Annotated in this window: 52 protein-coding genes, 2 pseudogenes and 4 riboswitches (2 of these 58 running past the window's edge); of the genes and pseudogenes, 21 read left to right on the top strand and 33 right to left on the bottom strand. The window is 70.4% G+C overall.

From position 1 onward, the window contains the following. The 8 genes from ACIQ7Q_RS27735 to ACIQ7Q_RS27700 all read right to left on the bottom strand — a co-directional run. A protein-coding gene (locus tag ACIQ7Q_RS27735; RefSeq protein WP_403867677.1) for a MarR family winged helix-turn-helix transcriptional regulator crosses the window boundary here: on the bottom strand, window positions 1-303 show its 5' portion. Its footprint begins 156 nt before the window's first position; the window shows 303 of its 459 coding nt (coding positions 1-303); the start codon lies at window positions 301-303; its stop codon lies beyond the left edge, outside the window. Window positions 304-569: 266 nt separating this feature from the next. Beyond that, window positions 570-1,580: an ABC transporter substrate-binding protein gene (locus ACIQ7Q_RS27730; RefSeq protein ID WP_403867674.1), complete on the bottom strand. Its 1,011-nt coding sequence runs from the start codon at window positions 1,578-1,580 to the stop codon at window positions 570-572. 16 nt (window positions 1,581-1,596) lie between these two features. Then, a complete protein-coding gene (locus ACIQ7Q_RS27725; protein WP_403867671.1) occupies window positions 1,597-2,370 on the bottom strand; it encodes an ABC transporter ATP-binding protein in 774 nt (257 codons plus the stop codon). A gap of 1 nt (window position 2,371) precedes the next feature. Next, window positions 2,372-3,391: a FecCD family ABC transporter permease gene (locus tag ACIQ7Q_RS27720; protein WP_403867756.1), complete on the bottom strand. Its 1,020-nt coding sequence runs from the start codon at window positions 3,389-3,391 to the stop codon at window positions 2,372-2,374. A 228-nt stretch (window positions 3,392-3,619) separates the two neighbouring features. Continuing rightward, window positions 3,620-4,906 (bottom strand): MFS transporter, encoded by a 1,287-nt coding sequence (locus tag ACIQ7Q_RS27715; protein WP_403867667.1) that lies wholly within the window; start codon window positions 4,904-4,906, stop codon window positions 3,620-3,622. Then, window positions 4,903-5,748, bottom strand: coding sequence for a Rossmann-like domain-containing protein (locus ACIQ7Q_RS27710; RefSeq protein ID WP_403867664.1), 846 nt, complete (start codon window positions 5,746-5,748; stop codon window positions 4,903-4,905). The genes ACIQ7Q_RS27715 and ACIQ7Q_RS27710 overlap by 4 nt, the downstream gene beginning before the upstream one ends. A 60-nt stretch (window positions 5,749-5,808) precedes the next feature. Continuing rightward, on the bottom strand, window positions 5,809-6,825 hold the full coding sequence (locus ACIQ7Q_RS27705; RefSeq protein ID WP_403867661.1) for a pyridoxal-phosphate dependent enzyme: 1,017 nt from the start codon (window positions 6,823-6,825) through the stop codon (window positions 5,809-5,811). Window positions 6,826-6,838: 13 nt separating this feature from the next. After that, window positions 6,839-6,997 carry a hypothetical protein gene (locus tag ACIQ7Q_RS27700; RefSeq protein ID WP_403867658.1) on the bottom strand — a complete coding sequence of 53 codons (159 nt, stop codon included), beginning with the start codon at window positions 6,995-6,997 and terminating at the stop codon, window positions 6,839-6,841. 260 nt (window positions 6,998-7,257) lie between these two features. Between ACIQ7Q_RS27700 and ACIQ7Q_RS27695 the strand changes: the two genes are divergently transcribed. After that, on the top strand, window positions 7,258-8,151 hold the full coding sequence (locus ACIQ7Q_RS27695; protein ID WP_403867656.1) for a kinase: 894 nt from the start codon (window positions 7,258-7,260) through the stop codon (window positions 8,149-8,151). Window positions 8,152-8,330: 179 nt separating this feature from the next. Here the strand turns inward: ACIQ7Q_RS27695 and ACIQ7Q_RS27690 are convergent, their stop codons facing one another. From ACIQ7Q_RS27690 to rpmB, 11 genes are all read right to left on the bottom strand, one after another. Continuing rightward, entirely contained in the window at window positions 8,331-10,514 is a 2,184-nt protein-coding gene (locus ACIQ7Q_RS27690; RefSeq protein WP_403867653.1) for a heavy metal translocating P-type ATPase, read from the bottom strand. A gap of 2 nt (window positions 10,515-10,516) precedes the next feature. Then, entirely contained in the window at window positions 10,517-10,828 is a 312-nt protein-coding gene (locus ACIQ7Q_RS27685; protein ID WP_403867650.1) for a DUF1490 family protein, read from the bottom strand. Window positions 10,829-10,929: 101 nt separating this feature from the next. Beyond that, window positions 10,930-11,850, bottom strand: a complete 921-nt coding sequence (locus tag ACIQ7Q_RS27680) for a metal ABC transporter permease (RefSeq protein ID WP_403867647.1) — start codon at window positions 11,848-11,850, stop codon at window positions 10,930-10,932. Further along, window positions 11,847-12,731, bottom strand: coding sequence for a metal ABC transporter ATP-binding protein (locus ACIQ7Q_RS27675; RefSeq protein ID WP_403867644.1), 885 nt, complete (start codon window positions 12,729-12,731; stop codon window positions 11,847-11,849). Before ACIQ7Q_RS27675 ends, ACIQ7Q_RS27680 begins: the two co-directional genes overlap by 4 nt. Window positions 12,732-12,754: 23 nt before the next feature. Beyond that, entirely contained in the window at window positions 12,755-13,684 is a 930-nt protein-coding gene (locus ACIQ7Q_RS27670) for a metal ABC transporter solute-binding protein, Zn/Mn family (RefSeq protein ID WP_403867641.1), read from the bottom strand. A 113-nt stretch (window positions 13,685-13,797) separates the two neighbouring features. Next, the gene (locus ACIQ7Q_RS27665; protein WP_403867639.1) at window positions 13,798-14,559 is read right to left on the bottom strand and encodes a TIGR03943 family putative permease subunit; all 762 of its coding nucleotides are present in this window, start codon (window positions 14,557-14,559) and stop codon (window positions 13,798-13,800) included. Then, complete coding sequence (locus tag ACIQ7Q_RS27660; protein WP_403867753.1) at window positions 14,556-15,581, bottom strand: permease; 1,026 nt, start codon at window positions 15,579-15,581, stop codon at window positions 14,556-14,558. Before ACIQ7Q_RS27660 ends, ACIQ7Q_RS27665 begins: the two co-directional genes overlap by 4 nt. A gap of 196 nt (window positions 15,582-15,777) precedes the next feature. Beyond that, the gene (locus ACIQ7Q_RS27655) at window positions 15,778-16,953 is read right to left on the bottom strand and encodes a GTP-binding protein (RefSeq protein ID WP_403867636.1); all 1,176 of its coding nucleotides are present in this window, start codon (window positions 16,951-16,953) and stop codon (window positions 15,778-15,780) included. 5 nt (window positions 16,954-16,958) lie between these two features. After that, on the bottom strand, window positions 16,959-17,129 hold the full coding sequence (gene rpmF, locus ACIQ7Q_RS27650; protein WP_403867633.1) for a 50S ribosomal protein L32: 171 nt from the start codon (window positions 17,127-17,129) through the stop codon (window positions 16,959-16,961). Window positions 17,130-17,368: 239 nt separating this feature from the next. Beyond that, entirely contained in the window at window positions 17,369-17,674 is a 306-nt protein-coding gene (gene rpsN / locus ACIQ7Q_RS27645; protein ID WP_403867630.1) for a 30S ribosomal protein S14, read from the bottom strand. After that, on the bottom strand, window positions 17,674-17,910 hold the full coding sequence (gene rpmB / locus ACIQ7Q_RS27640) for a 50S ribosomal protein L28 (protein ID WP_403867627.1): 237 nt from the start codon (window positions 17,908-17,910) through the stop codon (window positions 17,674-17,676). The genes rpsN and rpmB overlap by 1 nt, the downstream gene beginning before the upstream one ends. Window positions 17,911-17,977: 67 nt before the next feature. On the opposite strand from rpmB, the gene rpmG reads away from it, so the two are divergent. From rpmG to rpsR, 4 genes are read left to right on the top strand one after another with little or no spacing between them, the layout of a single operon-like run. Beyond that, window positions 17,978-18,142: a 50S ribosomal protein L33 gene (rpmG, locus tag ACIQ7Q_RS27635; protein WP_398362206.1), complete on the top strand. Its 165-nt coding sequence runs from the start codon at window positions 17,978-17,980 to the stop codon at window positions 18,140-18,142. A gap of 42 nt (window positions 18,143-18,184) precedes the next feature. Continuing rightward, on the top strand, window positions 18,185-18,439 hold the full coding sequence (locus ACIQ7Q_RS27630; protein ID WP_403867624.1) for a type B 50S ribosomal protein L31: 255 nt from the start codon (window positions 18,185-18,187) through the stop codon (window positions 18,437-18,439). Beyond that, window positions 18,439-19,593: a CobW family GTP-binding protein gene (locus tag ACIQ7Q_RS27625; protein WP_403867621.1), complete on the top strand. Its 1,155-nt coding sequence runs from the start codon at window positions 18,439-18,441 to the stop codon at window positions 19,591-19,593. The genes ACIQ7Q_RS27630 and ACIQ7Q_RS27625 overlap by 1 nt, the downstream gene beginning before the upstream one ends. A 45-nt stretch (window positions 19,594-19,638) precedes the next feature. Beyond that, a complete protein-coding gene (rpsR, locus tag ACIQ7Q_RS27620; protein WP_403867618.1) occupies window positions 19,639-19,875 on the top strand; it encodes a 30S ribosomal protein S18 in 237 nt (78 codons plus the stop codon). 379 nt (window positions 19,876-20,254) lie between these two features. Here the strand turns inward: rpsR and ACIQ7Q_RS27615 are convergent, their stop codons facing one another. Together ACIQ7Q_RS27615 and ACIQ7Q_RS27610 are read right to left on the bottom strand one after the other, a co-directional pair. Beyond that, window positions 20,255-20,806 (bottom strand): GNAT family N-acetyltransferase, encoded by a 552-nt coding sequence (locus ACIQ7Q_RS27615; protein WP_403867616.1) that lies wholly within the window; start codon window positions 20,804-20,806, stop codon window positions 20,255-20,257. A gap of 277 nt (window positions 20,807-21,083) precedes the next feature. After that, window positions 21,084-21,290 carry a hypothetical protein gene (locus tag ACIQ7Q_RS27610; RefSeq protein WP_403867613.1) on the bottom strand — a complete coding sequence of 69 codons (207 nt, stop codon included), beginning with the start codon at window positions 21,288-21,290 and terminating at the stop codon, window positions 21,084-21,086. A 308-nt stretch (window positions 21,291-21,598) separates the two neighbouring features. On the opposite strand from ACIQ7Q_RS27610, the pseudogene ACIQ7Q_RS27605 reads away from it, so the two are divergent. The 10 genes and pseudogenes from ACIQ7Q_RS27605 to metE all read left to right on the top strand — a co-directional run. Further along, window positions 21,599-22,192: pseudogene (locus ACIQ7Q_RS27605) on the top strand (carboxylate--amine ligase); the annotation flags it as partial. Further along, window positions 22,189-22,761 (top strand): annotated as a pseudogene (locus ACIQ7Q_RS27600) (methyltransferase domain-containing protein); the annotation flags it as partial. The pseudogenes ACIQ7Q_RS27605 and ACIQ7Q_RS27600, both read left to right, overlap by 4 nt. 50 nt (window positions 22,762-22,811) lie before the next feature. After that, the gene (locus ACIQ7Q_RS27595; protein ID WP_403867611.1) at window positions 22,812-24,404 is read left to right on the top strand and encodes an ABC transporter substrate-binding protein; all 1,593 of its coding nucleotides are present in this window, start codon (window positions 22,812-22,814) and stop codon (window positions 24,402-24,404) included. Continuing rightward, window positions 24,401-25,354: an ABC transporter permease gene (locus ACIQ7Q_RS27590; RefSeq protein ID WP_403867608.1), complete on the top strand. Its 954-nt coding sequence runs from the start codon at window positions 24,401-24,403 to the stop codon at window positions 25,352-25,354. Before ACIQ7Q_RS27595 ends, ACIQ7Q_RS27590 begins: the two co-directional genes overlap by 4 nt. After that, complete coding sequence (locus tag ACIQ7Q_RS27585) at window positions 25,351-26,136, top strand: ABC transporter permease (RefSeq protein WP_403867605.1); 786 nt, start codon at window positions 25,351-25,353, stop codon at window positions 26,134-26,136. Before ACIQ7Q_RS27590 ends, ACIQ7Q_RS27585 begins: the two co-directional genes overlap by 4 nt. Further along, window positions 26,133-27,632 (top strand): ABC transporter ATP-binding protein, encoded by a 1,500-nt coding sequence (locus tag ACIQ7Q_RS27580; protein ID WP_403867602.1) that lies wholly within the window; start codon window positions 26,133-26,135, stop codon window positions 27,630-27,632. The genes ACIQ7Q_RS27585 and ACIQ7Q_RS27580 overlap by 4 nt, the downstream gene beginning before the upstream one ends. A gap of 488 nt (window positions 27,633-28,120) precedes the next feature. After that, a riboswitch (cobalamin riboswitch) is annotated at window positions 28,121-28,326 on the top strand. Window positions 28,327-28,338: 12 nt separating this feature from the next. Then, window positions 28,339-29,403: an ABC transporter substrate-binding protein gene (locus ACIQ7Q_RS27575; protein WP_403867599.1), complete on the top strand. Its 1,065-nt coding sequence runs from the start codon at window positions 28,339-28,341 to the stop codon at window positions 29,401-29,403. Then, the gene (locus ACIQ7Q_RS27570) at window positions 29,400-30,464 is read left to right on the top strand and encodes a FecCD family ABC transporter permease (protein ID WP_403867596.1); all 1,065 of its coding nucleotides are present in this window, start codon (window positions 29,400-29,402) and stop codon (window positions 30,462-30,464) included. The genes ACIQ7Q_RS27575 and ACIQ7Q_RS27570 overlap by 4 nt, the downstream gene beginning before the upstream one ends. Then, a complete protein-coding gene (locus tag ACIQ7Q_RS27565) occupies window positions 30,461-31,339 on the top strand; it encodes an ABC transporter ATP-binding protein (RefSeq protein ID WP_403867593.1) in 879 nt (292 codons plus the stop codon). The genes ACIQ7Q_RS27570 and ACIQ7Q_RS27565 overlap by 4 nt, the downstream gene beginning before the upstream one ends. Before the next feature lie 94 nt (window positions 31,340-31,433). Then, window positions 31,434-31,587, top strand: a riboswitch (cobalamin riboswitch). A gap of 187 nt (window positions 31,588-31,774) precedes the next feature. Further along, entirely contained in the window at window positions 31,775-34,093 is a 2,319-nt protein-coding gene (metE, locus tag ACIQ7Q_RS27560; protein ID WP_403867590.1) for a 5-methyltetrahydropteroyltriglutamate--homocysteine S-methyltransferase, read from the top strand. A 135-nt stretch (window positions 34,094-34,228) separates the two neighbouring features. Here the strand turns inward: metE and ACIQ7Q_RS27555 are convergent, their stop codons facing one another. Both ACIQ7Q_RS27555 and ACIQ7Q_RS27550 read right to left on the bottom strand, forming a co-directional pair. Next, the gene (locus ACIQ7Q_RS27555) at window positions 34,229-34,621 is read right to left on the bottom strand and encodes a (2Fe-2S) ferredoxin domain-containing protein (RefSeq protein ID WP_403867749.1); all 393 of its coding nucleotides are present in this window, start codon (window positions 34,619-34,621) and stop codon (window positions 34,229-34,231) included. A 74-nt stretch (window positions 34,622-34,695) separates the two neighbouring features. Further along, window positions 34,696-34,820, bottom strand: a riboswitch (cobalamin riboswitch). A gap of 52 nt (window positions 34,821-34,872) precedes the next feature. Next, window positions 34,873-35,193, bottom strand: a complete 321-nt coding sequence (locus ACIQ7Q_RS27550; protein WP_403867587.1) for a hypothetical protein — start codon at window positions 35,191-35,193, stop codon at window positions 34,873-34,875. A gap of 316 nt (window positions 35,194-35,509) precedes the next feature. Continuing rightward, a riboswitch (cobalamin riboswitch) is annotated at window positions 35,510-35,694 on the top strand. Window positions 35,695-35,922: 228 nt separating this feature from the next. On the opposite strand from ACIQ7Q_RS27550, the gene ACIQ7Q_RS27545 reads away from it, so the two are divergent. The 5 genes from ACIQ7Q_RS27545 to ACIQ7Q_RS27525 are packed head-to-tail and all read left to right on the top strand — an operon-like array spanning window position 35,923 to window position 40,574. After that, window positions 35,923-37,158, top strand: coding sequence for an ABC transporter substrate-binding protein (locus tag ACIQ7Q_RS27545; protein WP_403867584.1), 1,236 nt, complete (start codon window positions 35,923-35,925; stop codon window positions 37,156-37,158). Beyond that, window positions 37,155-38,237: a FecCD family ABC transporter permease gene (locus ACIQ7Q_RS27540; RefSeq protein WP_403867580.1), complete on the top strand. Its 1,083-nt coding sequence runs from the start codon at window positions 37,155-37,157 to the stop codon at window positions 38,235-38,237. Before ACIQ7Q_RS27545 ends, ACIQ7Q_RS27540 begins: the two co-directional genes overlap by 4 nt. Then, on the top strand, window positions 38,234-39,304 hold the full coding sequence (locus tag ACIQ7Q_RS27535) for an ABC transporter ATP-binding protein (RefSeq protein WP_403867577.1): 1,071 nt from the start codon (window positions 38,234-38,236) through the stop codon (window positions 39,302-39,304). Before ACIQ7Q_RS27540 ends, ACIQ7Q_RS27535 begins: the two co-directional genes overlap by 4 nt. After that, on the top strand, window positions 39,298-40,017 hold the full coding sequence (locus ACIQ7Q_RS27530) for a (2Fe-2S)-binding protein (RefSeq protein ID WP_403867574.1): 720 nt from the start codon (window positions 39,298-39,300) through the stop codon (window positions 40,015-40,017). Before ACIQ7Q_RS27535 ends, ACIQ7Q_RS27530 begins: the two co-directional genes overlap by 7 nt. Then, window positions 40,014-40,574 (top strand): hypothetical protein, encoded by a 561-nt coding sequence (locus ACIQ7Q_RS27525; protein ID WP_403867571.1) that lies wholly within the window; start codon window positions 40,014-40,016, stop codon window positions 40,572-40,574. Before ACIQ7Q_RS27530 ends, ACIQ7Q_RS27525 begins: the two co-directional genes overlap by 4 nt. A gap of 286 nt (window positions 40,575-40,860) precedes the next feature. Here the strand turns inward: ACIQ7Q_RS27525 and ACIQ7Q_RS27520 are convergent, their stop codons facing one another. After that, window positions 40,861-42,018: a low temperature requirement protein A gene (locus tag ACIQ7Q_RS27520; RefSeq protein WP_403867568.1), complete on the bottom strand. Its 1,158-nt coding sequence runs from the start codon at window positions 42,016-42,018 to the stop codon at window positions 40,861-40,863. Between the two features lie 288 nt (window positions 42,019-42,306). Between ACIQ7Q_RS27520 and ACIQ7Q_RS27515 the strand changes: the two genes are divergently transcribed. Further along, window positions 42,307-45,573: a DNRLRE domain-containing protein gene (locus ACIQ7Q_RS27515; RefSeq protein ID WP_403867565.1), complete on the top strand. Its 3,267-nt coding sequence runs from the start codon at window positions 42,307-42,309 to the stop codon at window positions 45,571-45,573. Between the two features lie 67 nt (window positions 45,574-45,640). Here ACIQ7Q_RS27515 and ACIQ7Q_RS27510 read toward each other — a convergent pair whose 3' ends face one another. The 9 genes from ACIQ7Q_RS27510 to ACIQ7Q_RS27470 all read right to left on the bottom strand — a co-directional run. Continuing rightward, the gene (locus ACIQ7Q_RS27510) at window positions 45,641-46,150 is read right to left on the bottom strand and encodes a hypothetical protein (RefSeq protein ID WP_403867562.1); all 510 of its coding nucleotides are present in this window, start codon (window positions 46,148-46,150) and stop codon (window positions 45,641-45,643) included. A 456-nt stretch (window positions 46,151-46,606) separates the two neighbouring features. Further along, window positions 46,607-48,367, bottom strand: a complete 1,761-nt coding sequence (locus tag ACIQ7Q_RS27505; RefSeq protein WP_403867559.1) for an ABC transporter ATP-binding protein — start codon at window positions 48,365-48,367, stop codon at window positions 46,607-46,609. Further along, the gene (locus ACIQ7Q_RS27500; RefSeq protein WP_403867556.1) at window positions 48,364-50,103 is read right to left on the bottom strand and encodes an ABC transporter ATP-binding protein/permease; all 1,740 of its coding nucleotides are present in this window, start codon (window positions 50,101-50,103) and stop codon (window positions 48,364-48,366) included. The genes ACIQ7Q_RS27505 and ACIQ7Q_RS27500 overlap by 4 nt, the downstream gene beginning before the upstream one ends. Then, window positions 50,100-51,215, bottom strand: a complete 1,116-nt coding sequence (locus ACIQ7Q_RS27495) for a SagB/ThcOx family dehydrogenase (RefSeq protein WP_403867553.1) — start codon at window positions 51,213-51,215, stop codon at window positions 50,100-50,102. The genes ACIQ7Q_RS27500 and ACIQ7Q_RS27495 overlap by 4 nt, the downstream gene beginning before the upstream one ends. Window positions 51,216-51,421: 206 nt before the next feature. Next, a complete protein-coding gene (locus ACIQ7Q_RS27490) occupies window positions 51,422-52,801 on the bottom strand; it encodes a YcaO-like family protein (protein ID WP_403867550.1) in 1,380 nt (459 codons plus the stop codon). Then, on the bottom strand, window positions 52,798-54,276 hold the full coding sequence (locus ACIQ7Q_RS27485; protein ID WP_403867547.1) for a CocE/NonD family hydrolase: 1,479 nt from the start codon (window positions 54,274-54,276) through the stop codon (window positions 52,798-52,800). Before ACIQ7Q_RS27485 ends, ACIQ7Q_RS27490 begins: the two co-directional genes overlap by 4 nt. Then, window positions 54,273-55,127 carry a hypothetical protein gene (locus ACIQ7Q_RS27480; RefSeq protein WP_403867544.1) on the bottom strand — a complete coding sequence of 285 codons (855 nt, stop codon included), beginning with the start codon at window positions 55,125-55,127 and terminating at the stop codon, window positions 54,273-54,275. Before ACIQ7Q_RS27480 ends, ACIQ7Q_RS27485 begins: the two co-directional genes overlap by 4 nt. Window positions 55,128-55,219: 92 nt before the next feature. Then, window positions 55,220-55,333 carry a streptamidine family RiPP gene (amiA, locus tag ACIQ7Q_RS27475; protein ID WP_366331002.1) on the bottom strand — a complete coding sequence of 38 codons (114 nt, stop codon included), beginning with the start codon at window positions 55,331-55,333 and terminating at the stop codon, window positions 55,220-55,222. A 57-nt stretch (window positions 55,334-55,390) separates the two neighbouring features. Continuing rightward, window positions 55,391-55,838 carry the 3' portion of an ABC transporter ATP-binding protein gene (locus ACIQ7Q_RS27470; RefSeq protein WP_403867540.1) on the bottom strand. The gene runs 374 nt beyond the window's last position, so 448 of the gene's 822 nt are visible here — the last part of the coding sequence; the start codon falls outside the window, past its right edge; it ends in the stop codon at window positions 55,391-55,393.

The raw sequence follows: 55,838 nt of genomic DNA, 5'->3' as shown, positions 1-55,838 counted from the left end.
CGTGATGTACAGGCGTCCCTCGGCATCCTCGGTGAGCCAGCCCTGGGCGATGATCGTATCGATCTCCGACTCCATGGTTTCCGGGCCGACGTCGAGGTAGTTCCGAAGAAGGCGGGACACTTCGTCACGGGTCTTGACGGTGTCGGCGCTTGCCACCTGCGCGAGAGCCCACCACTGCGGTTGGGTGGTGCCGATCCCGGCGAGGGCGGCCCGGGTGCGGGCGATGACGGCCTTATAGGCCGCCCAACTCCAGTAGCCGATGGGCTGCTTGATCAGGTCGGTGTCGCTGTGCGAGTACTCCATGGCCGGGATCCCTGCCGTCGTCTGAGTCGGTTCGACGAGATCGACCGTAAAAACTCAACTGGACTTGAGGTCAAGGACGTACCGGTCGACTCGTCCGAGAGATCGCCTACTCTCTACTCACTCACCGTGAAACCACCGGCTGTAGTACTAGGCTTTCTCGACTCCTGCTCCGCCAGCCGGCCGGCTCGGCCGCTGAGGCGCCGGTAGCTGATGAGAGTTTCGCAGGGCTGTTTGGTCGGGTCCGACCCGGAGCGGATACAGCAGGCTCAGCCTTCGAGTTTGCGCAGATACGTGGCGAACTTCTCCAGGCCGTCGATGTTGCGCGGCCCGCTGATGCCCTCGTTGTAGTCGAGGATGAAGAAGTTGTTCTTCTTCACGGCAGGCAGTTCCTTGGTGTGGGGGGACTTCTTCAGGAAGTCGATCTTCTTCGCGGCAGGCAGGTCACCGTAGTCGAGGATGACGACGACTTCGGGCTCGGCTTTGGCGACGGATTCCCAGTTGACCTGGGTCCAGCGCTGGTCGAGGCCGTCGAAGATGTTCCTGCCGCCGGCCGTCTTGATGATGTCGTTGGGCGGCACCTGGTTGCCGGCGGTGAACGGCTGGTCGGTGCCCGAGTCGTAGAGGAAGACCGGCACCGGGTCGCCCTTCGGCGCCTTGGCCTTGACCGCGTCCACCCGCTTCTTCAGCCCGTCCACGACTTCATCGGCCTTCTGCTCCACCCGGAAGATCTTGCCGAGGCGTTCGAGGTCGGTGTAGAGAGCTTCGAAGGGGGTGACCTTCTCGGGGTACTTGGGGTAGTTGAAGCAGCTCTCGGTGTGCATGAAGCTCTGGATACCGAGCTTGTCCAGGATCGCCGGCGTGATGCCCCGCTCGTCCTTGAAGCCGGAATTCCAGCCCGCGACGACAAAGTCCGACTTGGCCTCGACGACGAGTTCCTTGTTGAGGAGGTCGTCGCTGAGCATCTTCACCTTGGCGTACTCGGATGCCCACGGTGACTCGCTCACCGGCGGGTTCGCGGGCGGCATCACATAACCGTGCACGTGCTCGGTCAGACCCAGGCTGAAGAGCTTGTCCGCGCTGCCGCCCTCGTAGGCGACAGCCCGCTTCGGGACCGTGTACTGGACCGGTTCACCGCAGCGCTTGACGGTGACCTTGTCGGTTGCCCTGGCGTCCGGTTCGACCTCGGCGCCGCAGCCGCTGAGCAGCAGCGTCGCTGCGAGCGCGGATCCGAGGGCGGCCCGTTGCCGCACCGAGCCGAGGGGTCGGGTTGTACGCATGACGTGGAGTTGCCTTTCACAGGGAGGGGTTGAGCGAGTACAGCAGTTGGGGGCCACCTGTCAGCGGGTGGGAAACGATGCTCGCCTTGACGCCGAAGACGTCGTCGACCAGTTCCATGGTGAGGACTTCCTCGGGCGTGCCGGCGGTCACCAGGCGGCCTTGGGAGAGCACGCCGAGGCGGTCGCAGGCGGCCGCGGCGAGGTTGAGGTCGTGCAGGACGACGAGGACGGTGAGGCCCGAGCCGCGCAGGAGGGAGAGCAGTTCCACCTGGTGCCGGACATCAAGGTGATTGGTCGGCTCGTCCAGCACGAGGATCTTCGGCTCCTGGACGAGCGCGCGGGCCAGCAGGACGCGCTGACGTTCCCCGCCGGACAGCGTCAGGACGCCCCGGCGGGCGAGGTGCCTGACGTCGAGCTGGTCCATCGTCCGCTCACACAGTGCCCGCTCGCGGCTGCTGAGCGCCTGGTTGCCGTGGAGGTGAGGTGCACGTCCCAGCGCGATGACCTCCTCGACCGTGAAGTCGAGGTCGACTGAGCCGTCCTGGGTCATGGCCGCAATGGTCTGGGCGCTGCGGCGCATGGTCAGACGGGTCAGGTCGTCCTCGCCCACCCAGATGGTGCCGGAGCTGGGGCGCAGTGCTCGGTACACGCATCGAAGGGCAGTGGACTTGCCGCTTCCGTTCGGACCGACCAGGCCAACCACCTGGCCGTTCCCCACTTCCAGGGACAGGCCGCGTACGAGACTCTTGCCGTCGGTCATCACGGAGAGTTCGTCAAGCTTCAGGTCCATCTCAACGGCCTCCGAACGTATAGCCCTTGCGGCGCATCAGGGCGATGAAGACGGGCACGCCGACAAGTGCGGTGATGACGCCGAGAGGCAGCTCGCGCGGGGCCACCAGCGTTCGGGATACCAGGTCGACCCAGACCATGAAGATCGCGCCGACCAGTGGTGCCACGACGAGCACACGGGCGTGGGTGGCGCCGACGACCATGCGGACCACGTGGGGCATGACCAGTCCGACGAACGCAATGGCGCCGCTGACGGCGACCATGACGCCGGTGACGAGCGAGACGAGCACGAGCAGGCCCTTGCGGTGCCGGTCAGGGCTGATGCCGAGGCTGGCGGCGGTCTCGTCCCCGAGGGCCAGCACGTCGAGAGCCCGCCCGTATCCGTACAGGGCGGCCAGTCCCAGCACCACGACCACGGACACGACGGGCAGCGCGCCCCAGGTCGCAGCGCCGAAGCTGCCCATCGTCCAGTACAGGACCATGCTGGTCGCCTCGCTGTCCGGCGCGAAGTAGATGATGAGGCTCATCACCGCCTGGAAGCCGAGCGACATGGCCACGCCCGTCAGCACGAGACGCAGCGGTGAGAGCGCGCCCCGGCTGGATGAGGCGACGTACACCAGGAACGAGGCGACCAGCGCGCCGATGAACGCGCCGGCGGAGACCGCGTAGATGCCGAGCGCCGCCAGTCCCCCGGTGACCGTGACACCGACAGCGCCGACAGACGCACCCGACGAGACACCGAGGACGAAGGGGTCGGCGAGTGCGTTGCGCACCATGGCCTGAATGGCAACGCCGACCGCGCTCAGGCCGGCCCCCACGAGCGCCGCCAGCAGCACCCGCGGCGTGCGGATCTGCCAGATGATCTGGTACGTCGTGATCTCACCTGATTCGATGCGTCCGCCGCTGAGAGCCGCCCACAGATACCGCGCGGTCTCCCCCGGTGGGATCACGGCGGAGCCCAGACCGATGGCGACGACGACGGAGACGAGGAGGAGGGTGATCAGTGCGGCGCAGGTGACCACCAGGCCCTTTCGGGAGGCGAGCCGGTCCTTCACTCCCCCAGCAGGTTCGGACGGTGTCATCTCGGCCGGCCCGGCCGCACCGGTACCAACCGGCGGTGTGGAGATCGCGGGCGGAGGCATTGAGCCGACCCCTTTGCTTTCGATAATCGGAACCATATTCACCAGCGCATGGCACGCCTCCTCGTGCCGTCCGCCCCGGGCCGGGGCGGACGGCACGAGGCCATGCCCTTACGCGGAGGCCTGCGCGTCGTTCGCCTCGTCCTCGGGTTCCTCATGGCCCGCACGCAGCACCAGGACGGCGGCTCCCAGTGCGGCGACGACGAGGGCACCGAAGACGGCAGCGATGCCCGGGTAGCCGGCGAGACCGAGGCCGGCGCCGCCAAGGGCCGCGCCGACGAAGACTCCGAAGCTCTGGCCCGCGGCATTGAGGCTCAGTGCCGAGCCGCGCAGCGAGTCGCAACGCCGGACGAGGAGGCTGACGGCGCAAGCGGCCACGACGGCGTGACTGGCGGCGTGCAGCGATGTCAGCGCGAGTGCGAGCGGGAGCCAGTGCGTGAAGTAGAAGCCCACGACCGAGGCGAGCGCAGCGAACAGGCCGATTGCCAGCAGGCGTTCGGTGCTGATCCGGGGCCGGTCGGCGTTGGTGAGCCGCCCGGTGAGGAGGTTGCTCACGAAGAACGACGCGCCACTCAGTGTCCAGACGAGGGCGAAGAGGCCGGGGGCGAGTTGGAAGCGGTCGTCGTAGTAGGCGGCCAGGTAGGCGAGGTAGCCCATGAACACCGCTGTGCGCAGCAGGGAGATGAGGAGCAGGGGCACCGCACCGCGAATCGCGCCCAGGGCCTTGAACGACGCGAGGTAGCTCAGGCGTTGCGTGTTCCCGGCCTCGTCGGAGTCCTTGCGTCTGGCCCTTGCACAGAAGACCACCGCCAGGAGAAGCGAGCCCACCGACACCGCGACGAGGTCTCCCTGCCAGCCCCACAACAGCGCCGGGAGGGCCACGACCGGCGCGGCAAGCATCGCGGTCATCGACTGCACCGCGGTGACCAGGGTCGCCGCCCGGCCGGCCGCCTTGCCCGTGCCGAAGCGGTCGGCGGCCGCCGCGGTGAGGGCCGGATTGAGCACGGAGGTACTGGCACCCACCAGCAGGCAGAAGACGGCGAGGAGGATGAAGTCCCCGCTCGCGCCCAGGGCCGCGGAGGCCCCGAGGGCCACCAGTCCGCCCACGGCCGCCCAGTCCTTGCGTACTCGGTCGATGAACGGTGCGAGAGCGGTGCCGACCAACAGGGCGGCGAGACCGCCCAGTCCGCGGAGTCCGCCCATCGCGGCGACGCTGCTCCCGGCTTCCTCCGCGATCGGCACCAGGTAGGTGCTGAAGATGGTGAACGGCAGCAGACCGACCGCCGAGGCCAGCAGGACCGGCCAGAGGGCACGGGCCATCCGCAGGTCGCCCGGCAGCGGCTCCTCGGCCTCCGGAGCCTCGCGATCCACCGCCGGCTCCTTGGCGTCGATGCTCACGCCCCCTCCCCGTTCGCGCTCAGGAACTGGTCGGCGCGGTAGCGGTACATGAGTGTGGGGTCGGCGCTGAACTGCGAGAAGGGGAACGGCTCGGCATTCAGGGCGGTCACTCCGGCGGGCAGGAACGCTCGAGCAACGGCGCTGCCGGTCTGTGCGTAGACGATGAGCGGTACGCCCTGCTCCCGGCAGTGCTGGAGGATGAGGTCGAAGGTGCCGTTGCTCAGGGTCATGCCCGTGGCCACGACGGCGTCGGCCTCCTTCAGCACTTCGGTCATGTCGTCGCTCACCTGCTCGCCCCACTGGGTGGTGCGCAGGTTCAGGTCGCAGGGCAGACAGACGCCGCCCCGCTCGCGTATCGCCGCGACGAGAGGGTTGACCACACCGATGAGCGCCACCTTGGCCCCCGGCTCGATGTCGAGCAGACCGGCGATGGAGGCATCCCGGGCACGGGCACGGATTTCCGGGGTCCCCAAGGGCAGCGTGACGCTCTCGGCCTCGACTGCGTCCCGGTGCGGCTGCACCTGTGACAGGTAGGCGTCGAGGGCGGCGACACGAACGGGGGTCGATGCGTGGCGCAGCAGCGTGTCCAGGGTGTGGCCGGAAGCGTTCTCGCAGAAGTCCGGGGCGAGTTCACCCGCCTCGAAAGAGGAGGCGCCGAAGGACTGACCGACCCGGAGCACGAGGTAGTGGTTGTGGTAGGTGACCGGGCCTCCGGCCAGCCGGGTGGTGTGATACAGCCAGAACGCGCTGGTGACAGCCAAGTCCTTCGGGTCGCGGCCGTACGCGCCGGACAGTACGGCCTCGGTCAGTTCCGCGACTGTCTGCGGCTTGGGGTGTGACATTTCGGTGTCTCTCATCGGGGGTGTCGGTCCGTTTGGGAATGGGGTCCGCCGGAAGCGGAATCAGCGAGGTGCTCGGCTCTCACTCGAAGCCCGGAGGTCGGGCCACGACGTGGTCGACCACGGGTGTCTCAGCTCTTCGAGAGTTGTGATCTCGTGCGGTTTCAGGGTGTCGAAGTCATGGGCTTCCGCGTGCTTGGCATAGGCGCTCTCGACGTAGCGGTGGCCCGTGTCTGCGGCGATGAAGACGTACGTGGGGGAATCGTTCCTGCGGCGCTCCCACTGGGAGGCGAGGTAGGCCGCGCCGGTCGACAGGCCGGCGAAGACTCCGCTGCTCCGCAGGAGTTCGACTGCGCCGGAGAGTGCACAGTCGAAGTTGACCCAGTGGATCCTGTCGTACAGCTCGTGCCGTACGTTCTTGAACTCGATGGCGCTGCCGATCCCGGCGATGATCATGTCCGGGTCGGCGACATGCTCCGAGCCGAAGGTGACGCTGCCGAAGGGCTGGACGCCGACCAGGGACACATCTCTGCCCGCCTCGCGCAGATACGTGGCGATGGCGCCCGTCGAAGCCCCCGAGCCCACACCGCCCACCAGGGCGAGCGGCCCGGCGGGCACCTGCTGATCGATCACTTCGGCGACGTCGCGGTAGCCGTAGTAGTGGATGCTGTCGTGGTACTGCCGCATCCAGTGGTACGACGGGTTCGCCTCCAGGATCTCGGCGATGCGCCGCACCCGGAGTTCCTGGTCCAGGCGCAGGTTCTTCGAGGGCCTGACCTGCTCCAGCGTGACGCCGAGTATCTCCAGCTGCACGCGAAGGGGCCGGTCCACGGTCGTGGACCCCACGATGTGGCACTTCATTCCGTAGCGATGGCAGGCAAGCGCCAATGCCTGTGCGTAGATGCCGCTCGAACTGTCGATGAGTGTGTCACCAGGCTTGACGGCGCCGGTCTCCAAGAGGTGGCGGACCGCCCCCAGGGCCGAATAGATCTTCATGGTCTCGAACCGGAGACAGACCAAGCCCGGTTGCAGGGATATGAGATCGGGCTTCTTGAGTGCTTCTGCTATGTGTTCGTACATTCCTGTCTCCCCGTCAAGCGGCCGCAAGGCGGAGCAGCGTGAACAGGTAGGTCTGGACATTGTCCGTGTCCCGGGTCTGCCGGTGGATGACCTGGGGCGTGAATCCGGACTCGATGGTGCGCTTGATCACGTCCCGCATCTCGGCAGTACGGCTTCGATCCTGCTCGCTCACGCCTCCTCCTCCCCGGACTCGGGCCGACGACCCGGGCCGCAGCATCACACTAAATGAAAATGATTGTCAAGTTCGACTAGCGGGCGAACCGCGACTTGCCCGGAACGCTCCGCTCAGATAGAAACGATTGTCACTTTCAATTGGGTGCGGTGATGCATCCAGGCGCCGACCGGCCCACAGAGCAGAGGAATTACGTGAAGCTGTCCCTGGAGGTCGGGCCGCGACCTCGCCTGCCGCGACATGGACCGACGCGCACGGGAGTGGGGACCGCCTTCGGGACCTTCGGCGAACTGCTGCAGGGCGTACTGCCCGAGAAGGACGGGGACTTCCTGGTGACGCTGCCCGTCGCCCGGTGGACGATGGCCACCTTCCGGCAGGACCCCGACTCCAGCGAACTGCTGGTCCAGCCGCCCGAGAAGACGAAGGCCCACCGACTGGCAAGCATGATCCTCGAGGAGACACCGCAGCCGACAGGGGGGACGTTGACCGTCAGCAGTGTCATCCCGGAGGGGAAGGGACTGGCCAGTTCCTCCGCCGACCTGGTCGCCACCGCGCGAGCTATGGGCCAGGCGCTGGATGTCGAGATGCCCGCCTCTCGGATCGAGCGGCTGCTGGCACGCATCGAACCCACCGATGGCGTGCTCTATCCGGCGATCGTCGCCTTCCACCACCGCACCGTGAGACTGCGAACGGTCCTGGGATCGCTGCCGGCCATGGGGGTGGTGGGAATCGACGAGGGCGGCTCGGTGGACACCGTGGACTTCAACCGCGTCCCCAAGCCGTTCACGGCAGCCGACCGCCGCGAATACGTACGCCTGCTGGACCGCCTCACCGACGCCATCGGCCGGAGGGACCTCGCGGAAGTGGGAAGGATCGCCACCCGAAGCGCCTTGATGAACCAAGCACTTCGTTACAAACGATCCCTGGAGCCCATGTGCGAGATCTGCCGTGACGTCGGTGGGCTGGGAGTGGCCGTCGGGCACAGCGGTACGACCCTCGGAGTCCTGGTGGACGCCGAGGACCCCGCATACACCCACCGCGTCACCGCGGCGGCGCAGGCGTGCTCCGAGCTCGCGGGCCACGTGTCCGTCTACCGGACCCTCAGCTTTCCGAACACCCTCTACGCGGGGCCCGGCCTTCCCGCCCCCGCGTGATCCGGACTCACGGCAGGTCGAAAGGCAGGGTCATTCCGCCGAGCGCGTGAGCAGCCCGGGAATCACACCTCGGGCTCCTGCACAGGATGCTGCTGTGGCCCGTCGAGGACACAGACGAATTCCATTGCGCGGTGGGACCGGCTGGTGGGAACCCCGACCGGGAGGACGCGCTGACAACGTCACTGGACCCTGCGGTCTTCGAGAGGTGCCGCCTTGAGCTGCTCGTCGGTCGTGCGGGGCAGATGGGGAGTGTGATTGACCAGGCGGGCCGAGTTGCCGACGACCGCGATGCTGCTGGTGTTGTGGAGCAGAGCCGCGAAGACGGGGTTCATGGATCCGCCGGCGCCGACGAGCAGACCGACGAGGTTGACCCCGATGGCGAGACCGTAGTTCTGCCGTACGACGCGCAGGGTGTGGCGGCTGAGTTCGACGACGGCGGCGACCTGACGCAGATCATTGCCCGCGAGAGCTATGTCGGCGGTCTCCAGGGCCACGTGCGAGGAGTGCTCCCCCATGCTGATGCCGACGTCGGCCAGGGCGAGGGCGGGGGCGTCGTTGGTGCCGTCGCCGACCATGGCGACGGTGTGCCCTTCGCCCTGCAGGTCGCGGATCAGCTGGAGTTTGCCCTCGGGGAGGGCGTGGGAGTGCACTTCGGTGATGCCGAGGGTGTCGGCGACGACCTGTGCGGTCTCGGGTGCGTCACCGGTGAGCAGGATGAGTCGGGAGACGCCGAGATCTCCGAGTTGCTGGATGACGGTCGCGGCGCCGGAGCGTACGGCGTCGGAGACTCCGAGCAGTCCGATCAGGTCGTCGTCATGGGCGATGCAGATGACGGTTTCGCCGCCTCTTCGGAGCTGTTCGACCCAGCCCTGGGCCTCGTCGGTCAGTTCGACACCGTGCTGGCGGAGAAGGGCGGGGCTGCCCACGAGTAGGCGGGTGCCGTCGAGTTCGGCGCGCATGCCCATGCCGAGGACGACCTCGCAGGCTTGGTGAATGGGCACGTGCAGGTGCTGTTCCTCGCTGCGGGCGACGATGGCCTGGGCGAGCGGGTGCCTCGCGTGGAGCTCTCCGGAGGCGGCCAGGCTGAGCACCTCGTCGGCGGTGAATCGGTTGCTGAGGGTCACGACACTGGTGACCAGGGGGCGCCCGAAGGTGAGCGTGCCGGTCTTGTCGAAGACGACGGCCGTCACGCGGCCGATGCCCTCCAGGTGGGTGCCTCCCTTGATGAGGGTGCCGCGGCGCGCGCCGTTGCCGATGGCGGCGCTGATGGCGGTCGGTGTGGCCAGGCCGGCGGCGCAGGGGCAGGCGATGAGGAGCATGGTCATGGCGCGGCGTGCGTCGCGGGTGAGCACGTACGTCAGCGTGGCCAGGGCGAACGAGACGGGGACGAAGCGCCGGGTGAAGCGGGCGGCCACGGTCTGAATCGGCGCCCGGTCGGCCTGGGCCTCCTCGACCCGGCTGATGATCCGGCCCACGGTGGTGTCCCGGCCCACCGAGGTGGCGCGGACGTTGATCGAGCCGGAGGTGACGATGGTCCCGGCGTAGACGTGGGTGCCTTCCCGGGCATAGACGGGCAGGGCCTCACCGGTGATCGCGGCCTGGTTCACCAGGGCCTCACCGGAGATGACGTGTCCGTCGACGGGGATCCGGTGGTGTTCGTAGACGGCGACGATGTCACCAGGCTCGACGTCTTCGAGTGCGGCCTCCACCTCGACGCCTTCGCGTACGAGCCAAACGCGCTCCTCGCCGATGGTGAGCAGTTCCTCGATGGCGCGCCGGGTGCGCCGCAGGGTCAGGGTCTGAAGGAACTCACCGATGTTCAGCAGCCACAGCACGGTGAGGGCCACGACGTTCTCTCGGAGAAGCAGCGAGATGAGCGTCGCTGCTGTGACCAGAGTGTCCGTTCCCGGATGACTGCGGCCCCTCAACGTGCGCAGGGTGCCACGGAAGAAGGGAAGGCCGGTGAAAACCGTGACCGCGCCGAGGAGTCCGGAGGAGCCGAAGGCGAAACGTGGGCGACCCAGCAGGCGGCGCAGTGCGACGAGTGCGAGGACCGCGCCGCCGACGACCAGCCGTGCGAGCTCACCGGTGGAGGAGTCGGGTGTGGAACGGGTTGGTTTGGCAGGCGCCGACACCGGCGGGGCTTCTTCAAGCGCGGCAACCAGACGGTCGACGTCCAGACGGTCCGGCGCCACCCAGATCACGACGCTTCCGGTGCGGGGGAAGATCCGCAGTGCACGGAACCCACTGATGCCCATCATCCGCTCGTCGACAAGACCGGCGCTGCCCGGGCGGGCGCGCACCCATGGAACGGTCAGCCGTGCACGGCCCGCGGCGACGGAACGTACGACCACGCCGGGCATGATCAGTGCTCGTGTCCGTGATCGTGGTCCTCGACGCTGACCGCGGAGGGGGGCGGTGCCTCTTCGCCGAGCGTGGTCCGCGCCTCGGCGACCACGTCACCGGCCTTGAGTCGTGCCTCCTCGGCGGCCGAGGCCAGCCACCGCCCCGCGACGAGGCCACTCGCTATACCCCCGACGACCGCCTTACGGGCCGCCGATGTGCCGTCGGGGAGACGCTTCGAGGCCCCTCGGATGATCAGGCCGCCCACCACTCCGGAAATCGCGTAGTGAGCCAGACGGCCGGCTGCTGCGCCGGCGAGAGCGACGGGATGCATGGCGAGATCCTTCCGTACCTGCCGGACGATGGACTGCCCTTCCAGTCTGCTCCCGTGTGCCGAGCCGAGGCGAACCGAGTCCGACGGAGAACAAGGCCATGTCAAACACGCATGGCGCCCACTTCGGATGCGGAGTTCAGAACCCGGGGCGTTCGCTTGGCGCGTTTCGTGGTCGCCAGGCGGCAGGCGAGATAGATCACGAAGGAGATCGTCGTTACATAGGGGCTGATGGGGACCGTGCTGCCGAGGGCGAGCAGAATCCCTCCCTCGATCGAGATGAGTGCGAAGACGACGCTCAGTACGGGAAGCAGGACCGTGGAGGCCGTGATCCGCGCGGCGGCCGCCGCGGGAGTGACGAGCAGCGAGAGCACCAGCAACGCTCCGACGATCTGCACACACAGAGCGACCGCCAACCCGAGGACCAGCATGAACGCCAGCGAAAGCGCGCGTACGGGGACGCCGCGCGCTTCGGCCACCTCCGGGTCGGCGCCGGCGAACGTCAGCGGCTTCCAGACGATCAGCAGAACGATGAGCACCACGATGGAGGTGCTGATCAGCCACGACATCTGCGGTGTGTCGACGGCGATGATCTGGCCTGTCAGGAGCCCGAACTTGTTCGCCGCCCGCCCCTTGTAGAGGGACAGGAAGAGCACCCCCAGTCCCAGTCCGAAAGGCATGATCACGCCGATGATCGAATTACGGTCGCGGGCGCGGACACCAAGTACGCCGATCGCTGCCGCCGCCAGCAAGGATCCCACGATGGACCCGGCGACGATGTTCACCCCCAGCAGCAGCGCCGCCGCCCCGCCGGCGAAGGACAGTTCACTGATGCCGTGCACCGCGAACGGCAGATCGCGCATGATCACGAACACCCCGACCAGGCCGCCGACCAGGCCGAGAAGAGCCCCGGCCAGAAGAGAGTTCTGGACCAGACCGAGCAGCTCGCCGTAGTTGTCGAAATTGAAGATCTGCTGCCAGACGCCGGTGCCGTCCCCCTCGGCGAGCAGCCAACGTCCGATCACGACGGTCCGCCCCCGTTCGGCCTCTCCGCATGGTGGTGAACGGTGGCGGTGTCGGGCGCTCCGATGACGACGATGCGCCCCCTGATACGGACGACATCGACCTGCGTCCCGTACAGCTGCGACAGCGTGGACGACGTCAGCACCTCGTCCGGCGTCCCGATCCGGAAGCCACCCTGGGCCAGATACAGGACCCGGTCCACCAGCCCCAGGACAGGGTTGATCTCGTGTGTCACGAAGACGACGGCGGTGTCGGCGGAGCGTCGCCGTCCTTCCACCAGGTCGGTGACGGTGCGCTGGTACTGCAGATCGAGGGAGAGCAGGGGCTCGTCGCAGAGCATGATCCGCGGATCGGTGGCGAGCGCCTGCGCAATGCGGAGGCGTTGCTGCTCACCGCCGGAAAGTCTGCTGACGGGAACGTTCGCGAAGGGGGTCGCCCCGACAGAGGCAAGAATGTCGTCGACCCGGCGGCGGGTCGTCCCGGGAGCGAGCGACAGCCCCCAGCGATGTCCGTCGAGTCCGAGCTGAACCAGGTCGCGGGCCCGCAGCATCGTGTGTGCGGGCAACGTTTTCTGCTGAGGGACGTAGCCGACGTGCCTGCTGCCGCGCCGGGGGGCACGGCCCAGGACCGTGAGGGAGCCGGCGGTGAGCTGCAGTCGGCCCAGGATCACCCGCAGCAGGCTGGTCTTGCCGGATCCGTTCGGACCCAGCACCGCGAGGAACTCCCCGGGTCGCACATCGAGGTCCAGATCGCGCCAGAGCACGCGGTCTCCGTAGGCCAGAGCAGTGCCCCGCAGACTGATCACCGGCTCGGCCGGGGCGGCGCTCCCGTGTGTGGCCGGCCGTCGGTGGAAGAGTGGAGAGACAGCTTCTGTGCGGTCCATGGTTGGTCCAACTCCGCATCCGGCTACTCGTCCAATGCGCGCTTGAGCGCCTCGACGTTGGCGGTCATCCACCCGATGTAGTCCTCACCCTGGGGCAGGGTCTCGGTGACGGGGACGACCGGGATGCCGTTGTCCTCGGCGGCCTGCTTGACCTTCTCCGTCTGCGGGCTGGAGGTCTGCTCGTTGTAGACGAGTGCTTCGACCTGCCGGTCGGTGAGCAGGCCGAGCGTCTGCCGGAGGATCCTCGGCGACACCTCGTCGCCCTCCTCCACGGCTTCGCTGAAGTCCGCGGGCGTGAGGTTCCGCAGCCCGCTCGCCTCGATCAGATACAGCGGGACGGGCTCCGTGACGACCACCGCCCCGCCTTCGTGGTCCGCCCTGATCTGCGCTTCCTTGTCCTGGATCAGCGTCAGTTTCTCCTTGAACGCCTTGGCGTTCTGCTGGAAGGTGCCGGCGCCCCCCGGAGCGGTCTTGGCCAGTGTGTCCGCGATCCGGTCGGCCAGCCTTGCCATCGTGGGCACGTCGTACCAGACGTGCTCGTTGAGCTCTGCGCCCGGTTTCTTTCCTGAGACCTCCACGGCGTTGATGACAGCGGCCGAGGAGTTCTTGGCGCTGTGGAGCATCCTGCCGACGAAGTCGTCGTAGCCGCCTCCGTTCTCGACGACAACCTTCGCCCGGGACAGCTCGAGCTGGTTCCGCGTGCTGGCCTCGTACGAGTGGGGATCCTGCGCAGGGTCGCTGATGATGGAGAGCACGCTGACCTTGTCACCGCCGATTTGCTCGACGATGTCCCCGTACACGTTCGTCGAGGCGACGACCGGGATGGCGGAGGTCGCGTCCACGCTTGGCGGGCTGCTGCCCGAGCCGGCGCTCGAAGAGCTGCCGCAGGCGCAGAGCAGGACCAGCGCGATGCCGCTGAGGAAGGCCGTGCCGCGGGCTGAGGACATGCGCATGTGCGTCCTCCGAGCCAAGTGAAACCGGAACCGTTATCACTTCGATTATCGCCCTGATGGATCGCGCCTTCCACCTGGAGCCGCTCCACGGACGTGGGCTGCGGCGCCTGCGTTCAGTCGAGGGCAGGGGCCCTGTCGATGTACGGAGTGGGCGGCTCGGGGATTGTCTGGATGGTGTCGACATCGAGCGCCAGGGCGGCGGAGGTGGTCCCCAGAGTGCCGCGCGGGTGCCAGGTGCCCGTCACTTTCACCCAGGTGTCGCGTGGCGGTGCTTTCACACCGTGCATGGTGACGGTCAGCGACTGGGAGTCGGCCGCGCAGCAGGAGACCAGGAGCCGGCTCAGCTCCCAACTGCCGTCTCTGTGCGGTGTGACGAATCCCTGCAGCGCTACGGTGCGGTTCTTGAGGCTCTGCTGTTCCTCTTGTTGCAGCCGCGCGATGAATTCGGTGAGGGAGAGTGCGGCGGGGCCGTGAGCGGGGAGCGGGTCGAAGCGCTCGTAGTCCTCGACGATCTTCGGGTTGTCGCGTGTCGCCGTGTAGGAGCCGAGGGCCGGTGGGGCGAAGAGCAGCAGCGCGAGGGCAGGCGGCAGCAGAAGCCAGGCGATACGAGGGCCGTGGAGGTGGTCGTGCCCGTGCGCCGACTCCACGGAGGCGTCGGCCGGCGGTCCGTCATTGCCCTGGCAGCGTCCGGGCAGGGGCAGCCCGTCGCGCCGAGCGCCGATCAGCCCCAGGGCGCACAGAACGATCCCGGATGCGACAAGGAAGGGCTGCAGCCCTTCCTTCACGTAGCGCAGGCTGATGTCGCTGAACAGGGACACGCGCAGGACCCCGGCTCCGGTCAGCAGAAGCAACAGGGGCTGGAAGGTTCGTCTCACAGCAGCCACCACCCGACGAATGCACTGCACACGATGGCGACCACTGCGGTGGTCGCGGAGAACCGGACGGCGAAGGACCGGCCGAACGTGCCGGCCTGCAGGGCGATCAGTTTCACGTCGACCATCGGGCCGACCACCATGAACGTCAGGCGGGCGGTGGGCGAGAACCCGGTCAGCGATGCGGCGACGAAGGCGTCGGCCTCCGAGCAGACGGCCAGGACGATCGCGAGTACGGCCAGGAACAGCACCGACATCCACGGCGATCCGGCAAAGGTGTCCAGCCACGACCGTGGCACGGTGACATTGAATGCGCCCGCGGCCATGGCGCCGAGTACGAGGAATCCTCCGGCGTGCAGGAAGTCGTGTTGGAAGCCGAGCCGGAACTCCTCCCAACGGCTGTGCCCGTGCTGGTGGCCGGTGTGCCGGGCCGGCATCCGCAGCCACTCCGAGCGCCCGAGCCTCAGCCACAGCCAGCCCATCGCCGCGGAGGCGGCAAGTGAGGCGATGAGCCGCGCGGCAACCATCTCGGGGCGGCCCGGGAAGGCAACGGCGGTGGAGGCCAGCACAATCGGGTTGACGGCGGGCGCGGACAGGAGGAACGCAAAAGCGGCGGCCGGTGTCACACCCCGCCGGATCAGACTCCCGGCCACGGGCACCGAGGCGCACTCGCAGCCCGGAAGCACGATCCCGGCCGCGCTCGCCACCGGCACTGCGAGAACGGGGTTGCGCGGCAGCGCCCTACTGAATACATGCGCGGGTACGAAGGCGTTGACCGCCCCGGAGATCAGCGTGCCCAGGATGAGGAAGGGAAGGGCCTGAACGGTGATGGCCACGCAGATCGTCTGCCATGCACGGAATCCGGGGTGAGTCAGCCAATCCGCCGCTCCTGCGGCCCAGGCGAGCCCGCACAGAGCCAGCAACGAGGCCGCGCCTGCGGCGAGGACAGACGCCGGGACAGCAGGGCGATCCACGGCGGCGTGTGTCCCGGACCGCCCGGGAATGTCGACCCGCTCGACCTGCAGATCGTTCAGCGATCCATCCGGTTCGTTCACATCAGCTCCGGTCGTCCGAAGGACGCATCACGATAGCCGGAGTGTCCACGTGCCCGGAGGATCGACTGCCGTTCGTCGCCGCCGTACACATGGCCGAGCCGACATCACGGTCCACCAACCGGGTTGGGCAGTGCCGTGGCTGCGACCACTGCCCAACCCGGAGTCCTCACCCCTGCGCCACGAGCTCGGGTTGCTCGTGCTCGTGTTCGCAGGCGTCGTCGATTCCGTAGGTGTCCCACGCGGGGAACGGATCGATGGCCGGGGTGCTTTCGTCTTCCGCCAACAGGCAGGCGGCCAATGCGGAGTGAAGAGCCTGGACGTGCAGGCCGGTGCCGATGAAGACCAGTTCCTGGCCCTGGGTGGTGTCCGTGTCCCGGGCGCCGGAGGGCTCGAAGCGGGCGACGGAGCCGGCCTGGGACCACAGGCCGGTCACCTGGGGGCGGTTGGCCAGCCAGAAGAAGCCCTTGGAGCGCAGGATCTGCCCGTACATGCCGCTGTCGAGTTCCTCGGTGACGAACTGCCAGAGCCGGCCGGGATGGAAGGGCCGCTCGGAGCGGAAGACCGTGCTGGAGATGCCGTACTCCTCGGTCTCCGGGACGTGATCACCGTTGAGTTCCATGACCCAGCCCGGGGCCTGCTGGGCACGCTCCAGATCGAACAGCCCGGTACCCAGCACATCTGTGAGGTTGACGCGCCCCTGTGTGGCGGGCACGATCCGCGCCACCGGGTTGAGACGCGTGAGCGTGGCACGGAGCCGGTCGGCGCTCTCCGCATCGACGAGGTCGAGCTTGTTGAGCACGATCACGTCGGCGAACTCGATCTGGTCCATCAGCAGGTCGCTGACGGTCCGTTCGTCGTCCTCGTACTGGTCGAGCCCCCGCTCCACGAGCCCGTCCCCGCCTGCCAGTTCCGGCAGGAAGTTTGCGGCGTCGACGACCGTGACCATGGTGTCGAGGCGGGCCAGATCACCGAGGGTGGCGCCGTCGTCGCGGGGGAAGGCGAAGGTGGCGGCCACCGGCATGGGTTCGGAGATGCCGCTGGACTCGATGAGCAGGTAGTCGAACCGGTCCTCGCGAGCGAGCCGGTCGACCTCCTCGAGCAGGTCGTCGCGCAGGGTGCAGCAGATGCACCCGTTGGTCATCTCGACGAGACGTTCCTCGGTCCGCGAGAGGGCGGCCTCGCTGCCGCGCACCAGTGCCGCGTCGATGTTGATCTCGCTCATGTCGTTGACGATGACCGCGACGCGCAGTCCCTCGCGGTTGCTCAGCACATGGTTGAGCAGGGTGGTCTTGCCCGCCCCGAGGAATCCGGACAGGACAGTGACAGGCAGTCGCTCGGGCATGCGCGTCAGCCTTCGGGGCGCAGCAGACCGCGCTGGTACGCCTTGGCCAGCCGCTGCGGCACCAGATAGGCGACGCCGTCGACCGTGATGGGCACGAGCTGCGGCGTGACGGCCTTCCACTGGGCACGGCGGTGGCGGGTGTTGCTGCGGGACATCTTCCGCTTGGGAACGGCCATTGTTCGGGTCCTCTCTGGTGGGGCTGTGTGAGGTTACATGGGAATGGGTTTCGTTTTCAATTTTCCCCGGATCGCCACGGGCATCAGGAGCCGCGGGATCCGGTCGCACCCTTGGAGGGCGCAGCGCGCCCTGCGCGGCCGCGGGCAGGCTTCTGGCCGTGACCCCGCCGGAGGTCACGGCCAGTTGCGACGGCCCGCCGTCAGGCGGTGCGGTCAGGCGGTGCGGTCAGGCGGTGCTGTCACCAGGACGACTTGGTGACTCCGGGAAGGAATCCGGCGTGCGCCTGCTCACGCATGCGGACCCGGGAGAGCCCGAATTTGCGCAGATGCCCGCGGGGGCGACCGTCCACACTGTCGCGGTTGCGGATCCGGGTCGCGCTGGCGTTGCGCGGCTGGCGGCGCAACTCCTCCATGGCGGCCCGACGTTCGGCATCAGTCGACGACGGAAGCCGGATGATCTCCTTCAGCTCGGCGCGCCGGGCCGCGTACCGCTCGACGATCGCTTTGCGCTTCTCGTTCTGCGCGATCTTGCTCTGCTTGGCCATCAGACCTTCCCTCCCCGCGCCCGGATGCGGGCGACCGCGGCCTCGATGCCGATGACGTCGATCGCCTTGATCGCCTTGGTGCTGAGCGTCAGGCGTACATGCCTGCCCTCGCTCGGCAGCCAGTACCGCTTGCGCTGGATGTTGGGGTCGAAGCGCCGGGATGTGCGCCGGTGCGAGTGGGAGATGTTGTTGCCGAAGCCCGGCTGGGCGCCGGTCAGTTGGCAGTGGGCGGACAAGGTGTTACCTGCCTCTCTTCAGACGGGGACTTGTTGGTAATGGAAACCATTGTCATATACTAGCCCCATGGCTCGCAACGAAGTACGCCCGGTCATCAAGCTCCGCTCCACCGCGGGAACCGGCTACACCTACGTCACCCGCAAGAACCGGCGGAACGATCCCGACCGCATGGTCCTGCGCAAGTTCGACCCGATCGCCCGCAGGCACGTCGACTTCCGCGAAGAACGCTGACCGCACCGCCCCTGACCCCGACCAGCCCAGAAGGACATCACCATGAAGCCCGGAATCCACCCCCCGTACGGCCCGGTCGTCTTCCGCGACAAGGCCGCCGGCTCCGCCTTCCTCACCCGCTCCACCATGTCCAGTGACAAGTCCATCGAGTGGGAGGACGGCAACACCTACCCCGTTGTGGACGTCGAGATCTCGAACGTGAGCCATCCCTTCTACACCGGCACCGCCCGCGTCCTGGACACGGCAGGCCGCGTCGAGCGATTCGAGCGCCGTTACGGCCGCGGCGGAGCGAACTGATGCAGGACAAGCCCCTACTGCCCGTCGTCATCGTCGGCGGGCTCCATTCCGACGCCCGCAAGGAGGTCGTCGACCGCCTGCTGCGCTCCGTCCCCGGCAGCGTCGCCCTCCATCACGACCTGGCCACCGCGGCGGCCGGCACCGTGCGGCGCAGCGTCCGGGACGCCTCCGGCGAGCTGTCCTGCGGCGAGACACCGCTGGTCAACGACTGCGCCTGCTGCGCGCTGCGCGAGGACCTCGTCCCCGAGCTGGAGCGCCTGGCCGACAGTGGGCTGACCCGGCTCGCGATCGTGGAGCTGTGGGATTCGGTCGAGCCCAAGGCGATGGCCGAGGTCGTCGCCGCGCACGGCGGCGACGATCTGATCCTCGCCAACGTGATCACAGCGGTCGACCCCGCACTTGTGCTGCCCTACCTCGCCAACGGCGACGACCTCGCCGAGGTCGGACTTGCCGCGGCCTCGACCGACCAGCGCACTGTCGGCGACACCTGGGCCCGCCAGCTCGAGTACGCCCCCGTCCTCGCTCTCGTCGACAGCGATGACGCCGACGACGAGGACCGTGCACTCCTGGCCCAACTGCACCCCACCGCACGCCGGGTGCCCGCCGGATCCGGTGAACTCGCCGAACTGGCCTTCGCCGGCTTCGACGTGGAAGCGGCGGCGGCCGCCCAGCACCCGGCATGCGCCCTGCTGCCCCAGGAGGCGGACGAAGCGGGAGTCACCACGCTTGTCTGGCACCGCCGCCGCCCCTTCCACCCCGAACGCCTCTATCAGGCGCTGGAAGACCTCTGCTGCAGCGCCGCGCGCAGCCGTGGCCGGTTCTGGCTCGCCGACCGCCCGGACACCTTGCTTGCCTGGGACGCGGCAGGCGGGGCGCTGTGCGTGGAGAACGCCGGCCCGTGGCTGGCTTCCCTCCCGGACGCCGCCTGGGACTTGGTGCCCGCCGTACGCCGAGCCGCTGCCTCACTGGACTGGCACCCGGAGCACGGCGACTGCTGCCAGCACCTCGTCTTCACCTCACCCGGCCTCGACCGCGACGGCCTGGCACAGCTTCTCGAGTCCTGCCTGCTCACCGACGACGAGTACGCCGCCGGGCCCGAGGCGTGGAAGCACCTGCCCGCCGCGTTCGACTCGCTCCTCGACCCCGTCTCGTAATCCCCCCGGCACCGGACACCAACCCGAACCGAAGAAGGAACACTCATGGCCCGCCGTCACGATCCCCGCAAGCCGGTGAAGTCCCGCCCCAACCCCCTGGACGCGGCCCGGATCACGTACATCGACTACAAGGACACCGACCTGCTGCGGAAGTTCATCTCCGACCGCGGCAAGATCCGCAGCCGTCGCGTCACCCGCATCACCGCCCAGCAGCAACGCCAACTCGCCACCGCCATCAAGAACGCACGCGAGATGGCACTGCTGCCCTACTCCGACCGCTAGCTCGTGCACGACGGAGGCCTACGACAACGGCCGCGTCAACCAGAGGTATGACGTCATCAGGCCCTGCTCGGAGCAGGGCGAGCCAAAGGCGCCTGACGGGCGACGACCCGGGTCAGGCGCCTTTCTCGTGCGTCCGGACGAACGGCCCACGCCCCGGGTCGTCGCCCGGGGCGGGACGGCCCGCCGGTCTCATGGCAGCCGCCGGGCCGCCCTCCTGCCCTCCCGGCGCAGCAGCTGGGCGCTCGCCCGGTACGGCGCCTGAGCGGTCCGCACCCGCGCCACGGCAGCCGCGGCCGGAGGAAGAGCGACCGCTTCCCCAAGTCCTTGCGAGCGCCGTGGCTCCACAAGGACGCTCCGCTGTCCGTGAGCTCGTTCGCGTTCAGGAGGACATCGGGATCTCGAAGTGCACCGTTGCGACACCCGGTCCGTGCTCGCCCGTGGTCCGGGCGTCGAAGACCTCCTTCGCCATGCTGCGCCAGAAGGCTTCGGCGCCCCGCACATGGGTGTTGGTGTGCAGGTAGATGCTGTCGTAGCCGGGAGTCGTGGCGGCGAAGTCACAGGCCATGCGTACCAGGGTCCGTGCCAGACCGTGCCGCCGGTGCTCGGTCCTGACGTACACACGGACGATCTGCGCGGTCGTCCCGGACGGATAGCGTTCGGCGAGCCATCGCGGGTGGGGCGGGTGTGCCGGGCCCGTCGACCGCACTGCGGTTGTGGCCACCACCTCACCGTCGTGCACGGCCACCAGGAGCAGATGCCGTGGGTCGTCCAAGTAGCTGCCCTCGATGTCGATGACGTCCCGGTGCCACGCGGGAACGTAGCCGTAGCCGAAGTCCTGGTAGAAGGTGTCGAGCATGACGCGGCGCGCGCCCTCCGCATCGGCTGTCGTGGCGGGGCGGACGGTGTACGAGGGGTGTGGGGCGTCGGTCATGATCAATCTCCTTGTGGTCAGGGGCTCAGGGTCGGCAGGCCAGGTCGGTGCAGTGCACGTCGGTCGCCGGGAGGTTCCGTAGTGCGTGGCGCGGCGCTGTCGAAGGGGGCGGTGGGACGCAGCGGTTCCGCGTTGCCGTGGTGCACGTAGGCGTGGCTGCCTGCCGCACGTCCCACCCAGCGTTCGGCGCAACCGAGGCCCAGTACCCGGCACGGTCGAATGCGGCCGGACCGAAGCCGTTCACGGGGTGGGCGGCGAGTCGTTGGCGCGCCTTCCGTCAGGCATCGCGGACCTGGCCGGCGCCGCCTCCCAGGCCGAAGCGCGCTACGTGCCGCGCGGCCCAGGTGAGGGCCGGCGCCGGCCCGCCGGGGTTCACCATCCGGATGCCGCGTCGCTCCTCGGGCGGTCCCGAGGCGCGTATGGGTGAGACGGCGATGCGGATGTGCTTGCCGTCCGGGTGTCGCCCTTCGAGCAGGACGCTCATCCGCCCTCCACCCGCAGGGCGCCGGCGGAGCCGGCACGGACTCCGGGCAGGCGCCGAAACGAAGGGGTGGAGCCGGGGCGGTGGCCTGCACGGATGCGGCCGGGGCCAGGGCGTCGGTGGTGGCCACGAGGGCGCACAGCGCACCCGGGGCGGGCAGCGGGAGTCACGGGTCTCGCATTCAGAGAATCGACGGGCATTCAGCTGACAATGAAAACGATTGTCGATAACGTGGCCGTCGTCAAGCCGGGCCGTCCTGGACGGTGCCGCCGACGCGTCATGCCTCCAACTGCGTTCCGAGAAGGGAAGCTGTGGCCCATCTGCTGATGGTCGAGAGCTGGGTCGGATCGATGAGCAGGCTGCTGCCACGAGCGATCCGCGAGGGCGGGCACGAGTTCACCTTCCTCACTCGTGATCTGCACCACTATCTGCGTTCCGCCCCTGAGGGCACCGCGCACCCGCTGCTCGCGGCGCAGCATGTGCTGACCGCCGACAGCAACGACACCGACGCCCTGCTGCCCTTCGTCGAGCGCGCCCACGGCGCACTGGGTTTCGACGGGGTGATCACCTCCTGCGACTACTACCTCCCCACGGCAGCCCGTATCGCCCGCCGGATGGGACTGCCGGGCCCGGCGCCGCAGGCGGTGGAGAACGCCTGCCGCAAGGACGCGACACCGCCGTGCCCTTGCCGACGCCGAAGCGCCCGGTCCGCGATTCGCGGTCTGTGCGGACTGGGCCGGAACTGTCAGCGGGGCGCGGGGGCTCGGTTACCCGCTTGTGCTCAAGCCCGTGGACCTGTGCGCCGGGATGTTCGTACGACGCGTCGACGAGAGATCGAGCTGGCCCGCGCCTACCGGTCACTCGCTGACTTCCCCGTCAACGCGCGAGGCCGGCGCCGCGAGCCCGGGCCCGCGCGCATCACCGCGGCCCTGGCTACCTCCGATCCGATCTGCGCGGATTCGACCTGGGGGAACGGGCTTTCGACGCTGTGGTGTGCCTGGACAGCGCGCTGCTGTACTGCCACACCAACAACGAGCTCGACAGCTTCCTGGCCTCCTGCCGCCGCAGTCTGACTCCGGGCGGGCTGCTCGCCGCAGAGATGCGCAACGGGGCCTTCTTCCTCGGCCGTACCGAACTGCTCGACACCGCGACCGTCAACGGCTTCACCCGGCAGAACACCACCTACCGGTCCACCACCACCCTGCGGGTGGACCGGACCGCGCAACTGTTTCGCCGCACCCGGGTGTGGACGTCCGACGACGGACTGCCGCCCGTCGAACAGCACTCCGCATGGCGGCTGCTCTTCCCGCAGGAAATGCGCCGCCTCCTCGACGCTCACGGATTCGAGGCCCTCGCCCTCTACGACCGGCCCGGACCGCGCACGGAGCCGCCCTGGCGGGAGGGGGAGCCACCGGCCGCAACAGCCGTTTCGGACCGGCTGCATCTCATCGGCCGCCTCACCGACGGCCGCTGAACCCCACATGCCCCCACGACTTCATCCGCTCGCACAGCAAGGACACCGCAATGCACGACGTCGCCGTCAATGAACCCCGCTTCCCCGGCCTTCGCCGCCGGGGCTTCCTCGCCGCCGCCGGAGCCGCAGCGGGAATCAGCGCACTCGCACTCACCGGCTGCGCCGGATCCGGCACCGCCGCCGACCCCGCCACGTCAGACGGCAAGCCCAAGCGAGGCGGGCGCCTTCGTGCCGCCTTCGCCGGCGGCGGTGCGAGCGAGACCCTCGACCCGCACCTGGCCAATCTCTTCGCCGACGTCGCCCGCGCCAAGGCGCTCTTCGACAAGCTTGCCGACTACGGACCTGACCTGTCCGCTCAGCACCGACTTGCCTCGGCCTGGGAGCCCAACGCAGGCCTCGACCGCTGGAAGGTCACTCTGCGGAAGGCAACCTTCCACAACGGCAAGCCGGTGACCGCCCAGGACGTCCTCCACAGCTACCGCCGCATCGCCGACCCCGCGAAGGCGTTCCGCGCCAAGGCGTCACTGGAACCCATCGACCTCAAGGCGAGCAGAGCTCTCGACGAGCGGACGGTCGAGTTCGCCCTCAAGCGCCCGACCGCCGAATTCCCCAACCTCCTGGCCGCGTTCGGCGCGTACATCGTCCCCGAGGAGACCCAGGACTTCGACAAGAAGCCGGTCGGCAGCGGACCCTTCCGCTTCGTCTCCTTCGCCCCCGGCAAGTCCGCCGTCTTCACACGCAACGACGCCTACTGGGACGGCGCCCCGTACCTCGACGAGCTGGAGTTCGTCGTCGCCGACGAAGAATCGGCACGCACCAACGCCCTGCTGGGCGGCCAGGTCGAGTACGCCCACGAGCTCAACCCCGCCACCGCCCGCGCGCACGAGAACAAGGGGCAGATCCAGATCGTGCGGCTCCGCAACAGCGCCATGCAGGGCTTCGTCATGAAGACCGACCGGCCGCCCTTCGACGACAAGCGGGTCCGCGAGGCGTTCTTCCTGATCGCCGACCGCAAGGAACTGGTCGCCGGCGCCCTGTCCGGCGCCGGTGAGGTCGGCAACGACCTGTTCGGCAAGGGCTACGAGTACTACGCCGGCAGCCTGCCGCAGCGCGAACAGGACCTCGACCGCGCTCGCAAGCTGCTGAAGCAGGCCGGCGCCGAGAAGCTCAAGGTCACCCTCGACACCTCCCCCGTCGCCGCCGGGTTCACCGAGGCGGCGGCGATCTTCCGTGATCAGGCGGCCAAGGCCGGAGTGACCATCGAGATCAGGACCGGCAGCAAGGACAGCTACTGGAAGGACATCCTCGATTCCGGAACCTTCGCCTCCTACCGATCCGGCGCCATGCCCATCGAGTCCCACATCTCGCAGCGCCTGCTGACGGGTTCGACCACCAACGCCACCAAGTGGCAGCACAAGGACTTCGACGCCCTGTACCAGCAGGCGCAGTCCACCAAGGACAAGAAGGACCGAGCCGCCGTCTACGAGCGCATGCAGCGCCGCCTGTACACCGAAGGCGGCTTCCTGATCTGGGGCTTCGCCGACTGGATCCTCGGCACCGCCCGCAACGTCCGGGGCGTCGAGCGGAAGGCCCCCGCCAACTCCCTCGACTGGGCACGCTTCGACAAGGTCTGGCTCGCGTGAGCGGACTGCGCTCCTGGGTCGCCCGGCGGCTGCTGCTCGGCGTGGCACAGACGGCAGCCGTCGTGCTGCTCGTCTTCGCTCTCACCGAGGCGCTGCCGGGCGACGCCGCCGTCGCCCTCGCCGGCGACCAGCCCGACCCGGAGCGGATCGCGGCCATCCGCGAGGCGATGCACCTGGACCGGCCCGCATACGAACGCCTGACGGACTGGGCCACCGGATTGGCGCACGGAGACTTCGGCACGTCCCTGGCCTCGGGGCGGCCCGTCAGCTCGTACATCGCGGACGGCTTCGGGCCGACCGTGCTGCTCGCCGTGCTCACGCTGATCCTGCTGGTGCCGGCCGGGTTCGGTCTCGGTGTACTGGCCGCCCGCCACGAGGGGAAGCTCGTGGACCGGCTCGTCAGCTCGGTGATGCTCGGCGTGTACGCGGTCCCGGAGTTCGCCTTCGGCGTGCTGCTGGTCACCGTGTTCGCCCTGCGCCTGGGCTGGCTGCCCCCGACCGCCGTCGGCTACGGCACCGACCTGCTCGCCCACCCCGCGGCGCTCGTGCTCCCCGTGCTCGTGCTCCTGTCGCGGCCGGTGTGCTCACTGGCCCGCCTGGTACGCGCCGGAATGATCGACGCGCTCGCGTCACCGTATGTCGCACAGGCCCGCCGCTACGGCCTCTCCGGCGCCCGCATCCGGTACGCGCACGCGCTCCCCAACGCCGTCACGCCCGCTTCCCAGCAGCTCGCCCGCACGATCGACTGGCTTTTGTGCGGGGTCATCGTCGTGGAGGCGCTCTATGTCATCCCCGGTCTGGGAACGGTACTGATGAACGCTGTCGCGGAACGCGATGTCCCCGTGATCCAGGGCCTCGCGGTCGTCTTCGGACTGACCGCCGTCGTCCTCAACATCGGCGCCGACCTCGTCGCCCACCGCCTCGCTCCCCGGGCGGAGGTGGCGGCATGAAGCGACGCGTCACGCTCGGTGCGTTGATCGTCGGCGTACCCCTCGCCCTCGCCCTGCTCGGACCACTGTTCGCGGGCACCCCCGGGCCACGAGCACCCTCCTTCACCCTGGGCGGCGGACACTGGCTCGGCACCGATTTCGTCGGCAGGGACGTCTGGCAGCAAGTGCTGCTCGGCGGACGCTCGGTCGTCCTTGCCGCGCTCGCCGCCACGGCTCTGGCCTACCTGGTAGCCCTGCCCCTCGGGCTCATCAGTGCGCTCACCCACCGGACATGGCTCGAGGAGCTGCTGATGCGCCCCCTGGACGTGCTGCTCGCCGTGCCGTCGCTGCTGATGATCCTGCTGGTGGCCGCCGTCTTCACGCCGGGCGTTGTGGGGCTGTCACTGCTGGTGGCCCTGGTCAACATCCCGGATGCCGCGCGGATCGTGCGCGCCGCCGCAGCCGAGGCGGCTTCACGCCCTGCCGTCGAGGCCCTGCGCATGCAGGGAGAGACATGGTGGCGCGTGGCCGTCGGCTACGTCGGCCGCACCACAGCCCGCACACTCGCCGCCGATACGGGCGTGCGGCTGACGGGCGTGCTCTACCTCGTGGCCACAGCGGCCTTCCTCGGCGTCGGCATGGAGCCGGATGCCGCCGACTGGGCGGTGATGGTCGACCGCAACCGCACGGGGCTGTTCATCCAGCCCTGGGCGGTAGTGGTCCCGGCCCTGCTGATCGTCACCCTGACCATGGGGAGCAACCTGCTCTTCGACGCCGTACTGGAAAAGAGGAAGCGGGCGTGAACGCGGTCGCAGAGATCAAGGACCTGCGAGTGGAGATCGGCGGCCGTCCGATCGTCGACGGGGTCAGCTTCCAGGTCCTGCCCGGTAAGGTCACCGCGCTCGTCGGCGCCTCCGGCAGTGGCAAGACGACCACGGGCCTCGCGCTGCTCCGCGAGTACCCGCCTGGTGCCAGGGTGTCCGGCGACGTGCACACGTCCGACGGACTCGTCGGGTACGTACCCCAGCACCCGGGCGCCGTCCTCAACCCCGCGCGCCGGGTCGGCGCCCTGCTCCGGGACATCGCCCGTGCCCAGGTGCGGCACCTGCCGCGGACCGAGCGCCGGACCGCAGCCACGGACCGTATCGAGCAGGCGCTCTCCCTGGCTCAACTCCCCGCCGGAGAATCCCTCCTTCGCCGCTATCCGCACCAGCTCTCCGGCGGGCAGCAGCAGCGCTTCGTCCTGGCGCAGGCACTGCTCCTCGGCGCCAGGGTGATCGTCGCGGACGAGCCGACCACAGGGCAGGACGTGGTGACGAAGCAAGCAATCGTCGCCCAGCTGGCAACGATCGCCCGGCAGGGCATCGCCGTGCTCCTGCTCAGCCACGACCTTGACGTCGTCCGGGCGCTTGCCGACGAGGTGCTCGTCATGCGTGACGGTCGCGTGGTGGAGTCGGGACCTGCGGAGCAGGTGTGGCTGGCCCCCCAGCATCCATGGACCGTCCAACTCCTCGCAGCGGAGGGGGAGGTGGGCGCCAGTCCCTCGGCACATGAAGGACACGTCGTGCTCCAGGTACGTGACCTCACCGCGCACCACTCCCGCACGGCAGTGCTGCGCACCCCTGAGCTCACCGTCCGCACGGGCGAGTGCCTGGCCGTCATCGGCCGCTCCGGCAGCGGCAAGACCACACTCGCCCGTTGCCTGGCCGGACTGCACCGCGACTACAAGGGCGATGTCCTGCTCGACGGCACCCCGCTCCCGCGCAGCCTGCGTGCCCGGACCCGCGAGCAACTGTCCGCGGTCCAGTACGTCTTCCAGGACGCAAGGGCGGCCTTCGACGAACACCGCCCGGTACTGGACCAAGTGGCGCGCACAGCGGTACGGCTGCGCGGCACGGACCCGCAGGAGGCTCGGGCCGAGGCCCTGAAGACCCTGCACACCCTCGGCCTCAGCGGGGAGCTGGTCCAGCGCAGACCCGGCCGGCTGTCCGGCGGCGAACTCCAACGGTCGGCACTCGCCCGGGCCCTGCTCGCCCACCCCCGGGTGTTGATCTGCGACGAAATCACCTCCGGGCTCGACATGGTCACCCGACGCGACCTCCTCGACACACTCGCCGGACTGCTGTGCGAGCGTGGCGAACTGGCCCTGATCCTCATCACCCATGACCTCGACACCGCAGCAGCTGCCTCCCGGATCGCCGTACTCGACACCGGCGAGCTCATCGAGCAGGGACCGGCACAGCAGGTACTCACCTCACCGCGGCACGAATTCACGACCACGGCGGCCTACACGGCGTAGCGCTCCAAGCGCCGGGCCCGCCCCATCCTCCGTGGCTGGAGCCCCTGCTCTCACTGAGCGCCGGTGGCCGAAGTCACCGGACTCGGTCGGGTAGGCCAATGCCCGCACACGTACCCCGCCCCCCCCGCTCGGCGAGCACGCGCTGGGCTTCCAGCCGGGGGCGAGGTTCGCCCGGTGGTCGGCCAAGGGACCAGGACTCCTCACCGTCGATGAGGTAAGAGGTGCGCGCCGACCCCATGACTCTTCGTCAACCTCCGGGCTTTCACCGGCCGTCCCCAACGCCCGCCGGCACGGGCAGGCGGGCGCGGAAAAGGGATGATGCTGTCGGGCATCGGGCCGCTCAGTGCGAGGCGTGCTGCCTGAGGCGGACGCCGGCGGTGTTGGTCGAGGGCAGCGCGGACAGCACCCGCGCGAGGGTGTGGTGTCCGCTCGAGTCATCGAGGATTGCCACGGTGAGGCCCATCAGGGCCGCCGAAGTAAGGCTGTGGTAACTTCCGAACGCCAGTCGAACTCGTGAACGCGGCCATATGTGTGCACGAGTCAGGGAATCCGGTGGGAGTCCGGAACTGACGCGCAGCGGTGAGGGTGACGGGCGGGGCAGCAGCCACTGGACGACGGTCACGGCCGGGTCCGGGAAGGCGTCCCGCCGGGGTGAACCCGAGTCCGAAGACCTGCTGGCAACCGATCGTCCACACGGGCCCCGCGTATGGGTCCTGACGTTGAGGAAGCCGCCACCGTGCATCTGCCACGTCCCACCCGCTGTTCCGTCCTGCTCCTTGCCGGGGCGCTGCTGCTCACCGCATGCGGCTCCGGCTCCGGCCCGTCCGGGAAGTCCGCCGGTAGCGGCGCGCAGGCCGTCACGTTCGACAACTGCGGACAGAAGGTGACGGTCGAGGCTCCACCGAAGCGGGCGGTGTCCCTGAACCAGGACACCACCGAGATCATGCTTTCCCTCGGCCTCGCCGACCGCATGGTGGGGACCGCGACCTGGACCGACCCCGTCATGAAGGGACTGGAGCGGGCCAACGCGAAGGTGCCCCGGCTCGCCGACAACCAGCCGTCGTTCGAGAGGGTCCTGGCCGCCGAACCGGACTTCGTGGCCTCCTCCTTCGCGTCCACCTTGAGCAAGGGCGGAGTGGCCACCCGCGAGAAGTTCGATGAGCTCGGCGTGCCGACGTATCTGTCGCCCGCCGACTGCGAGGGCAAGGACAACAGCGGCGACGGTGACGGCTCACGGACGAAGCCCCTGGCCATGGAGACGGTCTACCGCGAGGTGCGGGAACTGGCCCGGGTCTTCGGGGTGGAGGAGCGTGGCGAGAAGCTGGTCGCCGGGCTGAAGAGCCGGGTCACGAAGGCCACGTCCGGGATCCGCGCCGAGAACGCCACCGTTCTGTACTGGTTCGCGAACCAGGAGTCCCCCTACATGGCGGGCTGCTGCGGCGCGCCCGGCATCATCACGAACGCGCTCGGCGCGAAGAACGTCTTCGACGACAGCACGCAGGAATGGCCCCAAATCAACTGGGAGACCGTCGCCGACCGCGATCCCGACGTGCTCGTCATCGGGGACCTCACCCGCAAGTCGCAGACCGCCGAGTCGGCCGCCAAGAAAATCGCGTTCCTGGAGTCGAACCCGGCGACGAAGAACATGGAGGCGGTGAGAAAGAAGCGGTACGTGCTGCTCAGCGGGCAGGCCATGAATCCGACGATCCGTACCGTCGAGGGCGTGGAGAAGGTAGCCGCGGCGCTGCGCGCGTACGGACTCGCCGGATGACCACCGCCCTGCGGTCTTCCCCGGTCCGCCCGACGCGGGGTGCCGCCCGGGTGCTGCGCGTCGTGGCCGGCCTGGGCGGCGGGCTGGCGGTGCTCGCCGCGTCCGTCGCCGTGGCCATCACCATCGGCCCGGCCGACATCGGTGTGGGCGACGCCTGGTCCGTGGTCGCCTCCCATCTGGGCTGGGGCACGACAGATCTCACTGCGATCCGCGAGGGCATCGTCTGGAACCTGCGGCTGCCGCGTACCCTGCTCGCCGCGGTGTGCGGAGCCGGACTCGCGGTGTGCGGCACGGTGATGCAGTCACTGCTGCGCAACCCCCTCGCCGACCCCTTCGTCCTGGGCGTCTCCTCCGGTGCGTCGACCGGCGCCGTCGTCGTCATCGTCCTCGGGGCGGGCGGCGGTGTCCTGTCCGTGTCCGGCGGCGCGTTCGTGGGTGCGGTCGGCTCGTTCGCACTGGTGCTGCTGCTCAGCCACACGCTCGGCGGGACGACGGACCGGGTCGTGCTGTCCGGCGTGGCAGCGATGCAACTGTTCTCCGCCCTGACCTCGTTCGTGGTGACGACGGCGGCCGACGCGGAGACCACCCGGGGCGTGCTGTTCTGGCTGCTCGGGTCGCTCAGCGGGGCCGGCTGGAGCGAGGTGGGGCTCTGCATGGCCGTCCTGGCGCTCGCACTGCTGATGTGCCTGGGGTACGCGCGCACCCTGGACGCCTTCGCCTTCGGTCAGGACGCGGCGGCCACCCTCGGGGTCTCGGTCGCCCGGACCCGGCTGATGCTGCTGTGCGTGACCGCGCTGCTGACCGCCGCGCTGGTCAGCTCGGCGGGTGCGATCGGCTTCGTCGGCCTGGTCCTGCCGCACGCCGCCCGTGCCCTCGTCGGCCCGGGGCACGCCCGGCTGCTGCCGGTCACCGCGCTCGCCGGGGCGGTGTTCCTGGTCTGGGCCGACACCCTGGCCCGTACCGTCCTCGATCCCCAGGAGGTGCCGGTGGGCGTGGTGACCTCGCTGGTCGGCGTTCCGGCGTTCGTCCTGGTTCTGTATCGCACGAGGAGTGTGCGATGACGACCCGCACGCAGCGGCGGGACGATGGTGCCCGGCCGCCCGGCCTTGGACAGACGACAGCCGGGCAGGCACTCGACGGAGCGTGGTCCGCCGGGCCGCCCACCCTCGTCGCCGACCGTGTGAGCCGCACCTTCGACGGGCGGCTGATCCTCGACGGCGTCAGCCTCACCCCCCGGCCCGGCTCCGTGACCGGACTGCTGGGCCCCAACGGCTCGGGGAAGTCGACGCTGCTGCGGCTGCTGTCCGGCGTCCTCGCCCCCGCCTCCGGCGTCGTCACCCTCGACGGGCGTCCACTTGGCGACTGGGGCCGCCGCGCCGTGGCCCGGCGCATGGCCGTCGTCGAGCAGCAGGCCGACACGCTCGTCGAGCTCACGGTTGTCGATGTCGTACGCCTCGGCCGCATTCCGCACCGCCGCGCCTGGACCCCCGCGACCGCGGCAGACGAGGAGGCTGTACGCACCGCTCTGGAGCGCACCGGCCTCACCGACCGCGCGGACCAGCCCTGGCACACGCTCTCCGGCGGCGAGCGCCAACGCGTGCAGATCGCCCGTGCCCTGGCCCAGGAGCCGCGCGAGCTACTGCTGGACGAACCGACCAACCACCTCGACATCCAGCACCAGCTCGACCTGCTGAACCTGATCGCCGAACTCCCCGTCACCAGCCTCGTCGCCCTGCACGACTTGAATCTGGCGGCCATGTACTGCGACCAGGTCGTCGTCCTCCGGGAGGGCAGGGTGGTCGCCGCCGGCTCCCCGGGCGACACGCTGACCGAGTCCCTGATCGCCGACGTGTACGGCGTGCGCGCCGCGGTCACCCGCCCCGGTCCCGGCAACCGGCCGCACATCCGCTTCCTGGGCACCGTGGCCGGGAACTGACGGCGGCCGGGGGCCGGGGGCCGGCACCAAGGGCCCGGCCCGTAGGCTGGTCCGTGCAGCTGGTTCGCCCCCGTCCGCCAGACGGGACGCGTCGTAAGAGGGAACCCGGTGGGAATCCGGGACTGCCCCGCAGCGGTGAGCGGGAACGACCGCCGTCATACGCACTGGGTCCGACGTACGGGACCTGGGAAGCGACGGCCAGTAGGTGTCCTCCGACACGGAGGGCGTGCCCGCGAGTCCGAAGACCTGCCACCTGCCCGCGCGCGGACCAATCCGCGCGCGGAGATCCCGGTGACCTCGAGGGCGGGTCGGCGTACGTATCAGGCGGACAACCGCGCTTCGCCGCGCGAGGTCGGATCCGTCCGGTTCGTCACCCCTTCGCGCTCTCGTCCCGTCCCCGGGATTTCAGGGATTCATCTCGCGAAGGAGATCTCCGTGACAGCGAAGTCCACAGCCGCGGCAGCACGGGCCACCGTGTACGGCTACCCCCGCCAGGGACAGAACCGGGAACTGAAGAAGGCGATCGAGGGCTACTGGAAGGGCCGCGTCACCGCCGACGCCCTGCGCGCCACCGCCGCCGAGCTCCGTCGCACGAACTGGCAGCAGCTGGCCGCAGCCGGTATCGACGACATCCCGACCGGTGACTTCTCGTACTACGACCATCTCCTGGACACCACCGTCATGGTGGGCGCGATCCCCGAGCGACACCGTGCCGCCGTCGAGGCGGACGCGCTGGACGGCTACTTCGCGATGGCGCGCGGTACGCAGGACGTGGCGCCGCTGGAGATGACCAAGTGGTTCGACACGAACTACCACTACCTGGTGCCGGAGCTGGCCCCGGACACCGTCTTCACGGCCGACTCCGGCAAGCAGGTCGCCGAGCTGAAGGAGGCCCTCGCCCAGGGTCACACCGCCCGGCCCGTGCTGGTCGGGCCCGTCACGTACCTCCTGCTCGCCAAGCCCGCCCCGGGCGTGCCCGCGGACTTCGAGCCGCTCACTCTCCTGGACCGCCTGCTGCCGGTGTACGCCGAGGTGGTCGCCGATCTGCGCGCGGCCGGCGCCGAGTGGGTGCAGCTGGACGAGCCGGCGTTCGTGCAGGACCGCACGCCGGCGGAACTGAACGCCCTCGCACGCGCCTATCGCGAGCTCGGCGCCCTCACCGACCGGCCCAAGCTCCTCGTCGCCTCGTACTTCGACCGGCTCGGCGACGCGCTTCCCGTCCTGGCCAAGGCCCCGGTCGACGGGATTGCCCTGGACTTCACCGAGGCCGCCGCCGCGAACCTCGACGCGCTCGCCGCAGTGGGCGGGCTGCCCGGCAAGCGCCTGGTCGCAGGCGTGGTCAACGGCCGCAACGTCTGGGTCAACGACCTGGAGAAGTCGCTCGCCACGCTCGGCATCCTGCTGGGCCTCGCCGACCGCGTCGACGTGTCCGCCTCCTGCTCCCTCCTCCACGTGCCGATCGACACGGCCCTGGAGCGAGACATCGAGCCGCAGATCCTGCGCTGGCTGGCCTTCGCCCGGCAGAAGACCGCCGAGGTCGTCACGCTCGCCAAGGGCCTCGCCCGGGGCACGGACACGATCGCCGCCGAACTCGCCGCCAACCGCGCCGAACTCGCCTCCCGCGCCGCCTCGCCGATCACCCGCGACCCTGCCGTCCGGTCTCGTGCCGAGGCCGTGACGGACGCCGACGCGCGCCGCTCCCAGCCGTACGCCGAGCGGGCCGCCGCCCAGCGCGACCACCTCGGGCTGCCCCTGCTGCCGACCACGACCATCGGCTCCTTCCCGCAGACCGGCGAACTGCGCACCGCCCGCGCCGACCTGCGCGCGGGCCGCATCGACACGGCCGCCTACGAGGAGCGCATCAAGGCCGAGATCCAGGAGGTGATCGTCTTCCAGGAGAAGACCGGCCTGGACGTCCTGGTGCACGGTGAGCCCGAACGCAACGACATGGTCCAGTACTTCGCCGAGCAGCTCACCGGTTACCTGGCCACCCAGCACGGCTGGGTCCAGTCCTACGGCACCCGCTACGTCCGACCGCCGATCCTGGCCGGCGACATCTCCCGGCCCGAGGCGATGACGGTGCGCTGGACGACGTACGCCCAGTCCCTCACGGAGAAGCCGGTCAAGGGCATGCTCACCGGCCCGGTCACCATGCTCGCCTGGTCCTTCGTCCGCGACGACCAGCCGCTCGGCGAAACGGCGCGTCAGGTCGCGCTCGCCCTGCGCGACGAGGTGAACGACCTCGAGGCCATCGGCACATCCGTCATCCAGGTGGACGAACCCGCCCTGCGCGAGACCCTGCCGCTGCGCTCCGCCGACCACCCTGCCTACCTGGCCTGGGCGACCGAAGCGTTCCGGCTCAGCACGAGCGGAGTGCGCCCGGACACGCAGATCCACACCCACATGTGCTACGCCGAGTTCGGCGACATCGTCCGGGCCATCGACGACCTGGACGCCGACGTCATCAGCCTGGAGGCCGCCCGCTCGCACATGCAGGTCGCCCGAGAACTCGCCGCCCACGGCTATCCCCGCGAGGCGGGCCCGGGGGTGTACGACATCCACTCCCCGCGCGTCCCGAGCACCGAGGAAGCCGCCGCGCTGCTGCGCACCGGCTTGAAGGCCATCCCGGCGGAGCGGCTGTGGGTCAACCCCGACTGCGGTCTCAAGACCCGTGGCTGGCCCGAGACCCGCGCCTCCCTGGAGAACCTGGTCGCCGCCGCCCGCACGGTCCGCGGCGAGCTGTCCGCTTCCTGACCGCAGGTTCCGGTGGGCCGGGACGTCTTGGACGTCCCGGCCCACCGGCCGCCGCATCGTCGTCTTCCTCGGCCCGCGCCATCCCGACCGCGGCATCGCCCCGCTGCCTCTGTGAGCCGTGGCGCTCGCCGGTGCTCAGGAAGCCGTGCGGCGGCGCGGCGGGGTGAAGGTGTACAGGTCGAGGATCTCCGGACGGGGCGCGACGCCGGGGCCGCCCGCCCGCACCCAGGCGGCGATGTCCTCTGTCGCGTCCGGGTCGTTGACCAGGCCCAGCCACACCGGCCGGGCTCCGGCCGCCCGCCCGGCGGACGAGGGCCGCACAACGATCACGCCTGCCTGCTCGCACACGTCCAGGCAGGCGGACACACGTACGGGAGCCTCGGCACGCAGGCGCGCGGTCTGTGCGGCGTGGTCGACGCCGGTCACCTTCGAGGTGCCGCAGCAGCAGTCCCGGCACACGACGACCCGGCAGGGCACACCGCCGACCGGTCGCGCCGGCACCTCGACGGCGTACGCCTCACCGCCCATTGTCTCGGACACGCCGAAACACCCCTCTCTTCCGGGGAAATCCGCTCCGGTGTCCTTCGAGGAGGCGACGACGTGAGTCTCCTGGCTCTCGGCTCGCAGCTCGTCCCGGCCTTCCCGCCCTCCGCGGGGCAGTGGCCCGTTCGGGATCCGCTCACCGATCACAGTGGCGGGACCGCGCCGGATTCGCACCGGCTTCCTCGGACCGTCGTCGCCCTGTCGCCGGTCATCATCCCATCAGCCAACTGCCCGGATCATTCGGGCTCATGAGCGTGCGGGCTCGTCGCGGGCGGCTCGGCCGGGCGTTCCCGGCCGCCGTCATGGCCGGATGTCATCACGATGAGGAGCCCCACCACGACGGCCCCGGCGACCACCCGGCCGGCGGCCCGCACCACCCAGCCCGGCAACGACGCGCCCTCGCGCCGCCTGGGTGCGCCCAGCCGCTCGGCCCGCCGTGCGGGACGCAGCAGGCGCAGCAAGAGCAACGCGGCGACCGGGAGTTGCAGCAGCCACAGCACGGTGCGCGGCCACTCGCCGTACAAGACGTTGGTGCCGTACAGCAGGGTGTGCCACACACAGCACATAGACGACGATGACGAAGCGGTGCAACCGGCGCCACGTGTTCGCTCCGATGCGGTGCCGGACGTAGAACAGCAGGCCGAGCGGAACGGCCAGATAGAGGGCGCCCTGGCCGAGGAGGATGGCGATCCGGCCGGTGCCGGAGTCGTACCAGCCGGGCACGAACGTGTCCGCGAAGCCCACCCACAGCCGTTCCGCCCACGCCAACTCGACCTCGTAGCAGACGAATTCGGCGGCGAACATGCGGCGTGCGCGGACCTCAGGCCGCGTCCTGTGGCTGAACGCACAGAGGTGGGTCTGGCGGAGCGACGGCCCCCTCTGCCATGCTTCCGTCCGACAAGCGACGGCGGAACGAGGAAGCCGGTGAGATTCCGGCACGGTACCGCCACTGTGTAGGGGGAGCGACTCCACCCGAGGCCACCGCCCCGTCCGGGGTGGGAAGGCCGGAGAAGCCGTGATCCCGAGTCAGGAGACTCACGCCGTCGCACCTCGATGTACGGGGCGGATTTCCCCAGGAGAGGCGGTGGCACGCGTGTGCCTGCTCAGGTGTGGTGGCAGCCTCGTGCTGCCCATGGCCCGTCGGAGTCTGTCCGTACCGCTTGACGCGTCAGCCCCCTACCCCTGGTTCTGACGGCCTCCGCCCTCAGCGGGTTCCCTCCCTTACGCCGCATCGCGCGCCGCGCGCTGCCGGTGCGCCCTGCCACGCACGCCACCTGGAGTCATCTGTGTCCGTACGGTCCCCCATGCCCGGCCGTCGTCAGGCCGCCGCCGCGGCTGTCCTCGCCGCCGCCCTCACCTCCACCGCGTGCGGCGGCGACTCCGGCCGGCCCGCCGATGCCAAGGCGACGGCCGCGGGACAGGGCTGCGTCAAGAACTTCGACCCGGCCGAGGACTACTTCCCGGTCAAGTCGGAGGTGAAGCACGCCAAGAACTTCACGCTCCGCTACGAGAAGAGCTACCAGGTCCTCACCGTCAAGGAGCCCTACCCGAAGGGGAAGCCCGAGTCGTACGTCCTGGTCAAGTGCGGCGCGCCGAAGCCGAAGCTGACGGGTGAACTGGCGTCGGCCCAGCAGGTCACCGTCCCCGTCAAGAGCCTGTACTCGGCCTCCACCACCCACGTGCCGCTGCTCACCGAGACCGGCACCCTGGACGTGCTGACGGGAGTCGCGAGCACCGCGAACATCTCCTCCGCAGAGGTGATCGCGCGGGTGAAGGCGGGGAAAGTCACCGAGTACGCCAAGGACCAGACCCTCAACGCCGAGACGGTCATCGGTGCCAAGCCGGACGTGCTGATGACCCAGGGCACCGACGACCCGCAGTACCCGAAGCTGCGCCAGGCGGGCGTCGCGGTGGTCGCCAACGCCGAGTGGCTGGAGCCTAGTCCGCTCGGCCGCGCCGAGTGGGTGAAGGCGATGGCCGCGCTCACCGGGGCGGAGAAGCGCGCCGGCGAGTTGTTCGGCACCATCGAGGCCGACTACCGGAAGGTCGCCGAGAAGGGCGCGCGAGTGGTCGAGGCGGCCAAGCCCGTCGAGATCCTGCCCGGCACGATGTACCAGGGCACCTGGTACATGCCCGCCGGGGGCAGCTACGCGGCCCGGCTGATCAAGGACGCGGGCGGCACCTACCCGTGGGCCGGCGATGCGGGTACCGGCAACCTCCAGCTGAACTTCGAAGCCGTGTACGCCAAGGGCGGCGAGGCCCCGGTCTGGATCGCCGACCAGCAGTGGAAGTCCACCGCCGACGCGGTGAAGGCCGACAGCCGGTACGGGGAGCTGAAGGCCGTCACCTCCGGCGCGGTCTGGACGAACCAGAAGGCGCTCGGCCCCGGCGGCGGCAACGACTACTTCGAACGGGGTGTGCTGCGCCCGGACCTGGTCCTCGCCGACCTGTTCGCGCTGATGCACCCGGAGCAGGCGAAGGGCCACAACTTCACCTTCTACCAGCCGGTGCCCAAGGCGTGACGGACCAGCAGGTGACCGCCGAGCCGACCGCGCCGAGAACGGTGCGGCGCCTCGCCGTCGTCCTCACTCTCACGGCCGGTACCGCCGCGCTGTTCGTCCTCACCATCGCGACCGGCTCCCACCGGGTGCCGGTCGCGGAGGTGGTGCGGGTCCTTCTCGGCGGCGGAGCCGAGGACCCGCGCTGGTCCGTGATCGTCGAGCAGGTACGGCTGCCGCGCGCGCTGACCGCCACCGTCGTCGGCGCCGCCCTCGCGGTGGCGGGCGTGCAGATGCAGACGCTGTTCCGCAACGCGCTGGCCGACCCGTTCTCCCTGGGCGTGAGTTCGGGCGCCAGCATGGGTGTCGCCGCCGTGGTCGTCGGCAGTGGCGGGGTCGCCGGGAGCTTCACCGGAGACCTGGCCGGGCTGGGACGGGTGGGCGTCGTGCTGGCCGCCTCGATGGGCGCCGCCGCCGTGCTGGCCCTCGTCCTGCTCCTGTCGCGATGGGTCCGGTCGGCCGTCACCCTGCTCGTCATCGGCGTCATGATCGGCTCGGCGGCCACCGCGGTGGTCGGCGCGATGCTCGTCTACGCCCGGCCCGAACGGGCCCAGCAGTTCGTGATGTGGGGCCTGGGCAGCTTCAGCGCCACGACCTGGCCCGACCTCCAGGTGATGCTGCCCGTCATCGGCCTCGGCCTGCTCACCGCGCTGCTGACCGCCAAGCGCCTCAACGCCCTGCTGCTCGGCGAGGACTACGCCCGCACCATGGGCCTGAACGTGCGGCGCTGCCGCGATCTTGCCCTGTTCGGCACCTCGCTCCTGGCCGGCGCGGCCACCGCGTTCTGCGGCCCGGTCGCCTTCCTGGGCCTGGCGGTGCCGCATCTGACACGGGTGGCCCTCGGGACCTCGGACCACCGGGCGCTGATCCCCGCGTCCATGCTCGCCGGGGCGTTCCTGGCGCTGGCGTGCGCGCTGCTGAGCCAGCCGCCCGGCACCGACTCCGTGCTGCCGCTGAACGCCATCACCTCGCTGTTCGGCGCCCCCGTCGTCATCGCGTTCCTGATCCGCAGCCGTCGCGGCGTACAAGGAGTGGCCTCGTGACCGACACGATGACCGAACCCGCCACGGACACCACCGACGGACCGGACCGCCCCGGCGGCCTGGAAACCCAGGGGCTCGCCGTCGGCTACCGCACCCGGTCGTCGCACCGGCGCGGAGCGGCACATGCCGTGCTGTCGGGGCTCGACCTCCAGGCGCGGGCCGGCGAGCTGACCGTCCTGCTCGGACCCAACGGCGCGGGCAAGTCCACGCTCCTGCGCACCCTGTGCGGGCTCCTGCCACCCCTCGGGGGCCGAATCCGCATCGGGGGTGCCGACCTCGCGCAGACCTCGCCGGCCGCGCTCGCCCGCCGGCTGGCGGTCGTGCTCACCGACCGGGTGGACGCCGGGCTGCTGTCCGTACGGGAACTGGCCGGGCTGGGCCGTCACCCGCACACCGGGTTCACCGGCCGCCTGACGGCCGCGGACCACGCGGCCGTCGAGTGGTCGCTGAAGGCGGTGGGCGCGAGGCATCTGGCGGACCGGCCGGCCGCCGAGCTCTCGGACGGCGAGCGCCAGCGCGTCCTGACCGCCCGCGCCCTCGCCCAGGAGCCCGAGGTCGTTCTCCTGGACGAGCCGACCGCGTTCCTCGACGTCCCCTCACGGGTGGCGCTCACCGTGCTGCTGCGCGACCTGGCCCGGGACAAGGGCCTGACCGTCGTGGTCAGCACCCACGACCTGGAACTGGCCCTGCGGGTGGCCGACGCGGTCTGGCTCGTCGACCGCGCCTCCCACGTCCACGCCGGGGCGCCCGAGGACCTGATCCGCAGCGGCACGGTCGCCGCAGCCTTCGACGCCGACCATCTCGCCTTCGACCCGATCACCGGCACCTTCGGACTGCGCCGCACCGCGCGCGCCGCGGTGGCGGTGGACGCGCCGGCCGATGTGCTCCCCCTCGTCGAACGCGCCCTCGCCCGCGAGGGGCTGGCCGTCGCGGCCTCGGACGACCCGACCGCCGACGGGAGTGTGCGCTGGGATGGGGTGGGCAGCCTCACCCTCACCGGACCGGACGGGCCAATTGTCCAGGCACACGGCTTCCACGAGCTGACACGGACGGTACGCACATGGTGACCGCCGCCCTCACCCCCGACACCCTGGCACGGATCTCCACGATCGGCCCCTACTTCACGGTGGCCACCGGTCCCCGCCCCGAAGCGGAGGGCTTCCGGCCGATGACCGACCTGTACGAAGACCCGGACACGCTGGAGGAGTGCGTAGGAGCCGTCTCCGGGCGGCTGGGCACCGATCAGCCCAGAGTGGCGGCCTCCACCCTGCACCTGGGCACCGCCTCCCGGCTCTGGTCGGTCTCCCTGGCCTGCGCCGCGTTCACCGGCCGCATCCCCGACCTGGGGCCCGGCCGGCTGTGGTGGCGCCTGCCGGCCTCCGGCCCCCTCGATCTGTGGCTCCCCGACCCGCGGGAGCTGGAGCAGAACCCATACCCGGCCCTGCACCACACTGTCATCGTCGAGAATCTGACCCCTTGGGCCGACGCCGTACGTCGCGTGTCCGGCGTGTCCCCGCACACCCTGTACGGCAACGCCGCCTCGGCGCTGATCGGAGCCCACCGCGTCCTGCTCGCCCGGCGGCCGGACACCCCACTCCCCGTCGTCCCGCTCGTCCGCGCGCTGCTGGACCGGCCACCGCTGGCAGGAACCGGCACGTACCGCGCCGACCCCGCCGGGCCGCTCACCTTCCGACGCCGCAACTGCTGCCTGTACTACCGCGTGCCCGGCGCGGGCACCTGCGGCGACTGCGTCCTCAACACCAAGGAGAAGACCACATGACCACCACCGAACCGGCCGTCGTCGAAACTCCCGGCGGCGGCACCCAGCACGTCTGGCCCCTCCCGGTCGACGAGGCCACGCTCCTCGACCTGATCACCACCGTCTTCACCGACCACTGGCAGCACATCCACTTCGGGCCGATCATCGAAGGCGCCGCCTGGGAGGTCGGCGCCCCCAGCGCCCCGACCGCCATCACCATGAATGACGGCTACGCCACCATCGACTTCGGTGCCTGGCACTTCCACCTGTGCATCGGCGAACACACCGCCTCCGGCCCCGAACTCGGCCGCATCCGCCGCTGTTCCCGCGCCGAGCTGTACCGCAGCCTCGGCTCCGACGGCGCGCCCGTCAGCTGGGGGATCCGCCTGTTCAACGGACACGACGAGCAGATGATGACCGTCCTGCTGCCCAACCCGTTCCTCACCGACCGCCAGGAGATCCTCGACACCCCCGACTTCACCCGCCTCGCCGCGTGGGACGCCCTCCGCGACCGCTTCCTCGGACTCGCCCCCGATCCCCTGGACCGCACGGGCAGCGGCTTCCGGCACGGCGGCTGACAGCCCTTCCGCCCCTGGCGGCCGGGCAACCGTCACGCGCCCACATGGCGCACGCCGGAAACAGCGTCATACGAGCGTCACGACGGTCCGCCGCCCGTCCTCGCCCAGTGCCGCGTTGTGTCCGTCAGGGAAGCCACCGCGAACAGACGGCGCCTGCGCATCACGCGGGCCATCGGTCTGCGGGCAACCGTTCATCACCGGCGTGGCCCATGCCACCGAAGCAACCTTCACGCGGACCTGTGCACCTGGCTCGCGACGGGCGCCCGAGCCGTGTCATGCCGCGGTATCAGGCTTCGGTGGCGGCTTGTAGGGAGCGGGTGAGGCTCTGGTGGGCACGTGCGAGGACGACGGCGGTGATGACGAGGATGACGTCGAGGAGGGCGAGGGAGGCGAGTGGGGGCAGCCAGACTGCCGCGGTGCCGGCCATGATGCAGACGGCGCAGGCGATGATGCGTTCGGTCCAGGCGCCGTGGGCGGTGGTGCGGAAGAACCAGCCGGTGGCGGCGAGGTAGAGCGCGGGGCCGCCGAAGAGGAGGAGGGCGAGTGTGACGGAGCCGTGGCCGAGGGGGTGGGCGATGACGAGTTCGCTGCCGACCGCGAGGGCGACCAGGGCGGCCAGGACGGCGTAGGCGCTGTTCACGCCCAGGCGGACTGAGCGTACGGGGTCGGTGGTGGTTTCGACGGCCGTGCGGAAGACGTCCTCGCCGCCGCCGAAGTAGACCGCCCACAGGCACACCAGGGCCGCGAAGACACCGGCGGTCGCGAACACGGTGGGGGCGTCGAGGGGGGCGTCGCTCATCACGCGTCCGGCGGTCAGGACGGTCTCGCCGAGGAGGACGATGAAGAACAGCCGGAGGCGTTCGATCATGTGCTCGGCATCGAAGGCCAGTTCCTGGCCGCTGAGCGCGCGGCCGGGCAGGGGATGGGCGAGCCAGGTTCCGGTGAGGTCGACCAGGGCGGCGGCGGCCCACCACCACAGGCGGGCCTCGGAGCCCACCGCGGCGCCCACGATCCACAACGGGGCGGATGCCGCGATCCAGACCAAAGTGCGGCGGAAGTGTTCGCGCAGTGCGTCGGTACGGCCGGCGAGAGCGGTCACCGCGCTCGCGAGGAACAGGATGAGCAGCAGCGGGATGACGAAGAGCCAGGCGCGGTCGTCGAACGCGCGGGGGATCGCCGAGTTCATGAACAGGCCGAGGCCCATGACGATGACGACCATCCACCGCGTGACAGTGCGGTGGACGTCGAGCAGCGTTGCCTGGTAGCTGGTGTAGGCCCAGGTGCCGAACACGGCGACGAGCAGCACCGCGGTCTCTCCAGCTCCGCGCCAGTCCTGGTGCTCGAGCAGGTGGTGGGAGAGCTGCGAGACGGCGAAGACGAAGACGAGGTCGTAGAACAGCTCCAGGGGGGACACCGGCCGGCGCAGCCTGAGTGACTCGGGCACGCTGCGCCTCAACGTGCCGCCCGAGGCCGATCTGACGTGATCACCACAAGATCATCGCAACTGTGGAGAAGTCCTCACCGAGGCCTCATCTTCATGTGGGCAACCGTGTTCATGATCACGCCCAGTCCCTGATTTCGCCCGTAGTCGGTGTACAGCCCGGCCCTAGATTCCCTCTTGATCTTGCCGATCGGCAGGATCGGAAGGGATGACACATCCGTGTCCAGATACACAGCCGGGCGTTCCCGCCCGCGACGACGCAGAGGGCGCATCGCTCTGGCGTCAGCCTTGGTGCTGGCGGCAGAAGTCGTCTTCATATCCGGCCAGACGGCCGTCGCAGCACCGGACGGGCCGGCCACCGCAGCCGCGACGTCCGCCAAGTCCCCTACGAAGAAGGGGAACGGGGGGCCGGACCCGGCCCTGGCGGCCGAGCATCCGAAGGGCTCGAAGGCCTGGGCTGTCATCCAGGCGAAGAAGACCGGCAGGAAGGTCGTCGCCTCCGACGAGACGACGGCCACCTCCTACACCGTGGCCAATCCCGACGGCACCCTCACCACCGAGCTGACCTCCGGCCCCGAGCGGGTCTGGCGGGCCGGCGAGTGGCGCAAGGTCGACGTCACCCTGACCAGGGCAGCCGACGGAACCGTGAAGGCGAAAGAGCACCCCCACGGGCTGCGGATGGCGGGCAAGGGCGGCACCGCGTCGCGCTCCCTGGCCGCCGCCAAGGACGCGGCCCCGCGCGATCTCGTCACCCTCGGCACCGGAGACCAGGCGGTGACGCTGCAGTGGAAGGGCGGTCTTCCCGCTCCGGAGCTGAACGGCAGCACCGCCCGCTACCGGGAGGCCGTGCCCGGCGCCGACGTCATCGTCGAGGCCACGCGGACCGGTTTCGAACAGTTCGTGGAGATCGACGAGAAGCCCTCCGGTGCGTATTCCTACACGCTGCCGGTCAAGGCCAAGGGGCTGAAGGCCAAGGCGAACAAGGACGGGTCGGTGACGTTCACCGACGCCGAGACCGGTGAGCAGCGCGCGACGATGCCCGCCCCGGTCATGTGGGACGCCTCTGTGGACAAGCGGTCCGGCGAGCACACCCGCCGTGCCCGCGTCGACATGAAGGTCGTGAACAAGGGCACCGGCCGTATCGACCTGGTCGTCACGCCGAGTGCGGACTTCCTCGCCGACCCCGAAACGCAGTACCCGGTCACGGTCGACCCCTCGACCTCCGCCCTGTCATCCACGTTCGACACCTACGTGCAGCGCGGCGAGACGGTCGACTGGTCCGCCGACACCGAGCTCGACTTCGGCAATCCGGGCACCACCAACGCGGACGGTACGACCCGTGTGGCCCGGTCCTTCATCCACTGGAACACCACGCCCATCCAGGACGCGTTGATCATCGACACGAACCTGGCGCTGTGGAACTTCCACTCCGGCAACACCGACTGCACCACCCAGTCGTGGTCCGTCTGGGACACCACCCAGGCATCCACCGCGTCACGGTGGACCAGCCAGCCCACGTGGAACAAGCAGTACCACTCCTCCGACGAGACCCGCGGCAACCCCAGTTGCACCGCCACCCAGCCCGACGGGTGGATCAACGCCGATGTCGACACCCTCGTCCAGACGTGGGCCTCGGCGAAGGCGACCCGCGGCTACATGGGCCTGCGCGCGGCCACCGACGACACCAGCGCCTGGAAACGCGTCAACTCCGGCAACGCCACGGCGAACCAGCCGAAGCTGACCGTGAACTACAACTACCGTCCCTCCGACGGCACGGCGCAGCAGGCCGGTCCGCCGTTCGAGATGTACAACGGTGTGTGGGCCGTCAACACCCTCACGCCGACGCTCAGGGACAAGTTCGCGGACGCGGACGGCGACACGGTCAGCGGCAGCTTCCAGGTCTACGACGCGGATACCAACACGCCGATCACCACGCCCGCCGGAGACGGTGTGCTGGTCTCCGGCTTCGTCACGCCCGGCGAGTGGGCGTCCGTACAGGTCCCGGACGGGCAGCTCGTCGACGGCAAGATGTACAAGTTCCGCACCAATGCCTACGACGGCACCCACTACAACCTGGGCTGGTCCCCGTGGCGTTCGTTCGTCGTGGAGACCGCCGCCGCCGGTGTCCCCAGCAGTCTTCAGCCCGGCGACACCTACACGATCAGCGATCCCGCGCTGATCGCCGACCCCGCCCAGGTCGAACAAGTCCTCAACAGGGACGGCAATCTGGAAGCGCTCGGCATCAAACCCCGCACCGGCCCGTCCGCCGAGCAGCCTGCCGGGTCGACGGCGGCGTCCGGCACGACAACGGCGCCGACCGTCGGGACCATGGCTGCCTGGGAGCGCACGTACACCGTTCCCAGCCAGCGATTCAACCGCGGCCGCAAGCCCGAGAACAACGGCCAGGATCCATACGAATACATCGCCGACGTCGACGAGTGCCACAACGCCGACGACTCCGACAACGCGGCCGGGTGGATCAAGAACCGGTTCTCCTACTGTCAGGAGACCTTGACGGTCATGCCGGCGATCAGGTGTGGCCTGTGGCCCCCTGGCTGTTATCTGCACGGCACCTTCATCTCGACCAACACCCTTATCGGTCGAGGCCAGATCGGCGGCTTGGACGGCAGCCCGCTGACCCGGTTCGCCGAATTCGACTTCAACGTGGATGTCTTCATATCCAGCGGCGACTTCAACAAGGTCGGCGCGAAGTTGGAGGCGAAGCTGGAGTGCGAGGGAAGCTGGGACATCGGTGTTCCGGGCGCCCCCTCGGCCGAGGACGCATGCCAGCCCGGTCTCTACACGGGCCGCAGTGATTCACCCAGCCAGTGGAAGTACAACGGCGACACCAAGTTCGACCTGTGGTCGCTGGCACCGAGGCTGCCCGATGTCGCCCATGGCGATCAGATCGCCACGGGCCTGTTCACGCCGGTCCTCGAGTTCACGGTCCCCGGCTACTCCCAGCTCATCCCCTCCGAGGGCGAGCAGGGGGAGATCCGCTTCGACAGCGCCGCCTACAACGTACGGGCCAAGGCGGGTTCCGTTTTCCCCGATGCCACACCAGCGCTGCGCTACGACCGGAGCGACACGTCCGACGCCGGCGCTCCCGTGGAGCCGTACATCGGAGTTGCCGCGGTCGCGGACCACATCGGCGACGCTCTCGACGACCCGGGCAGCACCTACCCGACGAAGAGCGACAAGAAGCTGCCCGGCGGGAGTGCCGTGAACCCGTTGCACCGCCTCGTGCCGGGCTTCGGACCGTCCGAGCAGGCACGCTACGACGCCAACCGCTCCGTCGTCTCCTCCACCTGCAACAACGCCGCCGTGCCGGGTAAACCCACGGCCGGAGAGCAGCGCGACTGCGACGAATTCCCCTTCGCCTCCAGTTATCAGGGGGCAGCGCGCTACCAGTACGAGGGCGAGCCGTACCGCAACGACTTCTCCGTCCGCTACATCGACTCGAACGAGAATCAGGAAGCCGGGCGGCGTCTCGGCGCCTGGTACGACAATGACCGAATCCTGAGTCATGACCCGTTCATCATCGTCATCGGCGACTGACCGGGGACATTCCGTCTGAGTCGGCCATACCGCGGGACCGGTCCACAGGACCGGTCCCGCACCCGTTTCACTCTGTCCCGCCACCGGCGGCCGTGCGCCAGATCTGAACCAGACAGTATTGATCTGCGCCGTTCATTTTCTCTTCGTGGCCCGGTGGCATGGGCAGTGGTTCCCGGGGGCCCGCCAACGGAGAAGTGAAAGGTCCGCCTTCACGATTGAATGTCCAATGCCATCGCATCCGGTACAGGCCGGAAGAGGGCAGGGTCAAGGGAACTTCCTGCTGCCCCCCGTCGATGGTCTCCAGCGCGAGGTCACCTCCGGGCAGCTGAACCTCCACTTCCTCCGCACCGGACCACGGAGCGTCGTCTGCCGGAGGGACCGCCGACCAGCTCTCCAACCGCACCGACGCCCGAATCACCTGGGGCGGCACTTGCAGATAAACCATGCCGGGGGCGGAAAGAAGCCATTTCGTTCGATCCGCTTGCGGTGAATAGGTGTCGACGCTCGTGTCAACCAGCCCAAAGATGCGATAGCTAGGAGAAACCAGAGTCTCGAAAACATCCAGCAGCCTGCTCAAGGGTCACCTCGTACATCATCGATCGAGTCGCGATCAGCATTATGCCCGTGAATTCAATACTCCCGACCGGCAGCCAACCATGAAAAGGCCCAGCCGCGCTGCTACTGGTCACAGGGGAGCTCACGACCGCCGCCCGTGCTCGCGTGGTCAGACCTTCTCGGCCACCACGCGAGGGTGTGGTGCGGTGAGCATCCGGATGTCCTCCATGTCGGAGGTCAGGATCGTCACCCGGCCCCGGTGAGCGAGGGCCGTGGTCGGCGGCCCGAGCAAGTCTCACGAAACACCAGGTCAAAGCCCATCTCATGGATCGCTGCCCTGCCTGCGGACGCCGAGAGCGTCAAACGAGCGTAAACGCCCAACAGTCCATCCGTCCCCTTCAGGACGGAACAGGCTGCCCCGGCCGGCTCTCCTTCAGCCTCGCCGCCGCCGTCATTACCATCGAGGAAGCCCGGGGCCTCAGGGAGAGATGCCGGCGAGGCTGCGGTTGAGCGCGCTGTCGGGGCGGCCGGTGAGATCCTCCCAGGTGCCCTCCTCCACGATGCGTCCGGCCTCGAGGACGGCGATGCTGTCGGCCCTCCGGATGGTGGCGCGGCGGTGGGCGATGACGATGGTCGTGCGGCCCTTCTGGTGCAGCGCGGTGGCGAGTTGGGCGTCGCTCGCGTTGTCCAGGTGGGCGGTGGACTCATCCAGTATCAGGACCCTCGGCCGCACCAGCAGGGCGCGGGCGAGGGCGATGCGTGCCCGCTGGCCTCCGGAGACGGTGGACCCGCGCTCGCCGACCAGGGTGCTCAGCGCGGCGATCCGGTCGACGCCGCACAGGCGGGCCGTCTCGGCGAGGAGGTCGTCGTCGGCCTCGGGGGCGGCAAGCCGCAGGTTCTCGGCGAGGGTGCCGTGGAACAGCGGCGTCTCCTGTCCCACCAGCGCGACAGCGCCACGGAGTTCGGCATCGTCCACGTCCCGTACATCGATGGCTTCCCCGTCGGCGGCCACGAGCTGAACCGTGCCCTCGGACGGGTCCCAGAAACGTGCGATGAGGTGGGCGCAGGTCGACTTGCCGGCACCCGAGGAGCCGACCAGGGCGAGCGTCTTTCCCGCGCGGACGGTCAGTTCGACGCCGTCGAGGACGGGACCGCCACCGTAGTCGAACCCCACCCGGCGCAACCGGACACCCAGGGGGCCGGGGGGAAGCGTGCGGGGCGCGGCGGCCGGCGGGGCGAGTGCGGGAGCCCGGACGGCCGCACCGACGCGTGAGGCTGCCGCGCGCAAGGAGACGGCCTGGCTCAGGGACCGGGCCGACTCCGCGACGGGGCCGAGGACAGCCAGGGCGAGCGCCATCGCCGCCGGAGCCCACGCCCCGTGCAGTCGTCCTGAGGCCATGGACTGTGCCGCCGCGGTCACCACGCCGAGGACGGCCAGCACGATGAGGAGATCGCGGACCGCGGCGGTGACGGCTTCCCACGTGGCCTCGGCGCGCTGGGCTTCGCCGACCTCGCGTCCGCGTCCGGCCAGTCGGTGTCGGCGCCCGGCAAGGGTGCCGAAGGCGAGCAGCTCGCGCAGTCCGTCGACGGTCTCCACCGTGTCGGCGGACAGGGTGGCGACGGCCGTACGGGTGCGGGCGCCCCGCATCGCACGTCCACGCGCGTCGGCGAAGGGAGCGGCTGTGAGCAGGGCCGCGACCGGCAGCACGGCGGCGAGCAGCCACGGTTCCACCGCGGCGAGGACGGTCGCACCGCCGGTGAAGACGGTCCCCGCCGCCAGGAGCTGGGCGGTGGTGTGGGCGTAGAAGAACTCCAGCGCCTCCACATCGGCCATGGCGGTGGCGGCGAGGTCCCCGCTGCGCCGGCCGGCCACGCGGGCGGGCGCGCTGCGGGCCAGTCCGTCGAAGACGCGAACCCGCAGCGCGGCGAGGACCCGGTAGGCCAGATCGTGCGAGAGGTCCATCTCTCGCCAGGTCGTCAGGGCTCGTACGAGGACCAGGGCGACGAGTGCGGTGACGGTTCCGGACGACGGGGCCTTCGACTCGATGACGGCGGTGCCGATGGTGTGGGCGGCCAGCGTGACCAGGGCGACGAGGGAGCCTTGTTCGAGGAGCGCGGCGGCGCAGGTGCGGATCGTCATGGCGCGGTGGCCGGCGAGGGCGGGCAGCAGGGCGCGCAACGATCCCCGTTCGGGCACGCTCGTCCCAGCGGTGACGGTGTCGGTGGCGTCGTGGCTCATGCGGCGTTCTCTCCTCGGTGGATGCGGCCTGCCTCGACGAGTCGGGCGTAGACGCCGCCGGCCTCGACCAGCCGGGCGTGGTCCCCGATGCCGTCCACCCGTCCTTCGTCGAGGACGACGATGTGGTCGGCGTGCCGGACGGCGGCGAGCCGGTGGGCGATCACCAGGACGGTGCGGCCGCCGGCGGCATTCAGTAGTTCGCGGACGATGTCCGCCTCGCGGCGTTCGTCGACCGAGCTCGTCGCCTCGTCGAGGACGAGTACCGGGGCGTCCGCCAGCAGGGCCCGGGCGAGTGCGAGCCGCTGCCGTTGTCCGCCGGACAGAGTGGCGCCGCGTTCACCCAGGACGGTGGCGTAGCCGTCGGGCAGGGCGGCTATCTCGTCGTGGATGCCGGCGATGCGCGCCGCTGCCGTCAGGTCAACGTCCGCGGCCTTCGGACGGGCCATGCGCAGGTTGTCGGCGATGGTGGCATGGAAGAGGTAGGTGTCCTGCGACACCACGGCGACGCCCTGCCGCAGTGCGTCGAGGGAGTACTCGGTGGTGGGGCGCCCGTCGAGGGTGATACGGCCTTCGTCCGGGTCGTGGTGGCGCAGGAGCAGGGCGAGCAGGGTGGACTTGCCCGCGCCGGACGGGCCGACGATGGCGGTGGTTTGTCCCCCCGGTGCGGTGAAGGAGACGCCGTGGAGGACCGGCGCCTGCGCGCCGTCGTAGGCGAACCGCACGTTCTCGAAGCGGAGTTCCGGAGGGTCGGGCCAGTCCGCGGACGCCGTGCCTGTGTCGTGGACCGCGGGTTCGGCGGTCCGCAGCGCCGCGATGCCGTCGGCGGCGGAGACGCCCAGGTATCCGGCATGCCACTCGCGGGCGAGGTCGCGGACCGGCCGGAAGCATTCGGAGGCCAGCAGCAGCGCCAGGTAGGTGCCGGTCGCCGTGGTGGATCCGCTGACGGCGGACCAGCAGGCGAGGAGAGCGGCGGCGGCGGTGCCGCCCTGGATGGCGAGGTCGGTGATGCCGGTGTCGACCAGGGAGACCCGTAGCTTGGCGACGGTCGCTCGGTGCAGCGCCGCCGAGCGCTCCTCCAGACGTGCGCGGGTGCGGCCGACCGCACCGGCGGCCCGTAGGGCGGGCATGCCTTGCAAGGCTTCCAGGTAGTCGGCGCCCAGTCGTTCGTACGTGTCCCAGTGATCCTTGCCGCGGGCGGCGAGGAGGCGGTCCCAGGCGCGCGGGCCGAACAGGGCCAGCAGCAGGGCGGGGACGAGGCCGAGCAGTACCGCCGGTTCCACCACGGCCAGGGCGGCGAGCACCAGGGGCGGCATGGCCACGGTGATCAGGAGCTGGGGCAGGTAGCGGGAGACATAGGCATCGACGCCCTCCACGCCCTCCACGAGGGTGGTGCGGACGGCTCCGGCGCGGGCGGTGGTCAGGTGGGCGGGGCCCAGGCGCCCGAGGTGGGCGAGGAGTTCGTCCCGCAACGCCACCCTGACCTCGGCTCCGGCGCGAGTGGCGGTGCGCCGCTGCCAGGTGCCGAGTCCGGCGCGGGCGACGACGACGGCGAGCACCGCGGCGAGCAGCCACGGCAGTCGCCCCGCCTGGCCGTGGGCGAGGGCGGCGAGGGCGAGGGCCAGGAGCGCCGCCTGCGCCAGGTGGGTGAGGGTGACCGCGCCTTGCAGGAGGGTGGCCGTGAGCAGGGGACGCCGTGCGCGTCGGGCGGCCCGGCGCAGCTCGGGGTGGACGATCATGCGGTGTTCTCCTCGTCGGCGTGAAGGGTGCCGAGGGCCAGTCCGTGGACGATCCAGTCCTGGCCGGGCGCGGCGCCGAGAGCGGCGCCGAGGTCCGCCTGCTGCCAGGAGCCCACGGGCCGGGCGGTCAGTCCGTGTCGGCGGGCCGTGACGTGGGCGAGGTGCACGGCGAACCCGGCCCGCAGGTGGGTGCGGCGGATGTGCGGTGCGTCGGCGTCCGCGGGGCAGCCGCGAGCGAGGAGCACGGCGCCCGCGTCCGCGATCCACGCCTGACCCGCGGCCCAGGCCGCGAGCGTCGAGCGGGCCTCGCCCGCGGCACAGCGGCGCAGTGTCGTGTCGTCCGGAGCCAGTTCCAGCAGGCCGGGCCGTGGGGGGCCGACGGCGGCGCACCACCGCAGGTCGCCGCCGCCCGCGTGCGAGGCGGTGCGGAGGACCGCCCGCAAGGCGTCGGCGTGCGGAGCACCGGGCAGCGGCGGCGGGGTGCTGCGGCGGGACAGCAGGTCACCGGGCGTGGGCGCGCTCGCGGACGGCTGGGCACTCCGGCGGGCTTCGAGGTGGTGCGCCGGGCCGGGTGGGCGGATGTGTACGACGGCGAGGGGGCTCTCGGCCGCTCCGTCCAGACGGAGTTCGGGCTCGCCCCAGCCCAGCGCAGAGGCCGCGAGGAACAGCGCTCCGGCGGCGTGCCCGGTGTCGAGGAGCAGCAGCGGCCAGGCACGGTGACCGTAGTGGGAGACCGTACGGCGCGCGGTGACCGAGAGTTCGGCGGTCACGCCCGGCGGCGTGACCGCGGGTTGCGGGCCGAGGCGGTGGACACGGTGGTGCAGCGGGTCGTAGCCGTATCGGCCGGGCGGCAGGGAGCAGCCGGCGCCGACGACGAGTTCGGTGTCCACCGGGTGCAGCGCGCCGGCGGAGGGGGCCGGGCGCAGCCGTCCCGAGCCGTCCGAGGCGGCGAGGGAGAGGCGAAGCAGGGCCCGCAGGTCGAGCTCGGCCGGGCCGGATTGCGGGATCGGCAGCGGCGGTCCCGGCCAGGCCGGGACCGCCGGGCCCGCGGGTGTGTCGGGGCCGGGACACCGCGCGGAGCGGGCGTTCCGCAGAGCGGTGACGAGGTCCACCGGAGGGTCCTCCCGCGGATGGTCCATACCCCCCGGGCGGCCGCCGGCGACGGGGCGTTCCATGCCTGCTGGTCGGCCTTCCCGGAGGTGTTTCTCATCCCCTGGACGACCGTCGCCAAGGCGTTCCGTGGCCTCGGGGCGGCGGCTCTCGGAGGGGGGATCTCCGTCCATCGGGCGGTCGTGGTCGAGACGTTCCACGGCGGTCCTCACATGTGGGGCGGAGGCGCGAGGGTGAAGTCCTCGGGCGCCTCCGGCGCGGTCGTGCGCCAGCCCCGTCGCACGGCGGCCTCGGCGAGCCGCGGGCAGCCGAAGTAGCCGAAGGCGGCGGGGGCGTTCGGGAGAAGACCGGACACGAGGACCCGGGCCACCCGCAGGGGCGTTTCGGCCACGTCTTCGGTGGTGAGATCGCAGGTCATGAGGCGGTGGCCGCCCGCGTGCAGCGCCCTCTCCAGCCGCTCCCGGCTGCCGGGCTCGACCGAGTCGACGGACACCGTCCCGTGGGCCGGGTCGGTGAACCGGCGGGCCTCGGCCGACATCCGTTCGTCGAGCCACACCTGGACGTGCGCGCCCAGGTCCCGTACGTGTGCGAACTGCTCGCCGCACGCGTCGAGGTACCGACCGTCGGCGCGGTGCTCCAGGTAGAGGCCGCGGGCGAGGAGGCCGGCCTCGACGGCCTGGAAGACCCAGCCGTCGGGGTCGGTCAGGCCCTGCGTGAAGACCCAGGTGTGGACGGCTTCGAGGACCGCCTTGCGGGCGGCTTCGGCCGGGTCGTACTTGCATGCGAAGCCGGCGGCGTAGAGACCGCGTCGGGGGTCGTGGACGAGCGCGGCCATGCACGGGGCGAACTCGGAGGGCATCTCGACGAGGTGGACGTCGAGCGCGGCTCCGGCGAGGTCGTCCATGAGGCCGGGAACGCTGGCCGGGTCGATGCCGCGGGTCGGTCCGTCGAGGTGCCACCACAGTTCCAGGGCGTCGCGTTCGACGATCTCCAGCAGGCCGCGTTCGACCGCGTCGTCGAATCCCTGGCCGGTGGCGATACCCGCGTAGTTGAGGTGGTGGGTCCGGGGCAACTCACGCAGTTCGCCCTGACGCCAGTTGAGGTGGGTGAGGGCGACGGGTGCCCAGACCTCCGTCGTGCCGCCGTCGGGCAGCCGCTCGATGCCACGCGTCCAGAGGGACGGGGTGTCGGCGGTGAAGCGTCGGTAGGGGAACTTCTCCCGGTCGTGCTGCCACGTCGCGTACGAGGGGAGGTCCTCGGGGCCGTAGATCCGCAGGCCTTTCGCCGTCAGTTCGGCGGCGGTGGCGCGCAGCGGGGCGTCGGGGTGGCCGGTCGGCGGCACGCGGTTGCCGCAGTACCGCTCTATCCCTTCGGCTATCGCGGCTATGCGGGCCTGCACGGGGTCGCCGAAGGTGGTGCCGAGGGAGACCCGGTCGGCGGGCCACAGGCCAAGTCTGCGGGCGTCGGATATCTCGGCGGTGTACGCGGTGTAGCGGGGCGGGGCACCGGCGGGGTGTTCCACGGGCTCGACCTCGCGGACGATGCCGCAGACGGGGTCGACGAGTGCTTCCAGCGGCAGCGCCGTCATCGCAGGATCTCCTTGGCGGGGTCGATGGAGTGGGGGCGGGAGGGGAGAACGTGCAGGGTCAGCGACACACTCGTCGGGTCGACGTCTCGCCGTGAGGAGAGCAGCCGGTCGGCCGTGACGGGGTCGGCACCGGTGTGGGGGTTGCGGGCGTGGGCCGGGAAATGGTGCCCGGCGATTTCGAGCCGCAGCCGCGTCCCGGCCGGCAGCCGGCGGGTGAGCCGGCCCAGATCGACGGTGAACTCGCCGTCCTCCGGGTGCTCGCGCCGCACGACGCCGACGGCCAGTCGCTCGGCGAACCCGTCGGGGGTGACGGCGACGAGGCGGACCGCCCAGTCGGCGGACGGGGTGTCGGCGGTGGCCCGCAGCCGTACCCGCACGGCGCCGACGGCGTCGACCGGGCGCGGGAGCGGTGGTGTGGCCAGCAGGCAGCGGTCGGGGGGTCCCGTGGTGGGAACGGTGAGGTCGTCGGAGCGGACGGGGCGGTCGGGGTCGGCGGTGAAGCAGGAGCCGCGCAGCAGCCGCAGCCGCTGCGTGCGCGGTTCACCTTCGGTGCCCGCGGGCAGCCACAGGTCGCTGCCGCCCAGCGCCAGTGCGCCGTGGTGGCCGGGGGCCAGGCCACGGGTCAGGGCGCGGCGGGCCCACCGCGCGTACAGCTCGCCGAGGGCCACCCGGTGGGCGGGGCCGGCGTCGGGTCCGGGCGCGGCGACGAGACCGTGCCCCCAGGGGCCGAGGAGGAGGCGGGCCGAGGGTCCGCCCCACGTGCGCCAGAGGGCGACGGTGTCCTCGGTGAAGTGGTCGTGGTGGCCCCCGACCGCGAGCAGGGGTACGTCGGCGTGCGCAGCCCGGGAGACGAGTCGGCCGCGCTCGCGTCGCTGCCACAGCCCCGCCCAGGAGGGCAGACTTCGGCCCAGCCGCTCGGGAAGGCCGGTGAGGGGCAGATGGGTGAGCAGACCGGGGTCCGCGGCGAGGGCCTGGGCGAGCGCGCCTTCTTCGGAGTCGCGCCGGTCGCCGTGGGCCGCCCACCAGCCGGCGCGGGCCAGCAGCCTTTCCACGCCGGAGGGTTCGCGGGCGGTGTCGGCGGCGCCGAGTGCGGGCACGGCGGCGATGACGGCGTCCGGCCGGACCTCCGCCTCGTCCACGTGGAGGACCAGCACGAGGGCGCATTGGGCGGCATAGGAGGCTCCGACGGCGACGTACCGGCCGTCACTCCACGGCTGTCGCCGAATCCACCGGGCCGTCACCACCCCGTCGGCGGCCTCGCTTTCGTACGGGTGCCACTGCCCCGGCGAGGCGAACCGGCCTCGGACGTCCTGGACGACGGCGGCGAAGCCCCGGCGGGCCCAGCCGCGCGCCTCGGCCAGATGCCGCGTGCGGTCGTAGGGGGTGCGGATGAGGACGGCGGGGAAGGGGCCGGCACCGTCGGGGAGGCACACGTCCGTGGCAAGACCTCCGACGGCCTCGTGGACGGACGTCATCCGTCCTTCTTCGGCATCGGCGTGGCGGCGGGCACCGGCAGGACGGGGTGCTCGGTGACGGTCAGGGTGCGCAGGTCCACGCGCCGGAGTCGGCGCCTGGCCGGGAAGCCGGCCGTGTCGGTGGTGCCGGTGGCCCACCTGCTGAGATCGTCTGCCAGCAGAGCCGCGAGGAGCCCGGCGGCGGGAACGGTGAGCGGGACCGGCGCGCCCGAGGTACGGGGCCCGCGCCAGTAGGCGGCCAGTTCGCGGTGGGCGGGGGTGGCCGCGAGCCGGCGGGCGCGTACGTGGGCGGCGGTGACGTCGCCCGGGGTGGCGGCGAGAGGCTCGACGTACGCCTGCCAGCCCTCGCGGTGGCAGCGGAGCCAGGCGACCTGGTGCTCGGGCAGCCGGTCGGCGGCGTCCCACAGCCCCTCCGGGACAGGGCCGTCGAGGCACCACACGACGGCGGCGGGGTCTCCGTCGAGCAGCTCCTCTATCGGCGCCGTCGCCCCGTCGGGTGCGGTCACAACGGGTGTCGTCCGGGGCTCGGCTCCCAGGGCGGCCAGGTGCGCGGCCAGCGGGCGGGTCAGTACCGGGTCGCCGAGGAGACGGACGTCCCGGCGCTCTGCGGGCCACTGCGGAAGCTGCGGCTCGGCCGCCAGGTAGCCCGCTCCCTCGAAAGCCGCCACGACGCGGTGCAGTTCGCCGTCCGGCGGGGCGGAGTCGGCTCCGGCGAGCACGGAGAGCAGGGTGTCTCCGTCCGCGTCAGGTGTCCTGACGCCGAGGAACTCTCCGTCGGCGGTGCGGACGGCGAGACCCCGCCCGGGCACGGCGACGACTTCGACACCGGGTACGAGACGGCTGCGGGACACGGCGGTCCTCCTGACGGAAAGGGGCTGGCATGGGCGTGGGCCCGCCCGTAAGGCAACGGACGGGCCCACGGTCGAGGGTGTGAGGCCCTCGCTTACTCCTCGTTGTCCTCGAAGGGGTTCTCGACGAGGGCGTTGGAGTGGGTGGCCGAGGCGTGGGCCAGCTGACCCGGGTCGGCGATCGGGGTGAAGATCTGCTCGTTGTCCATGAAGTCTCCTTGTTCGAAAGGGAGATGGGCGTTCGGGTGAGCGCCACGACTCGAACACTAATGGAACTGATTTTCATTTTCTAGAGCGGTAAGAGGGTGATCTGGATAACACACCGGCCAGCCGCCCTCGGGATCCGCACCGACGCGGCCGGCCACCTTCAGCACCTCCGCCAGCAGGCCCGGCGTGACGACCTCCTTCGGCGTGCCGTCCGCCACGACGACGCCTTCGCGCAGGGCGACGATGCGTTCGGCGAACCGGGCGGCGTGCGCCAGGTCGTGCAGCACCATCACCACCGTGAGTCCGCGCTCCTCGCGCAGCCGCACCACCGTCTGCAGCACGTCGAGCTGGTGGTGCAGGTCCAGATAGGTGGTCGGCTCGTCGAGCAGCAGGACGCGGGTGTCCTGGGCGAGCGCCATCGCCAGGCGCACCCGCTGCCGCTCACCCCCGGACAGCGCGTCGACGTCCCGGTCGGCCCACTGCTCCACCCCGACGTCGCGCAGCGCC

Origin of the sequence: Streptomyces sp. NPDC096176, from assembly GCF_044763255.1 — a bacterium.
Taxonomy (GTDB): domain Bacteria; phylum Actinomycetota; class Actinomycetes; order Streptomycetales; family Streptomycetaceae; genus Streptomyces.
The sequence above is the reverse complement of the archived record's forward strand: the minus strand, read 5'-3'. Positions and strand labels throughout refer to the sequence as shown.

Bases quoted from the DNA above. Each gene is read 5' to 3' on its own strand.
- ACIQ7Q_RS27505 (WP_403867559.1), bottom strand. From the start codon at position 48,367: ATGAGCCACGACGCCACCGACACCGTCACCGCTGGGACGAGCGTGCCC.
- ACIQ7Q_RS27690 (WP_403867653.1), bottom strand. From the start codon at position 10,514: ATGCCCGGCGTGGTCGTACGTTCCGTCGCCGCGGGCCGTGCACGGCTG.
- amiA (WP_366331002.1), bottom strand. From the start codon at position 55,333: ATGGACAACGAGCAGATCTTCACCCCGATCGCCGACCCGGGTCAGCTG.
- ACIQ7Q_RS27555 (WP_403867749.1), bottom strand. From the start codon at position 34,621: ATGGGCGGTGAGGCGTACGCCGTCGAGGTGCCGGCGCGACCGGTCGGC.
- ACIQ7Q_RS27675 (WP_403867644.1), bottom strand. From the start codon at position 12,731: ATGGACCGCACAGAAGCTGTCTCTCCACTCTTCCACCGACGGCCGGCC.
- ACIQ7Q_RS27500 (WP_403867556.1), bottom strand. From the start codon at position 50,103: ATGATCGTCCACCCCGAGCTGCGCCGGGCCGCCCGACGCGCACGGCGT.
- ACIQ7Q_RS27615 (WP_403867616.1), bottom strand. From the start codon at position 20,806: ATGACCGACGCCCCACACCCCTCGTACACCGTCCGCCCCGCCACGACA.
- ACIQ7Q_RS27595 (WP_403867611.1), top strand. From the start codon at position 22,812: ATGCACGACGTCGCCGTCAATGAACCCCGCTTCCCCGGCCTTCGCCGC.
- ACIQ7Q_RS27685 (WP_403867650.1), bottom strand. From the start codon at position 10,828: ATGCATCCCGTCGCTCTCGCCGGCGCAGCAGCCGGCCGTCTGGCTCAC.
- ACIQ7Q_RS27490 (WP_403867550.1), bottom strand. From the start codon at position 52,801: ATGACGGCGCTGCCGCTGGAAGCACTCGTCGACCCCGTCTGCGGCATC.
- ACIQ7Q_RS27625 (WP_403867621.1), top strand. From the start codon at position 18,439: ATGCAGGACAAGCCCCTACTGCCCGTCGTCATCGTCGGCGGGCTCCAT.
- rpmF (WP_403867633.1), bottom strand. From the start codon at position 17,129: ATGGCCGTTCCCAAGCGGAAGATGTCCCGCAGCAACACCCGCCACCGC.
- ACIQ7Q_RS27710 (WP_403867664.1), bottom strand. From the start codon at position 5,748: ATGTCACACCCCAAGCCGCAGACAGTCGCGGAACTGACCGAGGCCGTA.
- ACIQ7Q_RS27630 (WP_403867624.1), top strand. From the start codon at position 18,185: ATGAAGCCCGGAATCCACCCCCCGTACGGCCCGGTCGTCTTCCGCGAC.
- ACIQ7Q_RS27725 (WP_403867671.1), bottom strand. From the start codon at position 2,370: ATGGACCTGAAGCTTGACGAACTCTCCGTGATGACCGACGGCAAGAGT.
- ACIQ7Q_RS27705 (WP_403867661.1), bottom strand. From the start codon at position 6,825: ATGTACGAACACATAGCAGAAGCACTCAAGAAGCCCGATCTCATATCC.
- rpmG (WP_398362206.1), top strand. From the start codon at position 17,978: ATGGCTCGCAACGAAGTACGCCCGGTCATCAAGCTCCGCTCCACCGCG.
- ACIQ7Q_RS27485 (WP_403867547.1), bottom strand. From the start codon at position 54,276: ATGACGTCCGTCCACGAGGCCGTCGGAGGTCTTGCCACGGACGTGTGC.
- ACIQ7Q_RS27610 (WP_403867613.1), bottom strand. From the start codon at position 21,290: ATGAGCGTCCTGCTCGAAGGGCGACACCCGGACGGCAAGCACATCCGC.
- ACIQ7Q_RS27655 (WP_403867636.1), bottom strand. From the start codon at position 16,953: ATGCCCGAGCGACTGCCTGTCACTGTCCTGTCCGGATTCCTCGGGGCG.
- ACIQ7Q_RS27730 (WP_403867674.1), bottom strand. From the start codon at position 1,580: ATGCGTACAACCCGACCCCTCGGCTCGGTGCGGCAACGGGCCGCCCTC.
- ACIQ7Q_RS27525 (WP_403867571.1), top strand. From the start codon at position 40,014: ATGACCACCACCGAACCGGCCGTCGTCGAAACTCCCGGCGGCGGCACC.
- rpsN (WP_403867630.1), bottom strand. From the start codon at position 17,674: ATGGCCAAGCAGAGCAAGATCGCGCAGAACGAGAAGCGCAAAGCGATC.
- ACIQ7Q_RS27570 (WP_403867596.1), top strand. From the start codon at position 29,400: ATGACCACCGCCCTGCGGTCTTCCCCGGTCCGCCCGACGCGGGGTGCC.
- ACIQ7Q_RS27575 (WP_403867599.1), top strand. From the start codon at position 28,339: ATGGGTCCTGACGTTGAGGAAGCCGCCACCGTGCATCTGCCACGTCCC.
- ACIQ7Q_RS27670 (WP_403867641.1), bottom strand. From the start codon at position 13,684: ATGCGCATGTCCTCAGCCCGCGGCACGGCCTTCCTCAGCGGCATCGCG.
- ACIQ7Q_RS27565 (WP_403867593.1), top strand. From the start codon at position 30,461: ATGACGACCCGCACGCAGCGGCGGGACGATGGTGCCCGGCCGCCCGGC.
- ACIQ7Q_RS27530 (WP_403867574.1), top strand. From the start codon at position 39,298: ATGGTGACCGCCGCCCTCACCCCCGACACCCTGGCACGGATCTCCACG.
- rpsR (WP_403867618.1), top strand. From the start codon at position 19,639: ATGGCCCGCCGTCACGATCCCCGCAAGCCGGTGAAGTCCCGCCCCAAC.
- ACIQ7Q_RS27585 (WP_403867605.1), top strand. From the start codon at position 25,351: ATGAAGCGACGCGTCACGCTCGGTGCGTTGATCGTCGGCGTACCCCTC.